Annotated in this window: 35 protein-coding genes and 1 riboswitch (1 of these 36 cut by a window edge); of the genes, 20 read left to right on the top strand and 15 right to left on the bottom strand. The window is 56.2% G+C overall.

Going from position 1 to position 42,123, the window contains the following annotated elements; genetic code table 11:
• The first annotated feature begins 202 nt into the window (after positions 1 to 202).
• The 4 genes from metA (at position 203) to aceK (ending at position 6,124) form a co-directional block, all read left to right on the top strand.
• Positions 203 to 1,132 (top strand): homoserine O-succinyltransferase, encoded by a 930-nt coding sequence (gene metA, locus NR201_RS12305; RefSeq protein WP_010252696.1) that lies wholly within the window; start codon positions 203 to 205, stop codon positions 1,130 to 1,132.
• Between the two features lie 263 nt (positions 1,133 to 1,395).
• A complete protein-coding gene (gene aceB, locus NR201_RS12300; protein WP_256849813.1) occupies positions 1,396 to 2,994 on the top strand; it encodes a malate synthase A in 1,599 nt (532 codons plus the stop codon).
• 17 nt (positions 2,995 to 3,011) lie between these two features.
• Positions 3,012 to 4,313: an isocitrate lyase gene (gene aceA, locus NR201_RS12295; RefSeq protein WP_256849812.1), complete on the top strand. Its 1,302-nt coding sequence runs from the start codon at positions 3,012 to 3,014 to the stop codon at positions 4,311 to 4,313.
• Positions 4,314 to 4,375: 62 nt separating this feature from the next.
• A complete protein-coding gene (gene aceK / locus NR201_RS12290) occupies positions 4,376 to 6,124 on the top strand; it encodes a bifunctional isocitrate dehydrogenase kinase/phosphatase (RefSeq protein ID WP_256849811.1) in 1,749 nt (582 codons plus the stop codon).
• On the opposite strand, the gene iclR is transcribed toward aceK, so the two are convergent.
• A complete protein-coding gene (gene iclR, locus NR201_RS12285; protein WP_050679833.1) occupies positions 6,099 to 6,926 on the bottom strand; it encodes a glyoxylate bypass operon transcriptional repressor IclR in 828 nt (275 codons plus the stop codon). The two genes, aceK and iclR, sit on opposite strands and share 26 nt — an antisense overlap.
• 193 nt (positions 6,927 to 7,119) lie before the next feature.
• Here iclR and metH point away from each other — a divergent pair, with 193 nt between their 5' ends.
• Positions 7,120 to 10,803, top strand: coding sequence for a methionine synthase (gene metH / locus NR201_RS12280; RefSeq protein WP_256849820.1), 3,684 nt, complete (start codon positions 7,120 to 7,122; stop codon positions 10,801 to 10,803).
• Positions 10,804 to 11,089: 286 nt separating this feature from the next.
• Here metH and NR201_RS12275 read toward each other — a convergent pair whose 3' ends face one another.
• The 5 genes from NR201_RS12275 to pgi all read right to left on the bottom strand — a co-directional run bounded on the left by NR201_RS12275 (position 11,090) and on the right by pgi (position 17,225).
• Positions 11,090 to 13,180: a YjbH domain-containing protein gene (locus tag NR201_RS12275; RefSeq protein ID WP_062759330.1), complete on the bottom strand. Its 2,091-nt coding sequence runs from the start codon at positions 13,178 to 13,180 to the stop codon at positions 11,090 to 11,092.
• Positions 13,180 to 13,923 carry a capsule biosynthesis GfcC family protein gene (locus tag NR201_RS12270; RefSeq protein WP_010252675.1) on the bottom strand — a complete coding sequence of 248 codons (744 nt, stop codon included), beginning with the start codon at positions 13,921 to 13,923 and terminating at the stop codon, positions 13,180 to 13,182. Before NR201_RS12270 ends, NR201_RS12275 begins: the two co-directional genes overlap by 1 nt.
• Positions 13,920 to 14,567: a YjbF family lipoprotein gene (locus NR201_RS12265; protein ID WP_010672200.1), complete on the bottom strand. Its 648-nt coding sequence runs from the start codon at positions 14,565 to 14,567 to the stop codon at positions 13,920 to 13,922. Before NR201_RS12265 ends, NR201_RS12270 begins: the two co-directional genes overlap by 4 nt.
• Positions 14,568 to 14,764: 197 nt before the next feature.
• A complete protein-coding gene (gene yjbE, locus NR201_RS12260) occupies positions 14,765 to 15,013 on the bottom strand; it encodes an exopolysaccharide production protein YjbE (protein ID WP_010252668.1) in 249 nt (82 codons plus the stop codon).
• 565 nt (positions 15,014 to 15,578) lie between these two features.
• Positions 15,579 to 17,225, bottom strand: a complete 1,647-nt coding sequence (gene pgi / locus NR201_RS12255) for a glucose-6-phosphate isomerase (RefSeq protein ID WP_010672201.1) — start codon at positions 17,223 to 17,225, stop codon at positions 15,579 to 15,581.
• A 391-nt stretch (positions 17,226 to 17,616) separates the two neighbouring features.
• Positions 17,617 to 17,809: riboswitch (Lysine riboswitch) on the top strand.
• A gap of 113 nt (positions 17,810 to 17,922) precedes the next feature.
• Between pgi and lysC the strand changes: the two genes are divergently transcribed.
• The 3 genes from lysC (at position 17,923) to panS (ending at position 21,310) form a co-directional block, all read left to right on the top strand.
• A complete protein-coding gene (lysC, locus tag NR201_RS12250) occupies positions 17,923 to 19,275 on the top strand; it encodes a lysine-sensitive aspartokinase 3 (RefSeq protein ID WP_022625207.1) in 1,353 nt (450 codons plus the stop codon).
• Between the two features lie 241 nt (positions 19,276 to 19,516).
• Positions 19,517 to 20,209, top strand: a complete 693-nt coding sequence (gene aqpZ / locus NR201_RS12245; protein WP_010672203.1) for an aquaporin Z — start codon at positions 19,517 to 19,519, stop codon at positions 20,207 to 20,209.
• Between the two features lie 183 nt (positions 20,210 to 20,392).
• Positions 20,393 to 21,310 (top strand): ketopantoate/pantoate/pantothenate transporter PanS, encoded by a 918-nt coding sequence (panS, locus tag NR201_RS12240; RefSeq protein WP_010252655.1) that lies wholly within the window; start codon positions 20,393 to 20,395, stop codon positions 21,308 to 21,310.
• 95 nt (positions 21,311 to 21,405) lie between these two features.
• On the opposite strand, the gene NR201_RS12235 is transcribed toward panS, so the two are convergent.
• The 6 genes from NR201_RS12235 to NR201_RS12210 form a co-directional block, all read right to left on the bottom strand.
• Positions 21,406 to 23,031: a Na/Pi cotransporter family protein gene (locus tag NR201_RS12235; protein ID WP_163799198.1), complete on the bottom strand. Its 1,626-nt coding sequence runs from the start codon at positions 23,029 to 23,031 to the stop codon at positions 21,406 to 21,408.
• 108 nt (positions 23,032 to 23,139) lie between these two features.
• Positions 23,140 to 24,132, bottom strand: coding sequence for an ABC transporter ATP-binding protein (locus tag NR201_RS12230; RefSeq protein WP_010252646.1), 993 nt, complete (start codon positions 24,130 to 24,132; stop codon positions 23,140 to 23,142).
• A 2-nt stretch (positions 24,133 to 24,134) separates the two neighbouring features.
• Positions 24,135 to 24,920, bottom strand: a complete 786-nt coding sequence (locus tag NR201_RS12225) for an ABC transporter permease (RefSeq protein WP_010672205.1) — start codon at positions 24,918 to 24,920, stop codon at positions 24,135 to 24,137.
• An 11-nt stretch (positions 24,921 to 24,931) separates the two neighbouring features.
• Positions 24,932 to 25,777 carry an ABC transporter permease subunit gene (locus NR201_RS12220; protein ID WP_010252254.1) on the bottom strand — a complete coding sequence of 282 codons (846 nt, stop codon included), beginning with the start codon at positions 25,775 to 25,777 and terminating at the stop codon, positions 24,932 to 24,934.
• Entirely contained in the window at positions 25,774 to 26,586 is an 813-nt protein-coding gene (locus tag NR201_RS12215; RefSeq protein WP_045140868.1) for an alkaline phosphatase family protein, read from the bottom strand. Before NR201_RS12215 ends, NR201_RS12220 begins: the two co-directional genes overlap by 4 nt.
• A gap of 20 nt (positions 26,587 to 26,606) precedes the next feature.
• Positions 26,607 to 27,668, bottom strand: coding sequence for an ABC transporter substrate-binding protein (locus NR201_RS12210; protein ID WP_010252250.1), 1,062 nt, complete (start codon positions 27,666 to 27,668; stop codon positions 26,607 to 26,609).
• Positions 27,669 to 27,874: 206 nt separating this feature from the next.
• Between NR201_RS12210 and NR201_RS12205 the strand changes: the two genes are divergently transcribed.
• From NR201_RS12205 to ubiA, 4 genes are all read left to right on the top strand, one after another.
• Positions 27,875 to 28,582 carry a UTRA domain-containing protein gene (locus NR201_RS12205; RefSeq protein WP_172608729.1) on the top strand — a complete coding sequence of 236 codons (708 nt, stop codon included), beginning with the start codon at positions 27,875 to 27,877 and terminating at the stop codon, positions 28,580 to 28,582.
• Positions 28,583 to 28,653: 71 nt separating this feature from the next.
• Positions 28,654 to 29,064 (top strand): phosphate-starvation-inducible protein PsiE, encoded by a 411-nt coding sequence (psiE, locus tag NR201_RS12200; RefSeq protein ID WP_010252246.1) that lies wholly within the window; start codon positions 28,654 to 28,656, stop codon positions 29,062 to 29,064.
• An 86-nt stretch (positions 29,065 to 29,150) separates the two neighbouring features.
• Positions 29,151 to 29,663, top strand: a complete 513-nt coding sequence (ubiC, locus tag NR201_RS12195; protein ID WP_010252243.1) for a chorismate lyase — start codon at positions 29,151 to 29,153, stop codon at positions 29,661 to 29,663.
• A gap of 10 nt (positions 29,664 to 29,673) precedes the next feature.
• The gene (gene ubiA / locus NR201_RS12190) at positions 29,674 to 30,558 is read left to right on the top strand and encodes a 4-hydroxybenzoate octaprenyltransferase (RefSeq protein ID WP_022625214.1); all 885 of its coding nucleotides are present in this window, start codon (positions 29,674 to 29,676) and stop codon (positions 30,556 to 30,558) included.
• Between the two features lie 63 nt (positions 30,559 to 30,621).
• On the opposite strand, the gene plsB is transcribed toward ubiA, so the two are convergent.
• The gene (gene plsB, locus NR201_RS12185) at positions 30,622 to 33,045 is read right to left on the bottom strand and encodes a glycerol-3-phosphate 1-O-acyltransferase PlsB (protein WP_010252237.1); all 2,424 of its coding nucleotides are present in this window, start codon (positions 33,043 to 33,045) and stop codon (positions 30,622 to 30,624) included.
• Positions 33,046 to 33,173: 128 nt separating this feature from the next.
• Between plsB and NR201_RS12180 the strand changes: the two genes are divergently transcribed.
• The 4 genes from NR201_RS12180 to NR201_RS12165 all read left to right on the top strand — a co-directional run bounded on the left by NR201_RS12180 (position 33,174) and on the right by NR201_RS12165 (position 36,065).
• Positions 33,174 to 33,542 (top strand): diacylglycerol kinase, encoded by a 369-nt coding sequence (locus tag NR201_RS12180; RefSeq protein WP_010252234.1) that lies wholly within the window; start codon positions 33,174 to 33,176, stop codon positions 33,540 to 33,542.
• A gap of 105 nt (positions 33,543 to 33,647) precedes the next feature.
• A complete protein-coding gene (lexA, locus tag NR201_RS12175; RefSeq protein ID WP_010252231.1) occupies positions 33,648 to 34,262 on the top strand; it encodes a transcriptional repressor LexA in 615 nt (204 codons plus the stop codon).
• Between the two features lie 100 nt (positions 34,263 to 34,362).
• Positions 34,363 to 35,685 carry an MATE family efflux transporter DinF gene (dinF, locus tag NR201_RS12170; RefSeq protein WP_256849810.1) on the top strand — a complete coding sequence of 441 codons (1,323 nt, stop codon included), beginning with the start codon at positions 34,363 to 34,365 and terminating at the stop codon, positions 35,683 to 35,685.
• Between the two features lie 167 nt (positions 35,686 to 35,852).
• Entirely contained in the window at positions 35,853 to 36,065 is a 213-nt protein-coding gene (locus NR201_RS12165) for a CsbD family protein (protein ID WP_033770834.1), read from the top strand.
• A gap of 73 nt (positions 36,066 to 36,138) precedes the next feature.
• On the opposite strand, the gene zur is transcribed toward NR201_RS12165, so the two are convergent.
• A complete protein-coding gene (gene zur, locus NR201_RS12160) occupies positions 36,139 to 36,660 on the bottom strand; it encodes a zinc uptake transcriptional repressor Zur (protein ID WP_256849809.1) in 522 nt (173 codons plus the stop codon).
• 450 nt (positions 36,661 to 37,110) lie between these two features.
• On the opposite strand from zur, the gene NR201_RS12155 reads away from it, so the two are divergent.
• From NR201_RS12155 to pspG, 3 genes are all read left to right on the top strand, one after another.
• Complete coding sequence (locus NR201_RS12155) at positions 37,111 to 38,358, top strand: conjugal transfer protein TraF (RefSeq protein WP_089414667.1); 1,248 nt, start codon at positions 37,111 to 37,113, stop codon at positions 38,356 to 38,358.
• A gap of 107 nt (positions 38,359 to 38,465) precedes the next feature.
• Positions 38,466 to 39,458 (top strand): tRNA dihydrouridine(20/20a) synthase DusA, encoded by a 993-nt coding sequence (gene dusA, locus NR201_RS12150; RefSeq protein ID WP_010672214.1) that lies wholly within the window; start codon positions 38,466 to 38,468, stop codon positions 39,456 to 39,458.
• A gap of 179 nt (positions 39,459 to 39,637) precedes the next feature.
• Positions 39,638 to 39,904 (top strand): envelope stress response protein PspG, encoded by a 267-nt coding sequence (gene pspG / locus NR201_RS12145; protein WP_010252199.1) that lies wholly within the window; start codon positions 39,638 to 39,640, stop codon positions 39,902 to 39,904.
• Positions 39,905 to 40,114: 210 nt separating this feature from the next.
• Here the strand turns inward: pspG and NR201_RS12140 are convergent, their stop codons facing one another.
• On the bottom strand, positions 40,115 to 41,098 hold the full coding sequence (locus NR201_RS12140) for a quinone oxidoreductase (RefSeq protein WP_182504598.1): 984 nt from the start codon (positions 41,096 to 41,098) through the stop codon (positions 40,115 to 40,117).
• Positions 41,099 to 41,194: 96 nt separating this feature from the next.
• On the opposite strand from NR201_RS12140, the gene dnaB reads away from it, so the two are divergent.
• On the top strand, positions 41,195 to 42,123 hold the 5' portion of the coding sequence (gene dnaB / locus NR201_RS12135) for a replicative DNA helicase (RefSeq protein ID WP_010252197.1). Its footprint extends 478 nt past the window's final position; only the first 929 of its 1,407 coding nucleotides appear in the window; its start codon is at positions 41,195 to 41,197; its stop codon lies off the right edge, out of view.

The following is a 42,123-nucleotide window of genomic DNA, read 5'->3' as shown; positions in this document are numbered from 1 at the left end:
GCGAGAGTAGGGAACTGCCAGGCATTAAATAAGTGAAGAAGCCCCGCACGAAAGTGCGGGGCTTTTTTACGTCTGCACTTTGCCACGTTAAGCTGAAACATTTTCATTTTCTGCATCAAACCTCGACATCTTACAACGAACAAGCTAATGTTGGGCATCCAGATGTCTAAACGTTTATATGGTTGTAAGAGGTGAGCAGGTTATGCCAATCAGGGTTCCCGACGAATTACCGGCAGTGAATTTTTTGCGTGACGAAAATGTCTTTGTGATGACATCGTCGCGCGCCAGTGTTCAGGAGATCCGCCCGCTTAAAGTGCTCATACTGAATCTGATGCCGAAAAAGATCGAAACGGAGAATCAGTTTCTGCGTCTGCTTTCCAACTCGCCCTTACAGATCGATATTCAGCTGCTGCGCATCGACAGCCGCGAGTCACGCAATACGCCCACTGAGCACCTCAACAACTTCTACTGCAATTTTGAAGATATCCAGCATGATAACTACGATGGCTTAATCGTGACAGGTGCACCACTCGGGCTGGTTGATTTTAATGATGTCGCTTACTGGCCACAGATTCAGCGCGTTCTGCACTGGGCAAATGAGCATGTCACCTCAACCCTGTTTGTCTGTTGGGCGGTTCAGGCTGCGCTTAACATTCTGTATGGCATTCCCAAGCAAACCCGGCATAACAAACTGTCTGGTGTCTATGAGCATCAGATACTGCATCCCCATGCGTTACTGACCCGTGGTTTTGATGATAATTTCCTCGCACCGCACTCACGCTATGCTGATTTCCCCACCCATTTGATTACGGATTACACCGATCTTGAGCTGTTTGCTGAATCGGAACAAACCGGTGCCTATCTGATGGCGAGTAAAGACAAACGTCTGGTGTTTGTTACCGGTCACCCGGAATATGATGCCCTGACGTTGTCTGGTGAGTATCATCGCGATTATGAAGCGGGGGTGAATCCGGAAGTCCCTTATAACTATTTCCCGCAGGATAATCCGGTATTGCCACCCCGCGCCACCTGGCGCAGTCACGGCAATCTGCTGTTCTCGAACTGGCTCAACTACTACGTTTACCAGATCACGCCGTTCGATTTGCGTCACATGAACCCAACGCTGGAATAGTCCCGTCTGAAGATCAACTGAACCGTGTTAGCCGATGGCAACACGGTTTTTTTTCGCCTTTAAAACGTTAACTGAAAGCGATTCCTTTAATGGATTAAAGTTTTATTTCAGATAAAACATCAGGATAGGTTGTTTTGTATTTAAAAATGGAAATAGTTTTTGATTTAAAAAAATAAATGCTTATGCTCTGATCCTGTAGCTCACAAAATAAACACCGTGTGGATCCGCTGCTTTCGATCCTTTGAATACAGGAGAACGCCAGCATGACAGACTCAGTGATCAGCCATACCCTGATTTTCAGCCAGCCCTTTAGCCATGCAGAACAGCAACTGTTAACGCCCGAGGCTGTTTCTTTTTTAGAGACGCTGGTCGCACGCTTTGCACCGCAACGCGAAGTGCTGTTATCGGCTCGCCAGCAGCGTCAGCAGCAATATGACCAGGGCTATCTGCCAGACTTCAATATGGAAACGGCTTCCATAAGAGCCAGTGAATGGCGTATTCAATCTATTCCGGCAGATTTAGAAGATCGTCGGGTCGAGATCACCGGCCCACCCGATCGGAAAATGGTGATTAACGCCCTGAACTCAAACGTTAAAGTCTTTATGGCCGACTTTGAGGATTCGCTGTCTCCGGAGTGGTCGAAGTTGATTGAAGGGCAGCTGACACTGCGCGAAGCAGTACAGGGCACCCTGAGTTATACCAGCGACAAAGGCAAAATTTATCAGCTCGGCGCTACCCCTGCGGTACTGATGTGCCGGGTGCGTGGTCTGCATCTGTCAGAAAAACATGTCAGCTGGCAGGGGAAGGCAATTCCGGGCGGGCTGTTTGATTTCGCGCTCTATTTCTTCCACAACGTCCGGCCGTTACTGGCCAAAGGCAGCGGGCCTTATTTCTATCTGCCGAAAACCGAGAGCTGGCAGGAGATCGCCTGGTGGCGTGAGATCTTCAGTTTCAGCGAGGATCAGTTTGATCTGCCGCGTGGCACGATCAAAGCCACTGTCCTGATCGAAACCTTACCCGCCGTGTTTCAGATGGATGAGATCCTGTGGAATCTGCGCGATCACATTGTTGGCCTCAACTGTGGCCGCTGGGATTACATCTTCAGCTATATCAAAACCCTGAAACAGCATGCGGATCGCGTGCTGCCGGATCGCCAGTCCGTCACCATGTCTCAGCCGTTTCTGGACGCTTATTCGCGACTGCTGATTAAAACCTGTCATCGGCGGGGGGCTTTTGCGATGGGCGGGATGTCAGCGCTGATCCCCGCTAAAGATCCCACGCGCAATGCCTGGGTACTGCAGCGCGTGACGGAAGATAAGCAGCGGGAGGCAGGTAACGGGCATGACGGCACCTGGATTGCTCATCCTGGTCTGGCAGATACCGCGATGGCGGTCTTCAACGCTGCGCTGGGCGACCGGCCAAACCAGCTGCAGGTCATGCGGGAAGAGGATGCGCCGATCACTGCGGAGCAGCTGCTGGCGCCCTGTCAGGGTGAGCGCACCGAAGCCGGTATGCGCGCCAACATCCGTGTTGCGCTGCAATACCTTGAGGCGTGGATCAGCGGTAACGGCTGTGTCCCGATTGACGGACTGATGGAGGATGCCGCCACCGCTGAGATCGCACGCACCTCAATCTGGCAATGGATTCATCATCAGCAAATGCTGAACAACGGCCAGCAGGTCACAGCTGAACTGTTTCTGCGCTGGCTTAACGAAGAGCTGCATCTGCTGCAAAACGCGCTGGGCGAAGCCCACTTCAGCGCCGGTCGCTATGACGACGCGGCGCAGTTGATGGCTCAGATCACCACCGAGCGCGAGCTGGTTTCCTTTCTTACCCTGCCAGGCTATCGCCTGATCCCCTGAACAGAGGAGCTATTGCCATGACACGTACTCAACAAATCGATCAACTGGAACAACTCTGGCAGACCGCACGCTGGCAGGGCATTACCCGCCCTTACAGCGCAGCAGAGGTCGTCAATCTGCGCGGCTCGGTCTTGCCCGCCTGTACGCTGGCAGAGCGCGGTGCGGAAAAATTATGGGCGTTGCTGAATGGCGAGGCGAAGAAAGGGTATATCAATAGCCTGGGTGCGCTGAGCGGCGGGCAGGCACTGCAGCAGGCCAAAGCGGGCATCGAAGCGATCTACCTTTCTGGCTGGCAGGTAGCGGCGGATGCCAACGTGGCGGGGCAGATGTATCCCGATCAGTCCCTCTACCCGGTGAACTCGGTGCCGGAAGTGGTGACGCGCATTAATCAGACCTTTCAGCGCGCCGATCAGATTCAGTGGTCCAGCGGCATTGAAGCGGGGGACAGCCGCCACACCGATTTCTTCCTGCCAATTGTGGCCGATGCTGAAGCCGGTTTTGGCGGCGTGCTGAATGCGTATGAGCTGATGAAGGCGATGATTCAGGCGGGCGCGGCGGCGGTCCACTTCGAAGATCAGCTGGCGGCGGTAAAAAAATGCGGTCACATGGGCGGCAAAGTTCTGGTACCGACTCAGGAAGCCATTCAGAAACTGGTGGCGGCACGGCTGGCTGCCGATGTAATGGGCGTGCCAACCGTGCTGCTGGCACGAACTGATGCCGACGCCGCTAACCTGATTACCTCAGACTGCGATGAATACGATCGTCCCTTTATCCAGGGCGACCGGACGGCAGAAGGCTTCTTCCGCACCCACGCTGGCATTGAACAGGCGATCAGTCGCGGGCTGGCCTATGCACCTTATGCTGACATCCTGTGGTGTGAAACCTCAACGCCGGATCTGGCGATGGCGCAGCGCTTTGCCGACGCCATTCATGCGCGTTTCCCCGGCAAGCTGCTGGCCTACAACTGTTCACCGTCGTTCAACTGGAAGAAGAACCTCGATGACCGCACCATCGCGAAGTTTCAGCATGCGCTCAGCGACATGGGCTATCGCTTCCAGTTCATCACGCTGGCGGGCATCCACAGCATGTGGTTCAACATGTTCGATCTGGCCCACGCCTACGCCCAGGGCGAAGGGATGCGTCACTATGTTGAAAAGGTTCAGCAGCCTGAGTTCGCTGCCCGCGATCGCGGTTACAGCTTCTCTTCGCATCAGCAGGAGGTGGGCACCGGCTATTTTGATCAGGTGACTAATATCATTCAGGGCGGTAAGTCCTCGGTCACCGCGCTCACCGGTTCGACCGAAGAGCATCAGTTCTGACCCTTTTCCTCTGACTGATTCCCCGTCCGCAAACCGCGGGCGGGCGTTTACCGGAGCTGATTATGCCGCCACGCGAATCATTGATCGCCCACACTATCCTGCAGGGTTTTGATGCACAGTATGGTCGCTTTCTCGACATCACTGCTGGCGCGCAGCAGCGGTTTGAGCAGGCGGAATGGCAGGCGGTGCAGCATGCCATGAAGGCCCGCATTCATCTCTATGATCATCACGTCAGCCTGGTTGCCGATCAATTGCGGGTGCTGAACGGTGCGGCCAGCTGGGATGAGATGTTCTGGCTGCGGGTTAAGGACCACTATCAAAGCCTGCTGCCCGGCTATCCACGGCATGAAATTGCCGAAAGCTTCTTTAATTCCGTCTACTGCCGGTTACATGGACATGCCGATCTGCAGCCGGACCGGCTGTTTATCTTCAGCTCTCAATCCCTGACCGCGCCGGTCACACCTTTGCGCCCGTTATCGCGCCGTTATCAGTCGGAGCGGGGCTGGCTGGCACTGGTGGATCAGGTGTTGAGCGATTTACCGCTGACGTTGCCGTGGCAGCAGCGCGCTCGCGACGTCGGCTGGATTGTCCGCCACCTGCAGTCGCATTTTCCCCGGCTGAACCAGGGCTGGCTCGAGGTTAACAGTGAACTCTTCTATCGTAACAAAACTGCCTGGCTGGTGGCGCGCCTGCATCTGCCGGAGGGCATCTTGCCCTGTCTGCTGCCGATCCAGCGCAGTGAAACGGGCGAACTATGGATCGACACCTGTCTGACCGATGTGAATGACGCCAGCATTGTGTTTGGTTTTGCCCGCGCCTATTTCATGGTTTATGCGCCGGTGCCTGCGGCGCTGGTTGCCTGGCTGCAACCGATACTGCCTGGCAAAACCCTGGCGGAGCGCTATATGGCGATTGGCTGCCAGAAGCACGGTAAAACCGAGAGCTATCGCGAATATCTTCAGGCGCTGGCAGAGAATGAGACGGCCTTTGAGATCGCACCCGGCGTGCGCGGCATGGTGATGCTGGTCTTCACGCTGCCGGGCTTTGACTGGGTGTTCAAGGTCATCAGGGATCGCTTCGCGCCGCAAAAAGAGGTGACGGAAGCGCAGGTCCGCGCCTGTTATCAGCAGGTCAAAGAGCACGATCGCGTGGGACGTATGGCGGATACGCAGGAGTTCGAGCAGTTTGCGCTGCCGCTGTCGCGCATCTCACCGGCGCTGCTGGCAGAACTCCACGCCTGCGTGGCTGAGAAGCTGCATATCGAAGGCGATCGCCTGATTATTCGTCACCTGTGGCTGGAGCGCCGTATGCAGCCGCTTAATCTCTACCTGGCCCAGGCGAATGCCGCAGAGCGGCGTCACGCGATTGAAGAGTATGGCAATGCCATCCGACAGCTGGCGGCGGCCAATATCTTTCCCGGAGACATGCTGTTTAAAAACTTCGGCATCACGCGCCATGGCCGGGTGATTTTTTACGATTACGATGAGATTCGCCCGATGCAGGAGCTGCACTTCCGGGATGTGCCCGCGGCGCGCTATGAGGAGGATGAACTCAGCGCCGAGCCCTGGTACAGCGTCGGGCCGGACGATGTCTTCCCGGAAACCTTCCGCTATGCGTTATGCAGTGAAGCCGCTACCGGCGCATTGCTGTTGCAACTGCATCCGGAGATATTCGACGCCCGCTGGTGGCGCGCGCAGCAGCAGCGCATCGCCCAGGGTCATGTGGAAGAGGTGATCGCCTGGCGGCAGACGCAGCGTTTCAGCGTCTGCTATGGCGCAGATAAAGTTAACGACCGCTGTACGCCAGCGTAACCTGGCGCGCTTCGCGGATGACCAGTGCACCTAATTCAGTAATCCGATCGTCAGTCATGCGGGCGATGGGGCCGGAGATGGAGAGCGCGGCAAACGCCTCGCCATGTTCGTCATAGATTGGCGCGGCGACACAGCGTAGTCCAAGCGCATGCTCTTCATCATCAAATGAGAAGCCCGCTTTGCGCACCAGCGCCAGATTCTCTTTCAGACTCTGCGGTGACATCAGGGTTTTCTGCGTGTAGTAATGCAATCCTTTCTGATGCAGCAGGGCGGTGACCTGCTCATCGCCCAGGTGGGCCAGAAATGCTTTGCCTGCGCCAGACGCATGCATCGGCAGCTTGCCGCCAATCGGCGCAGACATTCGCATCAGCTGGGTACACTGCACCTGATCAATGATCACCGCCTGGTGATCGCTGAGATCCAGCACCGCCAGATTCACCGTTTCACCGGACTGCTCCATCAGGCTACGCAGCACCGGGTGTACCAGCGCCAGCAGGTTACGGCTCTGCAGGAAACTGCTGCCGACCACGAAGGCGTGTGCGCCGATCGTCCACAGCCCGAGATCGCCCACCTGCCGGACAAAACCCTGCTGCTGCATGGTGCTGAGCAGGCGATGCGTGGTGGAGTTAGGCAAACCCGCCTGCTGAGCCAGCTCGGTCAGCGCTACGCTGCCATGTGAGTCAGCAATCAGCTCCAGCAGCGTCAGGCCGCGGGTCAGCGATTGCACCTGACCGCCCGCGGGTGCGGCGACAGGGGTGCCACGGGGTTTCTTGCCGCGCTTAACAGGAACCGGGGTTGCCATCATTGTTCTCCTTTTACATTGTGGAAATCATTTTCGTTTTAATCGCGCGCTTTGCAAACGCTGGTTTTCTGGTCAGACCTGTACAGCCGTGACCTGAAAAACTCTCATTCGAGGTTACTTTGTCGCCTGACCAGCTTGTGCCAGAATGAAAAACGGGCTTTTCCGCCAGCAGACTGACGTGAATGGGGCAACAGTGAGCAATAAAATCGACGCGTTAAAACAGCAGCTCGCACAACGCATTATGGTGCTGGATGGGGGTATGGGCACCATGATCCAGAGCTATAAGCTGGAAGAAGAGGATTATCGCGGCAGCCGTTTTGCTGACTGGCCCTGCGATCTCAAAGGCAATAACGATCTGCTGGTGCTGAGTAAACCGGCAGTGATCCGCGAGATCCACGACGCCTATCTGGCGGCGGGTGCGGATATCCTCGAAACCAACACCTTTAACGCCACGTCGATTGCGATGTCGGATTACCAGATGGAAAGTTTATCGGCGGAGATCAATTTTGAAGCGGCCCGCCTGGCGCGAGCCTGCGCCGATGCGTGGACGGCGAAAACGCCGGATCGTCCGCGTTATGTCGCGGGTGTGCTCGGCCCGACCAACCGCACCTGCTCGATCTCACCCGACGTCAACGATCCTGCCTACCGTAACGTCACTTTTAATCAGCTGGTGGAGGCGTACCGCGAATCGACCCGCGCGCTGGTGGAGGGCGGTTCCGACATCATCATGATTGAAACGGTGTTCGATACGCTGAATGCCAAGGCGGCTATCTATGCGGTCCAGACCGAGATGGAAGCGCTTGGCGTGGCGCTGCCGCTGATGATCTCCGGCACTATCACCGACGCCTCCGGCCGAACGCTCTCCGGCCAGACCACCGAAGCTTTTTACAACTCGCTGCGTCACGCCGAACCGCTCTCTTTTGGCCTGAACTGCGCACTGGGACCCGACGAGCTTCGTCAGTATGTGGCGGAACTGTCGCGCATCGCTGAAGGCTACGTGACCGCCCATCCCAACGCCGGTCTGCCCAATGCCTTTGGCGAATATGATCTGGATGCGGAACTGATGGCGCAGCAGATTGGTGAATGGGCCACCGCCGGATTCCTGAACATTATTGGCGGCTGCTGTGGCACCACACCGCAACATATCGCTGCCATGGTGGCGGCGGTTGAAGGCGTCGCACCGCGTCAGTTGCCGACGATCCCGGTGGCCTGCCGTCTCTCCGGTCTGGAGCCGCTTAACATCACCGCAGAGTCACTGTTTGTTAACGTCGGTGAGCGCACCAACGTCACCGGCTCGGCAAAATTTAAACGGCTGATCAAAGAAGAGAAGTATAACGAAGCGCTGGAAGTGGCGCTGCAGCAGGTGCAGAGCGGCGCGCAGATCATCGACATCAACATGGATGAAGGCATGCTCGACGCCGAGGCGGCGATGGTACGCTTTCTGAATCTGATTGCTGGCGAACCGGATATCGCCCGCGTGCCGATCATGATCGACTCCTCAAAATGGGAGGTGATTGAGAAAGGGTTGCAGTGCATTCAGGGCAAAGGGATCGTGAACTCAATTTCGATGAAAGAGGGTGAAGCGGCCTTTATTCATCATGCGCATCAGGTCCGGCGTTACGGCGCGGCGATGGTGGTCATGGCGTTTGACGAAGTCGGTCAGGCGGATACCCGCGCCCGAAAAATTGAGATCTGCCGCCGTGCTTACCGGATCCTCACCGAACAGGTCGGTTTCCCGCCGGAAGATATTATCTTCGACCCCAACATCTTTGCGGTCGCCACCGGCATCGACGAACACAATAACTACGCCATGGATTTCATTGGTGCCTGCGAAGATATCAAGCGCGAGCTTCCCCATGCGATGATCTCCGGCGGCGTCTCCAACGTATCGTTTTCATTCCGTGGCAACGATCCGGTGCGTGAAGCGATACATGCCGTCTTTCTCTATTACGCCATCCGTAAAGGCATGGATATGGGCATCGTCAACGCAGGCCAGCTGGCGATTTATGATGATTTGCCGGCAGAACTGCGCGAGGCGGTAGAGGATGTGATTCTTAACCGGCGGGATGATGGCACCGAGCGGCTGCTGGCGCTGGCGGAGAAATACCGTGGCGGCAAAAGCGATGGCTCGCAGGAAAAACAGCTCGCGGAATGGCGCAGCTGGGACGTGGTGAAACGGCTGGAGTATTCGCTGGTCAAGGGGATCACCGAGTTTATCGAGCAGGATACCGAAGAGGCGCGCCAGCAGGTACCACGGCCGATAGAGGTGATTGAAGGCCCGCTGATGTCCGGCATGAACGTCGTCGGTGACCTGTTCGGTGAGGGCAAGATGTTCCTGCCGCAGGTGGTGAAATCGGCGCGCGTGATGAAGCAGGCGGTGGCGTATCTGGAACCCTTTATCGAAGCCAGCAAAGAGGCGGGGCGCAGCAACGGTAAAATCGTGCTGGCCACGGTCAAAGGCGACGTGCACGACATCGGGAAAAATATTGTCGGCGTGGTGCTGCAGTGTAATAACTACGAAATCATTGACCTTGGCGTGATGGTGCCGGGCGAAAAAATTCTCAAAACGGCGCGCGAAGTGAATGCGGACATCATCGGCTTATCAGGCCTGATTACGCCGTCGCTGGATGAGATGGTCAACATGGCGAAAGAGATGGAGCGTCAGGGCTTTACCTTACCACTGCTGATTGGCGGCGCGACCACCTCGAAGGCGCATACCGCTGTCAAAATTGAGCAGCATTACAGTGGCCCGACGGTCTACGTGCAGAACGCCTCACGCACCGTTGGCGTGGTGTCGTCGCTGCTCTCCGCCACCTTAAAAGAGGATTTCGTCGCCCGAACCCGCAAAGAGTACGAGACCGTGCGCATTCAGCATGCACGCAAAAAGCCGCGCACACCGCCGGTCTCGCTGCAGGCGGCGCGCGATAACGCCACCTCAATTGACTGGGAGAGTTACACGCCACCCGTGCCGCATCGTCCCGGGGTCAGTCAGGTGGAGGCCAGCATTGAAACGCTGCGCAACTACATCGACTGGACGCCGTTCTTTATGACCTGGTCGCTGGCGGGCAAATATCCCCGCATCATGGAGGATGAGGTGGTGGGTGAAGAGGCGCAGCGTCTGTTTGCCGATGCCAATGCGATGCTCGACAGATTAAGCCAGCAGTCGCTGCTGAAGCCACGTGGCGTGGTCGGTATTTTTCCGGCTAACCGTGTCGGCGATGATATTCATCTCTACAGTGATGAGCGGCGTGATGAGATTTTGTGTGTGAGTCATCACTTACGCCAGCAGACCGAAAAAACCGACTTCGCCAACTACTGTCTGGCGGATTTTGTGGCCCCGAAATCGAGCGGCAAAGCGGATTATCTCGGGGCCTTTGCGGTGACCGGCGGGCTGGAAGAGGATGCGCTGGCGGAGGCGTACGATCGTCAGCATGATGACTACAACAAGATCATGGTGAAAGCGCTGGCTGACCGTCTGGCGGAAGCCTTTGCCGAATACCTGCACGAGCGGGTACGTAAGGTGATCTGGGGCTTCGCGCCTAACGAAAATCTCAGCAATGAAGAGCTGATTCGGGAAAATTATCAGGGGATACGTCCGGCGCCAGGCTATCCGGCCTGCCCGGAGCACACTGAGAAAGCCGCCATCTGGCGTCTGCTGGCGGTGGAAGAACAGACCGGCATGAAGCTCACCGAATCCTTTGCCATGTGGCCGGGCGCGTCAGTCTCTGGCTGGTACTTCAGTCATCCTGACAGCCGCTATTTCGCCGTGGCGCAGATCCAGCGTGACCAGGTGGAAGATTATGCGGCACGCAAAGGGATGTCGGTCATGGAAGTGGAGCGCTGGCTGGCGCCGAATCTCGGCTACGACGCGGACTAAATAAAAAAGCGGCCTGAGGGCCGCTTCAGACTGCTGACAAATCCAGCTCCGGTTAAATCTGGCAGCAATGAAGAAACTCAACGCGCAGGGAACCCGGTCAGAGGAGGAAAGCGTCCCGCGCCAGGGACGGCGCGGGCCGAGCGGCCAGGGATGGCATTAGCGCCTTTCCGATCTGACCGGGTTCCCTGAGCAGGCGCGATCTCATTGCTATGCTTTGCTTCAGGCGTATGCTCCCTGAGCCTGCTTTCTGTTAACCGCATGAAACGGCCCTGAGGCCGCCATCTGCTTAGTTAAAGCGCGCGTCGCGATCGGACGTCAGATCATACAACTGGTACTTGCGACCCAGCATCTGACCGCCATCACGCGTCAGCGGCACCCAGTTCACCTGCGCGCGACCGCGCGTTGGCGTCACGGTGAACAGATCCATTGGGATAGAGATATAGAAGCCTTTGGTGAAGTCGCCTTCGCCATACTCTTCAGACGAGACGTTGGTTTTGGTGGCATAGACACCCACCATCACGCCACTGTCGAAGCGCTTCGACACATCGACCGTCACGCCTTTATCTTTCGCCAGATACTGACCGACGCTGGTTTTCACCAGTACATCCTGCATGAACCATGGACGCCAGTAACCCGTCAGGTTGCCGGTTGAGGCTTTATAGCGGTTAAACTGCATCATGTTGTCCCAGTCACGCTGACGGACATAGTTGGCATCGACGCCCACCGCCCAGTTCGCATCGACCGGACGATAGAGCAGCTCGCCGCCCACGCCGCCATACATCGTCTCAAGGTACCCGCCGTAAACCTGACCATAGAAGCCGTTACCGAGGTGGCCCATATAGTTTGCCTGCAGATCGTTGACGTAGACGTTGTTCTCAACGTAGTCGCGGATATGGGTACGCACGCGCGGCAGCGAAGAATCCGCCGGTGCGCCGTTGTAGTTGAACTTGTCGTAGTTGTTGGCGAGGTTACCAAACAGACTACCGCCCACCAGCAGGTGATCCGTCAGCCAGTAATCAGCGTTAGCCATTACGCCGACCTGATACATATAGAAGCTTTCCGGGCCGCCCACCGACTGATTCAGCACCGGCGACAGACTGTAGTTCAGGCGATCCTGACGGATAAACATCCCCTGCTCAGTGGTACCCGGATCGACCGGTTCTTTGCGGGTCTGTTGCAGTGGCTGCTCATGGCCCAGCGGATAGCCTTCCAGATTGTTACGCAGGCTGGCGACCTGCGTCTCAGTCGTCACCTGTGGCATGTTAAAGCGCGACTCGGTGACATTGATGGTGTCGATGCCGTCAGGCAGGTGGTTCATGATGATGCGGTTCGCACGATCCACCCCTTCACGGGTATCGCGATACTTCGTCTGCTCGCCTGACACATAGATCGTGTGACCCTGAGTCTGAATACGCGGACCATCAAGACCGGCATTGTATTTCAGATCGGTCAGCTGAGTGCCCACCACCGTCGGCTCCAGCAACTTAGGCTGTGGCTGCGGATTGTAGGAAGGCTTCTCGCTGTCGATGTGCGCCTGACGCAGATCGTTGAAGTTGGTGCGAATGGTGACACCAAACATAAAGGTGTTACCGCGTTCGTAGCTGGCGTTGATGTCAGCCCAGTCGGTTACGCGATAAATCGCGCCGACGTTGAGCTTGCTGCGCTGCTCAAGGCGGCCAGCAAAGTCATTCTGGTAGTCGTTGCCCTCATACTCCATTTTAAGGCGCAGCGGCTGCCAGGGCGTCTGATACTCCACGCCGCCAAACAGCGCCGTCGGACCGTGGAACATCTGCGAGCCGTTGATTGAACCCGCTTCGCCCACCTGCGGACGCTGGCAATAGCTGTCGCTGTATGAGCAGAAGGGGTTCTTCACGGTGCCGCTATTGCCGAGATAGCCCCAGCCAAGCCCCAGGGTAAAGTCGAACGGTCCCCATGCTTTGGTCGCCACCAGGTATTCGCTGTCGAACAGACCGGTACCGCCCAGATCGCGGGTGCCCACCGCCACTTCCGGCAGCCAGAAGCCCTCCTGCCACAGACGGAGTTTCAGGTCGAAGGCTTTATCTTTATAGCTCTGCGTGCCGCTGAATTCTGAGACCGCACTGTACTGACGGGTGCGCACGTCGGTATACCGCACCGTGGTCTCCAGCCAGGGAAAGAGCTGCAGTGACGCGGAGTAGTATCGGTACTGATCGTTGTCGCGCGCGTTGAGGCTGAACTCGCCCTCTTTGGCCATGCGCGCCGTCGGCACCTGCATCAGACCCACGCCGCCGAAATCGGATTGTGAAGGGCCCACCGGCTCGGGCCAGGTGTCAGCCTGCGCCTGACAGGCTGCCGCCACGGAAACAGCCAACAGGCTGAAGAGATAACGTTTTTTCATCAGTCTGGTATCCGGTGAGTCAGTACGGAAAGGATGCGTTCATTAAGGTCTTCATAGCTGCCTGGCAGGCTCCATGACGAAAAGCCGAGCCAGATAATGCTGCCTGGCTCCACTTCCGCGTGGCGATGATTCCAGTAGGCAACCGGCACCTGCTGTGTGGCGCCTGAAGGTGCAATCACGGTGACAAAATTGCGTTCTGCCCCGGAGAGTGCGTCATGACCATCCAGATAGTCGCGTACTGATTTACCCGGCTGCCAGCTCACTTTGCCTGCGCCGCTCAGCGCGCCGAGCAGCAGTACAGAATCTGAGGGGGCCTGCAGATAGAGGTCATAGCTGCCTTCCAGCCGACGGTTGTCAGCCGGATGCAGACGGATCCAGTCCGGGTCGAGCGACGTGAACTGGCGACCTGCTACTTTGATGGCGCTCAGCTGGCGGATCACCTCATCAATGGCCGCCGCCCGATCGCCGCTGCTGTCGGCACGCCAGGCACGTAACGCGCCCAGCGTCTGTTGATAGTGCTGCTGTGCCACTGCGCTGGCGCCGCGCTCGGCAATAAAGGTCGCACGCCAGTCAGTGTTGACCTGCAGTGGAGGCAGAGTCACCAGCTGGGAGAGATCCGCGACCTGGCTCAGCTCAGCCTGACCGCCGTTGTGCGGTGCATGAACGATAACCTGCGCAGTTGCCTGCGCTTCTGCGGCGCTGAACAGGCTCAGCCCGGCCAGCAAAAAAGTGATTTTTTTCATGATTTCGCCGGCTTCAGAATAGTGATATCTACAGGGAAGGCGTCTGCCGCCAGCATCTGATGGGCCTGCACCACATCGCCGCTGCTGTTATCGATCCAGAAGGTGTTTTCCCACTCGCGGTTACTGCTGTCGATGCTCACCTGCTCATGCCAGACGCGGCACGGAATGCGGTTGCCCGCCACGGTCAGGACTTCGTCGGTGCCGCGCTGGAAGGTTGAACGCACAGTCGCGCCGCGAACCTTGCCCTGTTCGGTCCACTGCACGATGCGGGTCCAGCCTGCACCGTTGCTGATATGCAGGCTGTCAGCGAGCGGATCCTGTTGCAGATTGCTGACGCTCAGCAGGTTATCCGGCAAGCCCAGGGTTTTAACCAGGCGGCCATGCTGTGTCACCAGCATCGCCTGATCCTGTGTCACCCATTTCTGCTGACCTTTCTCGTTGTAGCCGAGCACTACAAAAATGCGCGGACCTTCATTCAGGCGAGCATAGAGACTGGCATAGGGAAGATTGTTGACCTGTTGATCGGTAACGGTCACGTCGTCCGGACCGTTAACCGCAAGCAGCAGAGTCTGTTCAAGACCTTTTTGCGTTTGTGTACAGGCCTGCAGCAGCAGGCAAGCGAGCAGCAGAGGAAGTTGGCGCACTGTGTGTCCCTGATAAGTCATGCCAAAGTAAAAAATAACCACACAGGCGTGTGGTTATGTTTAAAGGTGCTCTGCCCGTCCCGTTCCGGCTGCAGAAATACAGGTTACGTGGCTCAGCGTCCTCACTCACCGAAGTCAGTGGTTCAGCCTCTGCCCGTTTGCTGCAGATCAGCAATCAGACGGGGGTCGGGCATCCATCAACGAGTGGTGCTCGTCGTGGTCGTGGTTGTTGTACCGGTATTTGCACCGTCACCACCGCCAGAAGCGGCAATGCCGAGCCCGACCAGCGCGCCAAGTGCACCGATACCCACAGCGGTCGACGTGCCAGCAGAGATTGCTCCCGCCTGCGCGCCAGCTGCGGTACCAGCTTCTTCCGGCGCAGCAAATGCGCTGGAAGAGACGGCAACGAAGATCAAGGCTGCACCGGCAACCATAGTTTTTTTCATAACAGCGTTTCCTGCATTGAGTGAATGAAGGATCTCTGTCCGCTGAGGTTGCAACGCAGTCAGACTGCGGCAAAATCGACAGACAGTCCCATTGCGGGCGCGTTCAGTATAGGGCAACAAAATACCAGAGTTCAGCACCGGAAAAACCAGGGTGAATAGCGGGGTGGGCGCGTGATTTAATTAGCTGGATTGGGGATAACTACTTTTTATATCGGAATATTTCGGGCTGATGCCAGATATTTCGCTGCTGGCGAATCAATTGCAAAGCGTAATGTTCTTTTTTATTAATATCTGGTACGGAATAAGAATAATCAGAATTTACTCAGGATTGCTGAAACTGAATATGATTATGAATCAATAGCTAACAATAGAGATTACCCGATTTCAGGACCATTTTATACTTTATGCTGGCCCGTTCAGCGCATCGATGTTCAGAATTATCTTAGGTTATTTTAAGACTTTTCCCTGACAACCCATGCTCTCCAACGATATAAACAGCCCATTCAGATGTAAAAACAGTCAAAAAAAGGGCGGCAAAGTGGCCGCCCGATGAAATTAACGCCGATTAACGCCAGGATTTATAGCGGTTAATTAAGGCATTAGTGGAGCTGTCGTGAGTGGTAACTTCGTCCTCGTTTTCCAGTTCCGGCAGAATACGGTTCGCCAGCTGCTTACCTAATTCCACACCCCACTGATCGAAAGTGAAGATATTCAGGATGGCACCCTGAGTGAAGATTTTGTGCTCATACAGGGCAATCAGCGCGCCCAGGCTGTAAGGGGTAATCTCACGCAGCAGGATGGAGTTAGTCGGGCGGTTACCTTCAAACACCTTGAACGGCACGATATGGGCTACAGACTCTGCAGATTTACCGGCATCGGTAAACTCTTTCTCTACGACGTCGCGTGACTTACCAAACGCCAGCGCTTCAGTCTGGGCAAAGAAGTTAGAGAGCAGCTTCGGATGGTGATCCGCGAGCGCATTATGGGTAATGGCCGGCGCAATAAAGTCGCACGGAACCAGCTTGGTACCCTGGTGGATCAGCTGATAAAACGCGTGCTGACCGTTGGTGCCAGGTTCGCCCCAGATGATTGGGCCAGTCTGGTAGTCCACCGGATGACCGGCACGATCCACATACTTGCCGTTTGACTCCATATTGCCCTGCTGGAAATAGGCGGCAAAGCGGTGCATGTACTGGTCGTAAGGCAGAATCGCTTCGGTTTCAGCACCAAAGAAATTGTTGTACCAGATGCCAATCAGTGCCAGCAGCACCGGCAGGTTCTGCTCAGCCGGCGCAGAGGCGAAGTGCTGGTCCATGGCATGTGCGCCGCTCAGCAACTGCTCGAAGTTATCGAAACCAATCGAGAGAATGATCGACAGGCCGATCGCTGACCACAGTGAATAGCGGCCGCCAACCCAGTCCCAGAATTCAAACATGTTGTTGGTGTCTATACCAAATTCGCCCACCGCTTTGGCGTTGGTCGACAGCGCAGCAAAGTGTTTCGCTACGTGCTGCTGGTCGCCTGCCGTTTTCAGGAACCAGTCGCGCGCGCTGTGGGCGTTGGTCATGGTTTCCTGGGTGGTGAAGGTTTTCGATGCCACCAGGAACAGGGTGGTTTCCGGGCTGAGGTCTTTCAGCGTTTCGGCGATGTGGGTGCCGTCAACGTTAGAAACAAAATGCATGTTCAGATGGTTTTTGTACGGGCGCAGCGCCTCAGTCACCATAAACGGGCCGAGGTCAGAGCCGCCGATACCGATATTCACCACGTCGGTGATCGCTTTACCGGTATAGCCTTTCCATTCGCCGCTGATGATGCGCTCAGAGAAGCCTTTCATCTTATCCAGCACCGCGTTGACCTCTGGCATCACATCTTTGCCATCCACCAGAATCGGCGTGTTACTCCGGTTACGCAGCGCGACGTGCAGCACCGCACGATCTTCGGTGCGGTTAATCTTCTCACCCGAGAACATAGACTTAATAGCACCGCTCAGGTCGGTCTCTTTGGCCAGCGCCTGTAACTTATCGAGGGTTTCCTGGGTGATGCGGTTTTTAGAGAAATCCACCAGCATCTGATCATCAAAGGTGGCAGAGAATTTGGCAAAACGATCGGCATCCTGGGCGAACAGATCGGCAATTTCTACCGACTTCATCTGCTCAAAATGCTGTTGCAGCGCTTTCCAGGCTGCGGTTTGTGTCGGATTGATATTTTTCATGGCAACACTCTTGTTGATATTAAGAACCGTCATTCCATCGGAGGCACATCATGCCCGTTTAGCGTTTCAGTATGACCACAGTTGTAACTGAAAGGAAAAATTTTGTCAGCGCGCGCCGGACAGGCGATCTGAACGCCGCTGTTTATCGCCAGCATTCACTGGCGCGAACAGCCAGCGGACCGCAGAGGCAACGCGCGGTAAAGTGTGACGCGAAAGTCTGCGCAAAACATTGTGCCGTATCAGGGATTGCTGCATGGGCTGAACCCATTAAGCACTGTAGCCGCTGCGACGCAGAGTCATTTGTTTTCTGATGCGGCGCTCCGGGCATCGCTGACATTGACAGCAGGTCCAGAAAAGGCTAGATCTATGCGCCTACTTGCGCACCTGTGCGCAAGCCAGAAGAGGCGCGTCGCCCAGGCAGTGTGTTGGAGGAACCGTATCCGGTGAAAACACATGATGGGGAGCGACGCCGAGGTGGGTCAGCACGCGGTGTGCTGCCTGTCGGCTACAGGGGCTGAATCCTCTGGGTTGTCACCAGAAACGTCTGCAGTCGACGTTTCGCAAGGTGGGGCGCTTCTGGGTGACTCGTCTATCCGATCTTGTCCGCCCGTTTCTGCTCTTTCCTTGTGCCTGGCTGAAAGAATGTTTCTCGACCCTTTCATCGGCGAGAACAAGATAACCTGACACGAGGTCCTACATGTCTCAAACACTGATAGTGGCAAAATTCGGCGGCACCAGCGTAGCCGATTTTGAAGCGATGAACCGCAGCGCCGATGTGGTGTTGCAGGACGCCAGCACGCGTCTGGTGGTGCTCTCTGCTTCGGCGGGCATTACTAATCTGCTGGTTGCGCTGGCTGAAGGCCAGCAGGCTCCCCAGCGCGCTGTGCTGCTTGATGATATCCGCCGTATCCAGTACGCCATTGTTGATCGCCTGCAGCGTCCGGAAGTGATCCGCGATGAAATTGATCGGATGATCGACAATATCAGCATGCTTTCCGAAGCCGCCTCACTGGCCACCTCGAATGCCCTGACCGATGAACTGGTCAGCCACGGTGAGCTGATGTCATCACTGCTGTTTGTGGAAATTCTGCGTGAACGCCAGGTTAATGCGGAGTGGTTCGATGTCCGCAAGGTAATGCGTACCGACGATCATTTTGGCCGGGCAGTACCGGATGTACAGGTGCTGGCGGAGCAGGCGACGGCGCAGTTACAGCCGCGCATTGAGCAGGCATTGGTCATTACTCAGGGGTTCATCGGCAGTGAAAGCGAAGGGCGCACCACCACCCTGGGTCGCGGCGGCAGTGATTACACCGCCGCGCTGCTGGGCGAAGCGCTGAACGCGGCGCGTGTGGATATCTGGACGGATGTGCCGGGCATCTACACCACCGATCCGCGCGTGGTGCCGACGGCGAAGCGTATTGATGAAATTACTTTTGAAGAAGCCGCTGAAATGGCGACGTTCGGTGCGAAAGTGCTGCACCCGGCGACGCTGCTTCCCGCCGTACGCCGGGGTATTCCGGTATTCGTCGGTTCCAGCAAGGATCCGGCAGCCGGTGGGACCCGCGTCTGCAATGAAACCCGCAACCCGCCGCTGTTTCGGGCGCTGGCGCTACGCCGTAAGCAGACGCTGTTAACGCTGCACAGCCTTAACATGCTGCATACGTTTGGTTTTCTTGCTGAACTCTTCAATATTCTGGCGCGTCATAACGTCTCGGTTGACCTGATCACCACCTCTGAAGTGAGCGTGGCGCTGACGCTCGACACCACCGGATCGACCTCAACCAGTGCCAGCCTGCTGACCCAGGCTTTACTGACTGAACTCTCGTCGCTGTGCCGGGTTGAAGTGGAAGAAGATCTGGCGCTGGTGGCGATTATCGGTAACCAGCTGTCAAAAGCGTGCGGCGTCGGCAAAGAGGTGTTTGGTGTGCTCGACCCGTTCAACCTGCGGATGATTTGCTACGGTGCCAGCAGCTACAACCTCTGCTTCCTGGTACCGGGCAACGATGCGGAAAGCGTGGTACGTACGCTGCATCGTAATCTGTTCGAGTAAACTTCTCTGCCATTCAGGCCGCGTCAGCGCGGCCTGAAAAACGGCAAAAATGGTTCATATCTCCCTCATTACTCCCCCGGCACGCGACTTCCGATAAAACCTTTTAATACATAAAGTTACATTCTGTTATTGCCAAATGGCAACCCCTTTCTCTGCGCATTTCGTGCACCTGCATTGCGCTCCCTTTCCGCAGATTTATAATCCCGCCGCTGAATCAATTCACCCAAATTTAGGAAATATCATGAAAAGGTTAGTCGCAGAGGCGCTGGGTACCTTCGTGCTGGTGGCCGGCGGTTGTGGAAGTGCCGTGCTGTCAGCTGCGTTCCCGGAGCTGGGCATTGGCTTCATGGGCGTGGCGCTGGCTTTCGGGCTGAGCGTGCTGGTCATGGCGTATGCGGTCGGTCACATCTCAGGCGGGCACTTTAACCCGGCGGTGACCCTGGGATTAGTGGCAGGCGGACGTTTTCCCGCGTCTCAGGCCATTCCTTACATCATCGCGCAACTGGCAGGCGGCATTGCCGCTGGCGCGGTGCTCTATCTGATCGCCAGCGGTAAAGGCGACTTCAGTGCAGCGGCCAGCGGCTTTGCGGCGAATGGCTACGGTGAACACTCGCCGGGCGGCTTCAGCCTGCAGTCAGGCATGATCGCCGAAGGGGTGATGACCGCTATCTTCCTGATTGTGATCATGGGTGCCACCAGCGAGCGCGCGCCGAAAGGCTTTGCACCTATTGCGATTGGCCTGGCGTTAACCCTGATTCATCTGATCAGCATTCCGGTGACGAATACCTCGGTTAACCCGGCACGCAGCACCGCGGCAGCCCTGTTCCAGGGTGACTGGGCGATCTCTCAGCTGTGGATGTTCTGGTTAATGCCGATTATCGGTGCCGTGATTGGTGGTTTGATCTACCGCGGTTTAGAGGAAAAAGCAGCGTAATTTCTTCGATATGCAGCGGATCGGCAGCAGTCGATCCGCATTTTGCCGCCTCGCCCCATCTTCGCCTTACGCCATGATAATGAAATGTTATGATCCCGCCTTCGTCACGGCAGTCGTTCCTGCATGATGACTCTCTATGGCAAATCTGCATAAAACATAACATTCTTATAAGGAAGTCTGGCTATGCTCGCCACGTTAACCCGCCTGTTCCCGCTCTGGGCCGTGCTGTTGTCTGTCGCCGCTTATTACTCTCCAGGTACGTTTCTCGGCATCGGACCCTGGGTCACTTATCTGCTGATGCTGATTATGTTCGGCATGGGTGTGACCCTGAATATCGACGATTTTAAACGGGTCCTGACCCGACCTGCGCCGGTGATTGCCGGAACCTTTCTGCACTATCTGGTGATGCCGTTAGCCGCCTGGGGGCTGGCAAAACTGTTTCATATGCCGCCCGATCTGGCTGCCGGTATGATTCTGGTCGGCTCAGTTGCCAGCGGCACCGCCAGCAACGTCATGATCTATCTGGCGAAGGGGGATGTGGCGCTGTCGGTGACGATCTCGTCAGTCTCTGCGCTGGTGGGTGTGTTCGCCACGCCGCTGTTAACCCGCTTTTATGTTGATACCCACATTCAGGTTGATGTGGCTGGCATGCTGCTGAGCATCGTGAAGATCGTCGTGATCCCCATCTCCCTGGGACTGATCATTCATCACAGCATGAACAGCGTGGTTCGCCGGGTGGAACCCTGGCTGCCTGCGTTTTCGATGGTCTGTATTCTGCTGATCATCAGTGCGGTGGTGGCAGGCAGTCAGGCCTTTATTGGATCGGTGGGTCTGATGGTGATCGCGGCGGTGATCCTGCATAACGCGATTGGCCTGCTTGGCGGCTACTGGGGCGGTAAGCTGTTTGGCTTCGATGAGTCAACCTGCCGTACCCTGGCGCTGGAGGTCGGCATGCAAAACTCCGGTCTGGCGGCGACGCTGGGCAAACTCTACTTCTCACCGCTGGCGGCATTGCCAGGCGCGCTGTTCTCGGTGTGGCACAATCTGTCAGGTTCACTGCTGGCGGGTTACTGGTCAGGAAAGCCGATTAAGAAGAAGTAACAGTGGCGGCGCATTATTGCACTGCGCCGCATCTCACTGCTGCCGCGCCGGACGATCGCCGCTCCGGCGCGGCAGGTTATTCACTCCGCTCAGTTTTATTCATAGTCACGTTCATCGTCGGGCTGTTCCAGCACCGTGTAGGCCACACTACAAAACAGTGAATTCAGGCGCTTCATGTCGCCCAGTAAACCGAGATGCAGCGAACTGGTCTCAATACTCTGCACGTTCTTCTGGTGCAGGCGGTCAACATGCGCATGAGAGTAGCGGCGGATCATCAGACGGAAGCGATGTTTAGCGCGACGCAGACGTTTAGCGCTGGTGATATCGTGTGACAGAAACACCGACAGACTCATTCTGAGGTTAGCGATCAGCAGCTCATGCAGCTCCTGCAGCTCTTTTAATCCCTCGGCAGAGAACGCGCGGCCCGCTGCCAGTGACTTGTCAGCGACATCGCCGCTCATCCGCTCAATGATGTCCCCGGCCTGCTCCAGATTTAGTGACATTTCAATGATTTCTCCCCAGCGACGCGAGTCCTCTTCGGGGAGGTCCTCTTTTGGCATCCGCGCCAGATAGAGTTTGATGGCGGTATAGAGCACATCGACATCATCATCCAGCCTGCGCACCGTGCGTTCCTCGCGGGATTCGCCATGTACCACCTTATTAAACGCCTCCAGCATCTGCTCCAGCACGTCGCCCATGCGTAACGCTTCGCGGGCGGCATTCACCAGCGCCAGCGCCGGCGTATCCAGCGCGCTGCGATCGAGGTGCTTCGGCTTGAGGTGCAGCGCGTTATCCATGTCGTCGGCGATCATACGGCGACAGAGGCGCGCCATCAGGTCAGCAAACGGCACCATCGCCACGCAGCGGATCAGGTTGTAAAACACATGGAAGAAAATCACTAACTCTTCATCGTTGACCGGCAGCTTATCCAGCCACTCCGCCACAATATCGACAAACGGCAGGATGAACACACAGCCGATCAGCTTGAACAGCAGGCTGCCGAGCGCCACGCGCTTGCCCGCAGCATTCGAGCCGCTGGCGTTGATCATCGCCAGCAGGCCGCTACCGAGATTGGCACCAATCACCAGACAGAGCGCCACCTTGAATGAAATCACGCCGGTGGCGGTGAGCGTCGCGGTGATCAGCACCGCGGCCAGGCTGGAGTAGCTGATGATGGCGAACACCGCACCTAGCAGCGCATCGAGCATCACGTCGCCGGTCAGGCTGGAGAAAAGCACCTGGACACCGGCGGCCTGGGTAATCGGGCGAGCCGCTTCGACAATCAGCTGCAGCGCCAGCAATATCAGGCCCAGGCCAATACTGGCCCGGCCTAACTGACCCGCACGGGTCTGCTTGCGGCTGAGGAAGAACACCACGCCAAAGAAGATAAACAGCGGTGAGAGCCAGGAGAGATCAAACGTCAGGATACGCGCCATAATCGCGGTGCCGACATCCGCGCCAAGAATCACCACCAGCGCGGGCGTCAGGCTGACCAGATTCTGCGCCACAAAAGAGGTCACCAGCAGCGTGGTGGCGTTGCTGCTCTGCACCAGCGTGGTCACGCCAATGCCCGCCAGAAACGCCATCGGTTTTTTTTCTATGCTGCGACTCAGGACGCGGCGCAGATCGGCACCGTAGACCCGCATGATGCCGGTTCGTACGATATGCGTGCCCCAGACCAGCAGGGCCACCGCAGAGAGTAAATTAAGCAGGGTTAACACGTGGTGTCGCTCCTCGAATGTCAGGCTCAAAGCACAGACTGCCAGCCTGACGGAAGAGAGCAATCTGTGAAGGGGATTGCCGTGCTATGCGTGATTTTTTCCTGTGTTTTAAGCCACCTGGCGCAAAGTCGACATCTCCAATTGTAGACCAATCTTCCTGCCAGCGGGATGCAAATCCGCCGCCGATCGGTTAAGCACATCAACCGAAAGTTCCACATCATGCGCCCGGATACGATAGCGGATCACGTTGCCCAGCAGGCTGTGGCTGAGGATTTCCGCAGGAATGCCCTGGCCCGGCGCGGTGAACAGCATTGATTCCGGGCGAATGGCCACCTGGCTGTGGAAAGGCTGACCGGTCAGTCGCGTCGCCTGCTCAGCGCTCAGCAGGTTGTAGTTGCCAATAAATCCGGCGGCGAAGAGATCGACCGGTTGGGTATAGAGCGCTTCGGCATCGCCGTTCTGCACGATTTTTCCCCGGTTCATCAGCACGATACGATCGGAGAGCGTCAGCGCCTCCTCCTGATCGTGGGTGACGAACAGGGTAGTGAGATTCAGCTCGCGCTGGATGCGCCGGATTTGATCGCGCAGATGGCGGCGAATACGCGCATCCAGCGCCGACAGCGGTTCATCCAGCAGCAGCAGACGCGGACGCGTCACCAGCGAACGTGCCAGTGCCACGCGCTGACACTGCCCGCCTGACAGCTGGTGCGGATAACGGCGTGCATAATCATTGAGTTCAACCAGCTCCAGCACCTCCAGCACCCGCTGGCGAATCTGCGCTTCGGGCAGTTTCTGCATCTTCAGGCCAAATGCGACGTTCTTCTCTACCGTCATGTTGGGAAACAGCGCATAGCTCTGAAACACCATACCGATGGCGCGCTTCTGCGGGGCCAGCGGCACGATATCTTTGCCCTCCAGCCTGATTTCACCGCTGTCGACGCCGGTTAATCCCGCCAGACAACGCAGCAGCGTCGATTTACCGCAGCCGCTGGGGCCGAGCAGGGTGACAAATTCCCCTTCAGCGGCGCTGAAATCGATCTGCTCAAAAATGGGCGTGGGTCCATAGGACTTGTTCAGCTCTCTGACCTCAAGGTAACTCATATTCAGCCTCGTTCGGGATTCAGGGCGTTGGCCAGCCAGGTAACCAGCAGCACCACAAAGAAGTAGGAGATCACCAGCGCGCTGGTGAAGTGACCGCTGCCGTTACGCATGTTGAAGAGGTAAACCTGCAGGGTTTCATAGCGGTTGCCGACCAGCAGGTTAGCGAAGACAAATTCGCCAATCAGGAAGGAGAAAGAGAGCAGCACGGCAATCAGCATCCCTTTGCGCAGGTTGGGCAGCACGACCCACAGCGCCGCCTGCCAGGTGCTGGCACCCAGCAACTGCGCGGCATCAATCAGCTCTTTGAGGTTGATCGCCTGCATATTGTTCGCCAGCGCCCGGTAGATAAAGGGTAACGCGATAGTGAAATAACAGCCGATTAAGATCCACGGCGTGCCGGTCAGCATCAGCGGTGACGAAGAGTAGAGTTGCAGTAATCCCACTGACGACACCACCGGCGGCACGGCGAAAGGCATCAGGATCAGGACGTTCATCACCGCATCCAGTCGAGGAAAATAGTAAGCGATTACAAACATGGCAGGCAGCACCAGCACCAGCGAGAACAGAAGCGCACCCAGGCAAATCAGCAGCGAATGGCTCAGCGCCGTCAGAAATCGCGGGTCGCTCCAGAGCTGGATGAACCACTTCAGGCTATAGCCCTGTGGCAGAATGGTGTTACTCCAGTCGGACGACAGTGCATAAAGCAGTGTGGCCAGTAAAGGCAGTGCCAGCAGGGTAAAGAGTAACCCGACCATTATCCGGTGATAGAGGTGCTCAGCACGTGACATGGCGGCTCCTTTCATGGCTGTTTCGCATTGAGATAGCTACGGCGCACCAGATATTGCTGCACCAGGGTAATCAGCGCCATAATCGCCACCAGCAGCATCGCCAGCGCACTACCGGTGTTGGGATCCAGCGAGATATCGCCGGAGACCAGCGCGGCAATGCGCACCGGCACCACGTTGAAATTACCCGTGGTCAGGGCATAAATCGTGGCGTAAGCGCCCAGTGCATTTGCCAGCAGGATCACAAAGGTCCCGAGCAGCGCCGGAAACAGAATCGGCAGGCCGATATGCCACCAGTAGTGCCAGCGGCTGGCACCCAGCAGCGCAGCGGACTCCTGCCACTCTTTTTTCAGCCCGTCGAACGCCGGGTAGAGCAGCAGCACGCCCAGCGGGATCTGGAACCAGGTGTAGACCAGCACCATGCCGTTGCGCGAGAAGAGTCTGAAGCTCTCAACCAGACCATAATGGCGCAACAGCAATGTCAGGCAGCCGTTCAGCCCCAGCAGAATCACAAAGGCAAACGCCAGCGGGACACCCGCAAAGTTGCTGGTCATATTGGTAAAAGCGATGAGAAAGCGCTGCAGTCGCCCGCCGCCGAGCTGATGCAGTGAATAGCCGGTGACCAGTGCAATCAGTAAGCCGTAGACGCTTGACCAGAGTGAGATATCCAGCGAAAAACGAAACGCCTGCTGGTAGAAGGGCGAGGTGAGAATGTCCTGATAGTTATCCCAGCCCCACTGGCTGTTCATCTCACTCCAGAAGCTGTTAATGGCGATCCACAACAGCGGTGCCAGCTGAAAGGCGACCCAGAACAGGGTGAACGGTAACAGCAGCAGCAGCGCGACTCCTTTTCCTCTCATCTCTTCGACTCCGCCAGCAGGCCGCGACAGACCGGCTTGTCATGCGCCACCTCAAGTAGTTCACACAGCGTGCCGCACAGATCGGTCTGCTGCGGTGCCAGGTCAGGCTGCAGCGAGAAAGCCCGGCCAAAGACAAACAGCGGCACCGTGGTCTCTTCCGGCAGAATGCCGCCGTGGGAGCGATCGTCATTCATGCCGTGATCGGCGGTCACCATCACCTGATAGCCCTCAGCCAGCCACAAGGGCATCCACTGCGACAGCAGGCCGTCTGCGATGCGTGCCCGGTTGCGGTACTGTGGCGAAGAGAGGCCCGATTTATGACCGGCATCGTCGATATTCATCGGGTGGATTAGCAGAAAATCGGGATCGTGACGCAGCCGCAGGCTCTCTGCATCTTCAAACAGATGCGAGTCGGGATAGCTATCGTCAGAATAAAAATGGCCATACTGAATGGGCAGGTCCGGCGCGTCAGTGTGACGATCGCGCGCCGGAACGAACGGCGTTCGGTTATAAAGCTCACTCACCCAGTGGTAGGCCGCCGCCGCAGTCGTCAGTCCCGCCGCTCGCGCAAAGTGAAAGATGCTACGCTCTCGGCTTAACCGGCTGACGCCATTATGAATAATGCCGCTTCTGACCGGCGGAACACCGGTCAGAATGCACTCATAAAGCGGGCGTGACAGCGAGGGTAATTCACAGGTCATACGGTAATAAAACCCGTTGCCCTGCGAACATTCGGCATGCAGGTAACCCATTGCATGTTGTGCGACCTGATTGCTCAGGCCGTCCAGCACTACCAGGATGGTCTTCATTCCGTTCTCCCTGCCGCGAATTACTGCTGCATGTTGATGATGACGTTTTCCTGCCACAGGCGCGGCAGCATTTTCGACGATTTATCCCAGGCAGCCTGATCCTTCACCGGACGGGCATTTTTATATTCAGATTGCGGCAGCAGGCGAGCCTGAACGTCCGCTGGCAGCGTCAGATGTTCAGCACGAATCGGACGGGCATAGCCCTTCGCCAGATTGATCTGTCCCTGGTCTGAGAAGATATATTCGCGCGTCAGTTTTGCGGCGTTAGGGTGTTTCGCATATTTGTTGATGACGGTGGTGTAGCCGGAGGTCACGGAGCCATCAGACGGGATAACCACTTCGTAGCGGTTTTTGTCGATCTGGTCCCGGTAGTTCAGGGCGTTAAAGTCCCACACCACCGCCATCTGCACTTCGCCTTTTTCGATATTGGCAATCACCGGATCGGTAACGCCAAGACGACCCTGTTTAGCCAGATCGGCAAAGAAAGCCAGCGCCGGTTTCAGGTTCTTCTCATCGCCACCTAAGGCGTAGTTTGCCGCCAGTACGCCGTTGGCCGCCTGAGCTGCCACGCCGACGTCACCGATAGTAACCACATACTTACCTTTTTTCAGATCGGCCCAGCTGTGGGGGATATCTTTAACCTGCTGCTTGTCGATCAGGAAGGCGATGGTGCCGGTATAGGCCAGCGCCCAGTGGCCATCTTTATCTTTAGCCCAGGCCGGAATCTGATCCCAGTGAGTGGGTTTATAGGGCTGGGTCACACCTTTAGCGACAGCGATCGGGCCAAAGGCGGCACCCACGTCCCCGATGTCAGCGCTGGCGTTCTCTTTCTCTGCATCGAATTTCGCCAGCTCCTGCGCCGATGACATATCGGTATCGCTGTGCTTAAGGCCATATTTGCTGCTGATGTCGTTCCAGGTGTCTTTCCAGTTAGCCCAGCTATCCGGCATCCCGACGCTGTTGACCTGGCCTTCACTGCGTGCCGCTTTTTCCAGGGCGGCAAGGTCGTTATCGGCGGCCTGCGCAACGGGCAGGGTGAGCACTACAGCACTGGCTACTACAGAGGCGATAAACGCTTTCATCTCAGTTGCTCCGGGTGTAAGTTGATGGGCCTGGCTGGTCTAGTCCAGCAAGAACCGAGCCAATGTAGCCCCTGTATATGAACGATTTATGACAGGGCGGCGCTGTGCGGGGGATGGGTGATGAAAGATGTGACCCGTTCGCCTGTCACAGGTGCGTTTACCTGAACAGTAAGAGTGCGGAGTCGCACCAAAATGAGGCTACTGTTGTGGAGTCGATAGCACTCAAAACGGCGGATGCGATCGCCAGCGTCTTGCTGATGCGCATTCAGGCCGGAGAGTTCAGCGCCGGGCGACTGCCGGCGGAGCGTGCCTTAAGCGAAGCGTTCAGCACGACCCGGATTACCCTGCGGGAAGCACTGGGCAAGCTGGAAGCCCAGGGAATGATCTACCGGGAACTGCGTCGCGGCTGGTTTATCGCACCGCCGCGGCTGATCTATAACCCGCTGCATCACAGCCACTTTCATGCCATGGCAATGGAGCAGGGACGGCAGGCGGCCACCGAGGTCATCGCCGCCGAACAGGTCGCGGCGCACGACAGCGTGGCGACGGCGCTGCGGCTGGCATCCGGTTCGGCGGTGTACTGCATCCGCCGTTTGCGGCGCATCGACGGGCGTGCGGTGCTCTATGTTGAACACTACCTCAATCCGCGTTTTTTCCCTGGTCTGCTTGATGAAGATTTGACCCGCTCACTGACCGATCTCTATGACCAGCGCTACGGCATTCGTTACGGCGGCGCGCGCTTCACCATCCTGCCCGGCCCGCTGCCGGAGGTCGCCGCACCCATGCTGAATGTGGCACCGGGCAGCCCTGGTTTGTTGATCACCCGCATCAATCGCAACCAGCAAAAAGAGGTGATTGATTGCGACTGTGAATACTGGCGTTACGATGCGCTCTGTGTTGATGTGGAGGCCTGAGGAGTTATTGTGATTTGCGTCACACTCGCGCATGATATCGCGCGCTAACAACTCCTTTTTTAAGGCGCAACATGAGTGACAAAAATCCTTTGGCCCGCCACCTTGCAACGGTACTGCAATGGGTGCTGAATCTGGGTCTGCTGAGTCTGGCGATCATCCTGATCGTCTTTTTAGGCAAAGAAACTATCCATCTGGCAAACGTGCTGTTTAACACCAGCGAGCAGTCATCCTCCTATCTGTTGATTGAGGGGATTGTCATTTATTTCCTCTACTTCGAATTTATTGCGTTGATTGTTAAGTACTTTCAGTCGGGATATCACTTTCCGCTGCGCTATTTTGTCTATATCGGTATCACGGCAATTATCCGCCTGATTATCGTCGACCATAAAAATCCCTTCGATACGCTCTGTTACTCTGCGGCGATTCTGATTCTGGTAATCACTCTGTGGCTGGCAAACAGCAACCGCCTGAAACGCGAGTAATCTCCCTGCCGTCTGTCATGACGGCAGGTGTTCGCATCGCGTCTCTGCGCTAAACTAGCGTCCTGAAAATTATTGGGAGTGGTGCTATGTCGCAAGACGCGCTCAGCTTATTACGTGCGCTCAACTGGCTTTCTCCGTCGCAGGCAACCCTTGCGCCGCCATTGCTCGACTGGCTGATGGAGGAGGATTCAATGACGCGCCGTTTTGAACAACATTGTCAGCGGGTCACGGTTCAGCCGCTGCGTGAAGGCTTTATCGACGCCAGCGAGTTGGGTGATGAAAAGGGCTTGTTGCCAGACGATCAACGCTTCTGGCTGCGTGAAGTGTTGCTGTTCGGCGACGATCAGCCCTGGCTGGCTGGCCGTACGCTGGTGCCGGAAAGCACCCTTAACGGGCCAGAAGCGATGCTGCAGCAGCTGGGCACCCGGCCGCTGGGTCGCTATCTCTTCTCCTCTTCAACGCTGACCCGCGATTTTATTGAGCCGGGGCAGGTGGAGGGATTGTGGGGACGACGTTCACGCCTGCGTCTCTCCGGCAAACCGCTGCTGCTGACTGAACTGTTTTTACCGGCATCGCCTCTCTATCGCGATCTGGTCTGAGGATCCTGTGGTGCAAAATAGCTTAAGTATAAATAAATGGCGGGCCTACACGCGCCTGATGCGTATCGATAAGCCGATCGGTACGCTGCTGCTGATGTGGCCAACGCTCTGGGCATTATGGCTGGCTGACATGGCGATCCCGCCGCTGCCGGTGCTGGCGGTGTTTGTTGCCGGGGTCATCGTGATGCGTGCAGCTGGTTGTGTGATCAATGACTACGCCGATCGCAAAGTAGACGGTCATGTCGAACGCACGAAGCATCGGCCACTGGCCAGCGGCGCGGTGAGTGCAAAAGAGGCTAAGCTGCTGTTCGTGATCCTGGCTCTGGCGGCTTTTGCGCTGGTGCTGACCATGAACATGATGACGATTATGCTCTCCGTGGTGGGGCTGGCGCTGGCCTGGGTCTATCCCTTTATGAAGCGTTATACCCACCTGCCGCAGGTAGTGCTGGGTGCCGCCTTTGGCTGGGCGATTCCCATGGCATGGTCTGCAGTTAGTGAGTCCTTACCTCTGGTCTGCTGGCTGGTATTCATCGCCAACATCTGCTGGACGGTCGCCTATGACACTCAGTATGCGATGGTGGATCGGGATGATGACCTGAAGATTGGCGTGAAGTCGACCGCGATTCTCTTTGGCCGTTTCGACAAGCTAATCATTGGTCTGCTGCAACTGGCGACGCTGCTGCTGATGGCGCTGGTTGGCCTCATGCTGCATCTGAACAGCGCCTTCTACTGGACGCTATTACTGGCCGCCGCGCTGTTTGTTTATCAACAGAAGCTGATCGCCGGACGCGAGCGGCAACCCTGTTTCCAGGCTTTTCTCAATAACAACTATGTCGGAATGGTGCTGTTCCTCGGTGTGCTGATGAACACCCCGCCGTTCAGCCAGCTGTTCTGACAGGGGATTCAGGCACAAAAAAGGCGACCTCATGAGGTCGCCTTTTTACTATGCGCGCTGGGGTCAGTCGTGCGCCACAGCGGTTTCAATCGTCATACGGACATCGCTGGTGACCAGGTCTGCCAGCATATGCCAGGTCGCCAGGGTCTGCGCAACATCGGCATCACCGCTGTCGCTGATATACCCTTCATCGCGCAGGGTCAGGACCAGTGAGGTAAAGACCGCTTTGTCGAAGAATTCCGGGGCATTGATACCGTGCAGCACCGACAGACGCTGTGCCAGCGTCCGGCTCTCTTTCTCCAGCGTGCCGCGGTTAATCGTCGGCTTGGCGCTGAGAATGGAGAACGTAATAGCATAGCGCTGCAGTGTTTCACGCACACCGGCGGCCAGCAGTTGCAGCGTGCGATAGCGCGCTGAGGAAAAGCGCAATTCGCCAGCTTCGAGCGTAATCAGGCCCTGACGCGCCAGCTCCTGACTCAGTTCGGTCAACAGTTGTGGCAGCTCATCGGTCTGCCAGCGCAGGAACAGCTCACTCTTCAGCATCGGGTAGATCAGGCTCACCTGACGCAGCAGTTCTGCTTCGCTCAGCGTCTGATGTTGCTGAACAATAGCGGCAATCAGCGACGGCATCACCAGCATGTGATGAATATTGTTGCGATAGTAGGTCATCAGCACCGCCTGCTCACGCGGCAGAATGATGATGTCGCCAATGCTGTCCTTTTCACTCTCAAACTTATTCATACCCATGGCGTGATCCAGCAGCGCTTCCGCTGAAAGATCGGGTACGGTCGCATTTGGCGAGTAAGGCACGTTGCGCAGCAACTGGGTATAGCACTCCAGTTGTTCAATCAGCTGTTCACGGGTTAGTGAGCGCTGACGTGACGCCAGCAGGGCGGTGACACAGAGGTTCATGGCGTTAGCCGCGCCCGCTTCATTGATACGCACCATCAGGCTGGCAGCAATATCGTTGACGGTTGGGGTTAACCAGCTGGGACGCTGTGGCTCAATCGGATCGATGGCATCGCGCCATTCCGGCACCCGCTTATTGAGATAGTTGACCAGCGGCAGGGGTTCGCCAAAGTTCACGTAACCCTGACCGAGATTGCGCAGCTTGCGTAAGCCGCGCACCATCTGCATGAAGCCCTCTTTCTCTTTCGCCGCGCCGCGCAGCTCTTTAGCGTAAGTGCCCACTTCCATCACGTGCTCATAGCCGATATAGATCGGCACCAGCGTGATCGGGCGATTTCCGCCGCGCAGCATCGCCTGCAGCGTCATGGCTAAGGTGCCCGTTTTAGGGTCCAGCAGGCGACCGGTTCGTGAACGGCCACCTTCGACAAAGTACTCAACCGAATAGCCGCGGGTGAATAGCTCGCCGAGATATTCGCGGAATACCGTGGCGTAGAGCTTGTTGCCTTTAAAGGTACGACGAATAAAGAAAGCGCCCAGGCGACGGAAAATCGGGCCGGCTGGCCAGAAGTTGAGATTGATCCCGGCTGCGATGTGCGGCGGCACCAGTCCCTGATGATAGAGCACATAGGAGAGCAGCAGATAATCCATGTGGCTGCGATGGCACGGCACATAGACAATCTCGTGGCCATCCTGCGCCAGCTGGCGGACTTTTTCGCCGCCATTGACGTTGATGCCCTGATAGAGCCGACTCCAGAGCCAGCCCATCACGCGGTCAGTTACGCGGATGGCTTCATAGGAGAAGTTTGCCGCAATCTCCTCCATCATTTCGACGGCGTTCTGCTGCGCTTTCTCATGGGAGATTTTTTTGCTGCGAGCTTCATCTTCTACTGCTTTTTCAATCGCTTTGGATTGCAGCAGACGAGTAAACAGATCCTGACGCGCCGGCAAGCGCGGGCCAATCGCCGCCAGCCGCTGGCGGGCAAAATGAATGCGCGCCACACGAGCCAGCTTCTGGGCGATCGACTGATCCGTACCGTGTTCAGTTGCCATGCGGCGCAGCGACACCGTCGGCGAGAAGCGGACAAAACTGTCGCGCCCGTGCCAGATCACCGCAAAAAACTTCTGCACCCCGTTCAGCACCCGCAGGTGTGGCGTTGCTTCGCCCTGGACTTCACGTCCTGGTGCGCGGCCAAACATCACCGTGACCGGCAGCATCTGAATATCCAGCTTAGGGTTATTGCGATGCAGGTCCAGGTAATCGTGAAAAATTTTCACGGATTCAACGCTGGGCACAAAATAGGGGAAGACGCGAGGGCCATTGTGGATAAAGACGTGGCGCGGCAGCAGAGAACCATCAATCTCCAGCGGAGTGAGCGGGTCGGGCAGATGATGCCGCAGACACTGTGCGCGTAAAGTCAGTAAGTCGGCCTTCGAATCGTAAGGCAAAACATACATAATAGGTCGGGTCGGATCCAGACCATGTTCAGACACGGGATCGGCCGGAATGGCCTTACTTTTTACCAAAAACGACAGTGGTAAATTAAGCAGTTTGTAATAGAGTTTACGCCAACCTGACATAGACAACATGAAGCCTCTTGTTAGCAAAGCGCCGCAAGCATACCAGAAAGCGCAGCGAAGATCTGTGGTGGTGCCAATTGCACGCAGCCCAGACATTGACGTCAATCCGATGAAAGGGTTCCCACATCATGGCAAATAATGCCACCGGACTTATCAGAATAGTAAAAGCTGCAGGTTACTCATGGCAGGGACTGCGTGCCGCCTGGCAACATGAAGCGGCGTTTCGGCAGGAAGCGCTGGCTGCGCTGGCTGCTATTGTTATCGCGTGCTGGCTGGATGTCGATGTGGTCTCCCGCATCCTCATGATTGGGGCGGTGGTGCTGGTGGTCATTGTCGAAATCCTCAATAGCGCCATTGAAGCGGTGGTCGACCGCATCGGTCAGGAGCATCATCCGCTGGCGGGCCGGGCAAAAGACATGGGCTCGGCGGCGGTGTTGATCAGCATCTTACTGGCACTCTTCGTCTGGATCGCGCTGCTCTGGACACATTTGCGATAAGCCTTCCATAACGCGTCTGAGGGCGCGTTTTCCCTGACAATCGGTTTCCATTTCACCAATACCTGTATATACTCACAGCGACTGTATAAACAACCAGGGGGCGGGATGAAAGCATTAACCAGCAGGCAGCAGCAGGTCTATGACCTGATTCGCGACCATATTTCTTCAACAGGCATGCCGCCTACGCGTGCCGAGATCGCCGCGCAGCTGGGCTTCCGTTCGCCGAACGCGGCAGAAGAGCATCTGAAAGCGCTGGCGCGCAAAGGCGTCATCGAGATCGTTTCCGGTGCATCGCGCGGCATTCGACTGTTAATGGAAGAAGAAGCCTCAGAAGGGCTACCGCTGATTGGCCGGGTTGCTGCCGGTGAGCCGATCATGGCGCAGGAACATATCGAAACCCACTACAAGGTCGATCCGGGCCTGTTTAAGCCGTCTGCTGACTTCCTGCTGCGCGTCAGCGGAATGTCGATGAAAGATATCGGGATTATGGATGGCGACCTGCTCGCGGTGCATAAAACCCAGGATGTGCGTAACGGCCAGGTTGTGGTTGCCCGCATTGATGATGAAGTCACCGTTAAGCGCTGGAAAAAGCAGGGTGCTATCGTGCATCTGCTGCCGGAAAACAGCGATTTTGACCCGATTGTTGTCGATACCCGTGCGCAGTCACTGACCATAGAAGGTCTGGCTGTTGGCGTGGTGCGCAACGGCGAGTGGCTCTGATTCTTCTGCCAGCGTGCATTCGCCTTCTCTGATGCTATTCTGTCTGCCCTAATTTTGTCGCTGCCTCTTTTGCGCAGCGACACTGAGCACGGAACGGCGAATGCGCTTTATTACGGCAACCGATAAAAATCTCTGGCGGCTTGCGCTGCCGATGATCCTTTCAAATATCACCGTTCCCTTACTGGGAGTGGTCGATACTGCAGTAATTGGTCATCTCGACAGCCCTGTCTATCTTGGCGGGGTTGCGGTCGGGACTACAGTGACCAGCTTCCTCTTTATGCTGCTGCTTTTCCTTCGAATGAGTACCACTGGCCTTACGGCGCAGGCATTTGGCGCTGGCGATAAAATGGCGCTGGCACGCGCGCTGACTCAGCCGCTGATCATTGCGCTGCTGGCGGGCGTACTGTTCATCGCTTTGCGTTATCCGATTATTCAGCTGTCGACCCATCTGGTTGGCGGCAATCCCGATGTACTCGAACAGGCGGCACTGTTTATTCAGATTCGCTGGCTCAGTGCGCCTGCCACGCTGGCAAACCTGGTCATTCTGGGCTGGCTGCTGGGCGTGCAGTATGCACGCGCGCCGGTGATCCTGCTGGTGGTGGGCAACCTGGTTAACATCGTGCTCGATCTCTGGCTGGTGATGGGGCTGCACTGGGGTGTCGCGGGGGCGGCAACCGCCACGGCGCTGGCGGAATACATTACGCTGGTTGTCGGCAGCATCATGGTCTGGCGGGTGTTAAAACTGCGCGGAATTACGCTTAGCCTGCTGAAGCAGAGCTGGCGCGGTGACAGCGGCCGGCTGCTGCGACTGAACCGGGACATCATGCTGCGCTCTCTGATGCTGCAGCTCTGTTTCGCCTCGCTGACCGTACTGGGTGCCCGGCTGGGTCCGGATGTGGTGGCGGTTAACGCAGTATTACTGATGTTCATCACTTTTACGGCTTACGCGCTGGATGGCTTTGCCTATGCGGTTGAAGCTTTTGCGGGTGAGGCGCATGGTGCAAAAGATGGCAGCAAACTCCTGCGCGTCTGGCACTCTGCCTGTCGGCAGGCGGTGGTGGTGGCGCTGTTCTTCTCGCTGATCTATGCCATTTTTGGCCCGCAAATCGTTACCCTGCTGACCTCTCTTCAGTCACTCCAGCAGACAGCGGACCGCTATCTGGTCTGGCAGATGATAATGCCGCTGATCGGTGTCTGGTGTTATCTGCTGGATGGCATGTTCATCGGGGCGACGCGCGGGCGCGAGATGCGTAACAGCATGGTAGTTGCCGCAGCCGGCTATTTTCTGACGCTGCTTAGCGTACCGGTGCTGGGTAACCATGGTCTTTGGCTGGCAGTCACGGTTTTCCTGGCGCTGCGCGGCCTGTCGCTGTGGCTCATCTGGCGTAAGTACTGGCGTCAGAACAGCTGGTTTGATGCATGAGTCAGCAGTGGCTGCACGCAAGCCGATACGGATTATTCTGTATTATTCCACGGTTAAGAAATTGGCTACTACAATTAACTCTATGCAGCGCAGTTAACCAGCGCTTTGTATCGTTATTTTGTTAAGTAGCAAGATAATCATTAAAACCCGAGGATTGGAGGTCTGCCATGAATAAAGACGAAGCAAGCGGCAACTGGAAGCAGTTCAAAGGCAAAATGAAAGAGAAATGGGGCAAGCTGACCGACGATGATATGCAGGTTATCGAAGGTAAACGCGATCAGCTGGTCGGTAAAATCCAGGAGCGTTACGGCTCTACCAAAGATGAAGCCGAGCGCGAAGTAAGCGACTGGGAAGGTCAGAACAAAGACCACCGCTGGTAATCAGACAATAGCTTGATAATCAGCTGAATGTGTTCCGGTGGGCCCTCACCGGAACCGCACAAGGATGTGCCGATTACCCGCGTTTCCCCCGCTTTTTACCCTCATCCTGATGGTCATGCTCGCAGCTTTCATGGTGCGTACAGGCTGCAACCGCAGCACAATTTTCACATAAACCATGCGCTTCAATCACGCTGTGGCGTAATACAAACTGCGCTTCACCTGCCAGACCAGCAATAATCTTCTCTACGCCCTGCGCCTGCTTCTCTGTAACGGCGGCGCAGCGGTCACAGACCAGCATCACCGATGTATGTGCTGGTGCCTCAAAATGGTGACACATGACGTAGCTGTTGTTGGATTCCACCCGATGAATGAAACCCTGCTCCAGCAGGAAATCGAGCGCCCGGTAAACCGTGGGTGGCTTGGCCTGTGGCTCGCTGACCCGGAGTTGATCCAGCAGATCGTAGGCGCTGATCGAGCCAGGCTGCTCGGCCATCAGGCGCAACACTTCAGCACGCTGCGAAGTCAGACGCACACCGCGCTGCAGGCACATCTTTTCGGCCTGAATCAAAATTTGCTGCGACGTCATGTTTGTCATGAAAATTCTCCGCTGGATAAGTGATGTTATTTTATCACACATAGTTTCGCGGCGCTGAGGTTGGTTTTCGTCTGAAAAAACAGCATCATTTGCCTGATAAAGCAGCACATTCAGAATTTAAGCCGTCTTCTATCTCAAATCTGACGACAAATCAGATCCATTCTGAATCCACCTGAAGCGGAATTTGTTGGCATTTTGCTTTGCATCTCACTGAGTTAAGAAGTAATGTTCAGAAAGACTTAAGAAAAGTCTGGCATTATTTGAAATATCCCAATGCAGTTTGAACAATTACAACGGTTTTTTGATTGGAAAACGTCCAATCCTTTGAATTAAGACACTGTTTCCTTTGAATTCACAGCAATAACGCGTTAGCCAGGGTTCACAATAGGGCTAACAAACTATTCAGTCATTGAATGTTTCAATGACAATTTCTCAGGTGATGGCAGGCAAATGGTGAAAAAATCCGCTCAACGTTCAGCGCTAATCTACACAGCTGTAACGACCGCGCTTTTCCTTTCTTCTTCCGCCATGGCGGCAGGGACCTGGTATGATGCACGTAATGACGCCATGGGCGGCACCGGCGTAGCATCTTCTCTTTATGGCTCCGCAGTGCTGGCGAACCCGGCATTAATGACGCGCGCCAAACCCGACGATAGCGTCAGCATTATTTTCCCTTCAGCCGGTATTCAGGTCACCGACAAAGATAAGCTGATCGATAAAGTCGATGATATTACGGACACCGTTGATCGCTATCGCACGGTGCTGGGTAACCTCACACCAGCGGATTTCTTCCGTGCTAACTCTGAATTGCGCGCGGCCTCAGGTGATGTGGCAAATAAGCTAAGCGATTTGCGCGGTAACAAAGCAGACGGTTCTGCCGGCGCGGCTGTTGCCGTTACCATCCCTAACGAAACTCTGCCTTTCGCCTTTATCACCAAAGCCTACGGGACAGCGCACGTCCGCGCTAACGTGGTACAGAGTGATATTGACTACCTGCGCAGTATAGAAAACGGGGCGTTTCCTCGTCCTGGCGATCAAAATAACCTGCGCTCCAGCGCGAATGGCTTAGCGGCGCTGGTCACCGATTATGGTGTGGCGGTGGCGCATGAGTTCACCATCGCTGGTCAGCCAGTATCGGTAGGCGTCACACCGAAAGTGCAGAAAACCTGGCTCTATAACTACACCGCCAGTATTTACAACTACGACAAAAGTGACATCAATAACAGCCAGTATCGCAGCACCGACACCGGCTTTAACGTTGATGCCGGTCTGGCGACCACCTTTGCTGAAAACTGGACGCTGGGTGTAACCGGACAGAACCTGGTTTCACGCGATCTGCAGACCAAAGAGGTCAATGGTTTCCGCGACACCTACCAGATTCGCCCGCTGGTCACCACCGGTCTGGCCTGGGATAAAGGTCCGTTTACCGTGACGGGCGATGTGGATCTGACTGAAACCAAACGCTTCAAAACTCAGGATAACAGCCAGTATGCGGCAGTGGGCGCGGAATACCGCGTACTTGACTGGCTGCAGCTGCGTGCAGGTTATCGTGCGGACATGCGTTCTAACGACGAAAATGTCGCTACGGCCGGTTTTGGTCTGTCACCGTTTAACAAAGCCGTACATCTGGATCTGGCGGGCTCTGTAGGTGCTAACAACACCTGGGGCGCGATGATGCAGCTGGGCTTTAACTTCTAAGCGCGTTATTCAGACTGTTCGGGGGCGGGCGATGCACTATCGCCCGCCCTTGTGTTATCCTTGCACAGAATTCCATCACCCCTTAATTACCGGATTGTCTGCGCTTCATGCCTAATTTCTCTTCGCAACGTTTCTCAATCGCCCCTATGCTCGACTGGACCGATCGTCACTGTCGCTATTTTCATCGTCAGCTGACCGGTGACACGCTGCTCTACACCGAAATGGTGACTACGGGCGCAATCATTCATGGCAAAGGGGATTACCTGGCTTACAGTGAGGCTGAGCATCCGGTCGCGTTGCAGCTTGGCGGTAGCGATCCGGCGGCACTGGCGCAGTGCGCGAAGCTGGCAGAGCAGCGCGGTTACGATGAAGTGAATCTTAATGTCGGCTGTCCCTCTGATCGGGTGCAGAATGGCCGTTTCGGCGCCTGCCTGATGGCCGAGGCGAATCTGGTCGCAGATGCCGTTAAAGCGATGCGCGACGTGGTTTCAATTCCGGTCACGGTGAAAACCCGCATTGGTATCGATGAGCTGGACAGCTATGAATTCCTGACCGATTTTATCGGCACGGTGGCGGGACGCGGTGAGTGTGAGACATTTATCATTCATGCGCGTAAAGCCTGGCTCTCCGGCCTCAGCCCGAAAGAGAACCGCGAGATTCCACCGCTGGACTATCCCCGCGTCTATCAGCTGAAACGCGATTTTCCGCAACTGACTATCGCCCTCAATGGCGGCGTGAAAACCCTGGAAGAGGCACAGATCCATCTGCAACACCTTGACGGCGTGATGATGGGACGTGAAGCCTACCAAAACCCCGGCATTCTGGCGCAGGTCGATCAGACATTGTTTGGTCGCCAGCATCCGGCGGCTAACCCGGTTGAAGTGGTGCGCGCCATGTATCCCTATATTGAAGCGGAACTGGCGAAGGGGACGTATCTGGGACATGTCACGCGCCATATGCTGGGTCTGTTCCAGGGGATCCCGGGCGCCCGCCAGTGGCGACGCCATCTGAGTGAAAATGCCCACAAACCCGGTGCCGATGTCCGTGTGCTGGAGGCGGCGCTTGCGCTGGTCGCCGATAAAATCCCGCAGGAAGCCTGACGCCTCATCTGAACCCGAAAAAACCAGCTCTGTTTGCTGGTTTTTTTACGCCACTATGTGGTTTTTCTCACCAGGTTGCGCTCTTCTGTTTATCTCTTATCAGAATAAAATCAATGAGTTAACTTTTGGCACGTTTTTTGTAATAGCTATAACAATCAATCTCAAAAAGGAGCGCTGACGTGGAAATTTTATTCGTATTGGGGTTTTTCCTGATGCTGTTGCTGACCGGCGTTTCGCTGTTAGGCGTGCTGGCGGCACTGGTGGTCGCAACCATCGTGATGTTTGTCGGTGGACTGTTTGCAATTGTTATTAAAGTGTTGCCGTGGCTGGTGCTGGCGGTGATTGCGGTCTGGCTGCATCGTGCCTTTTTTGGCGACAGCGATGAGCGAGCACGTCGCAAGCTGCGGCGTAAGATCAACAGGTTAGACCGCAAAGGCTGGCGCTAAATGCGGTGAAGATCACAGTGTGAGAGATTGGTCAGGGCTGATCTGCAATTAAACATATTTTTTACTTATGTTTTCTGGCAGGATGCCTGTCGTCAAATCGATGTGCCATCGACTCGACACGAATTCATCGCCGCTGTCCCTACACCAGCGCGAACAAAAAATAAAAAAAGAGAAGGGCTTCCCGCGGGAGGCCCTTTTTGTTGCTCACTATTATGGAATTAAGAGACAGGATCCCTGCGTGGCGCGGCTCTCCAGCATCTGGTGCGCTTTGCTGGCCTCTTTCAGCGCAAACTTCTGCTGCTCCGGTACATCAACTTTAATTGCGCCACTCGCCAGCAGCGAGAAAAGCTCGGCACTGGCGGTTTCCAGCTCCTGGCGGTTGGTGATATAGCCAAACAGTGAAGGGCGGGTCACAAACAGCGAGCCTTTCTTATTCAGAATGCCGAGATCTATCCCGGTAACCGGACCCGAAGCATTGCCAAAACTGACCATCAGCCCATGACGGCGCAATGAGTCCAGCGATGCTTCCCAGGTATCTTTGCCCACGGAGTCATAAACTACGCCCACTTTTTTCCCATCGGTCAGTTCGCTGACGCGTTGCGCAATATTCTCTTCGCGGTAGTTAATCGTCGCCCAGGCGCCGGCCTTCTTCGCCATCGCTGCCTTTTCTGCTGACCCGACTGTGCCAATCAAATGGGCACCCAGCGCTTTTGCCCACTGACAGGCAATTAACCCGACGCCGCCCGCTGCGGCATGAAACAGAAAGGTCTCACCGGCGCTGATTTTATAGGTCTGGCGCAGCAGATATTGTGTGGTCAGCCCTTTCAGGTAGCTGGCTGCGCCCTGCTCAAAGCTGATCGCCTCCGGGAGATGCATCAGGCGATCTTCCGCCACGTTGTGCACTTCGCTATAGGCCCCCATCGACGCCAGACAGTAGACCACGCGATCGCCGGGCTTAAATAATGTCACGCCACGTCCAACCCGCGACACCACGCCTGCGGCTTCTGTACCCAGGCCAGAGGGAAAAGCGGCGACCGGATAAAGCCCGCTGCGAACATAGGTATCGATGTAATTAATCCCGATAGCGCGATGTTCTACCTGCACTTCATGTTCGGCCGGGTCAGCAGGTTTAAAATCTGTCCACTCTAAAACGTCCGGGCCGCCATGTGCGCTGAACTGAATACGCTTTGCCATTCTGACTCCTGTGATTGTTTCATCATGAGGGTGAGGCACGCACCCCAACTAAGGTATACTTGCGCGTCCCCACAGAAGATCGGTAATGCATTCACTATGGCAGGAAATAAACCCACCAACAAATCGAACGAAACGCAGGATCGCCAGCTCGCAGGCGTGAAAATGCCCCCGCATTCGCTGGAAGCGGAGCAGTCGGTGCTCGGTGGGTTAATGCTGGATAACGAGCGCTGGGACAATGTCTCTGAGCGCGTCGTCGCGAATGATTTTTTCAACCGCTCGCATCGGCTGATTTTTTCAGAGATGCAGCGGCTGCTGGAAAACAGCAAACCTATTGACCTGATTACGCTCTCCGAATCGCTGGAAACCCGTGGCGAGCTGGAGATGGCGGGCGGCTTCGCCTATCTGGCGGAACTGGCGAAAAACACCCCGAGCGCGGCGAACATCGGCGCCTATGCTGACATCGTGCGCGAACGTGCGGTGGTGCGTGAGATGATCGCCGTCGCTAACCAGATTGCCGATGCCGGTTATGATCCGCAGGGGCGTAACAGCGAAGAGCTGCTCGACTTCGCGGAGTCGAACGTCTTTAAAATTGCGGAAGCCCGCGCGGATAAGGATGCTGGCCCGAAAAACATCGAGCAGATTCTGGAATCGACCGTCTCGCGTATCGAATCGCTCTATCAGACACCGCACGATGGCGTCACCGGCGTCGATACCGGCTATCAGGATCTGAATAAAAAGACCGCGGGCCTGCAGGGTTCTGATCTGATTATTGTCGCAGCACGTCCTTCGATGGGTAAAACCACCTTTGCGATGAACCTGTGCGAAAACGCCGCCATGCTGCAGGAAAAACCAGTGCTGATCTTCAGTCTGGAGATGCCCAGCGAGCAGATCATGATGCGTATGCTGGCGTCACTCTCCCGCGTCGATCAGACCCGGATTCGTACCGGGCAGCTGGATGATGAGGACTGGGCGCGTATTTCCGGCACCATGGGCATCCTGCTGGAGAAGAAGAACATGTACATTGA

Source organism: Pantoea sp. Fr-CA_6 (assembly GCF_024520895.1).
Classification (GTDB): Bacteria; Pseudomonadota; Gammaproteobacteria; order Enterobacterales; family Enterobacteriaceae; genus Pantoea; species Pantoea agglomerans.
The sequence above is the reverse complement of the archived record's forward strand: the minus strand, read 5'-3'. Positions and strand labels throughout refer to the sequence as shown.

What these genes read in the sequence shown, in the direction of transcription:
- ubiC (WP_010252243.1), top strand. Translation starts at nt 29,151, where the DNA reads ATGTCGCAAGACGCGCTCAGCTTATTACGTGCGCTCAACTGGCTTTCT.
- dusA (WP_010672214.1), top strand. Translation starts at nt 38,466, where the DNA reads ATGCCTAATTTCTCTTCGCAACGTTTCTCAATCGCCCCTATGCTCGAC.
- plsB (WP_010252237.1), bottom strand. Translation starts at nt 33,045, where the DNA reads ATGTCAGGTTGGCGTAAACTCTATTACAAACTGCTTAATTTACCACTG.
- NR201_RS12210 (WP_010252250.1), bottom strand. Translation starts at nt 27,668, where the DNA reads ATGAAAGCGTTTATCGCCTCTGTAGTAGCCAGTGCTGTAGTGCTCACC.
- aceA (WP_256849812.1), top strand. Translation starts at nt 3,012, where the DNA reads ATGACACGTACTCAACAAATCGATCAACTGGAACAACTCTGGCAGACC.
- iclR (WP_050679833.1), bottom strand. Translation starts at nt 6,926, where the DNA reads ATGGCAACCCCGGTTCCTGTTAAGCGCGGCAAGAAACCCCGTGGCACC.
- yjbE (WP_010252668.1), bottom strand. Translation starts at nt 15,013, where the DNA reads ATGAAAAAAACTATGGTTGCCGGTGCAGCCTTGATCTTCGTTGCCGTC.
- lysC (WP_022625207.1), top strand. Translation starts at nt 17,923, where the DNA reads ATGTCTCAAACACTGATAGTGGCAAAATTCGGCGGCACCAGCGTAGCC.
- NR201_RS12275 (WP_062759330.1), bottom strand. Translation starts at nt 13,180, where the DNA reads ATGAAAAAACGTTATCTCTTCAGCCTGTTGGCTGTTTCCGTGGCGGCA.
- pgi (WP_010672201.1), bottom strand. Translation starts at nt 17,225, where the DNA reads ATGAAAAATATCAATCCGACACAAACCGCAGCCTGGAAAGCGCTGCAA.
- zur (WP_256849809.1), bottom strand. Translation starts at nt 36,660, where the DNA reads ATGACAAACATGACGTCGCAGCAAATTTTGATTCAGGCCGAAAAGATG.
- NR201_RS12140 (WP_182504598.1), bottom strand. Translation starts at nt 41,098, where the DNA reads ATGGCAAAGCGTATTCAGTTCAGCGCACATGGCGGCCCGGACGTTTTA.
- dinF (WP_256849810.1), top strand. Translation starts at nt 34,363, where the DNA reads ATGCGCTTTATTACGGCAACCGATAAAAATCTCTGGCGGCTTGCGCTG.
- aceK (WP_256849811.1), top strand. Translation starts at nt 4,376, where the DNA reads ATGCCGCCACGCGAATCATTGATCGCCCACACTATCCTGCAGGGTTTT.
- NR201_RS12230 (WP_010252646.1), bottom strand. Translation starts at nt 24,132, where the DNA reads ATGAGTTACCTTGAGGTCAGAGAGCTGAACAAGTCCTATGGACCCACG.
- NR201_RS12225 (WP_010672205.1), bottom strand. Translation starts at nt 24,920, where the DNA reads ATGTCACGTGCTGAGCACCTCTATCACCGGATAATGGTCGGGTTACTC.
- NR201_RS12270 (WP_010252675.1), bottom strand. Translation starts at nt 13,923, where the DNA reads ATGAAAAAAATCACTTTTTTGCTGGCCGGGCTGAGCCTGTTCAGCGCC.
- NR201_RS12215 (WP_045140868.1), bottom strand. Translation starts at nt 26,586, where the DNA reads ATGAAGACCATCCTGGTAGTGCTGGACGGCCTGAGCAATCAGGTCGCA.
- metA (WP_010252696.1), top strand. Translation starts at nt 203, where the DNA reads ATGCCAATCAGGGTTCCCGACGAATTACCGGCAGTGAATTTTTTGCGT.
- NR201_RS12220 (WP_010252254.1), bottom strand. Translation starts at nt 25,777, where the DNA reads ATGAGAGGAAAAGGAGTCGCGCTGCTGCTGCTGTTACCGTTCACCCTG.
- NR201_RS12165 (WP_033770834.1), top strand. Translation starts at nt 35,853, where the DNA reads ATGAATAAAGACGAAGCAAGCGGCAACTGGAAGCAGTTCAAAGGCAAA.
- NR201_RS12180 (WP_010252234.1), top strand. Translation starts at nt 33,174, where the DNA reads ATGGCAAATAATGCCACCGGACTTATCAGAATAGTAAAAGCTGCAGGT.
- psiE (WP_010252246.1), top strand. Translation starts at nt 28,654, where the DNA reads ATGAGTGACAAAAATCCTTTGGCCCGCCACCTTGCAACGGTACTGCAA.
- NR201_RS12155 (WP_089414667.1), top strand. Translation starts at nt 37,111, where the DNA reads ATGGTGAAAAAATCCGCTCAACGTTCAGCGCTAATCTACACAGCTGTA.
- aceB (WP_256849813.1), top strand. Translation starts at nt 1,396, where the DNA reads ATGACAGACTCAGTGATCAGCCATACCCTGATTTTCAGCCAGCCCTTT.
- aqpZ (WP_010672203.1), top strand. Translation starts at nt 19,517, where the DNA reads ATGAAAAGGTTAGTCGCAGAGGCGCTGGGTACCTTCGTGCTGGTGGCC.
- panS (WP_010252655.1), top strand. Translation starts at nt 20,393, where the DNA reads ATGCTCGCCACGTTAACCCGCCTGTTCCCGCTCTGGGCCGTGCTGTTG.
- lexA (WP_010252231.1), top strand. Translation starts at nt 33,648, where the DNA reads ATGAAAGCATTAACCAGCAGGCAGCAGCAGGTCTATGACCTGATTCGC.